This is a genomic window from Pedobacter yulinensis, assembly GCF_003029735.1.
Classification (GTDB): Bacteria; Bacteroidota; Bacteroidia; order Sphingobacteriales; family Sphingobacteriaceae; genus Pedobacter; species Pedobacter yulinensis.
In genome coordinates this window covers 971,112-1,028,782 of the sequence record NZ_KZ686268.1, presented here as the reverse complement: position 1 = coordinate 1,028,782, position 57,671 = coordinate 971,112, and the positions used below count along the sequence as shown (strand labels likewise).

49 protein-coding genes (2 of these 49 cut by a window edge) are annotated in these 57,671 nt (G+C 49.4%); 28 read left to right on the top strand and 21 right to left on the bottom strand.

Annotation, left to right across the window (positions count from 1 at the left end):
* The 3 genes from C7T94_RS04560 to C7T94_RS04550 form a co-directional block, all read right to left on the bottom strand.
* Positions 1-1,105, bottom strand: partial view of a TonB-dependent receptor gene (locus C7T94_RS04560; protein ID WP_107214015.1) — the 5' portion only. Its footprint begins 1,211 nt before the window's first position; only the first 1,105 of its 2,316 coding nucleotides appear in the window; the start codon lies at positions 1,103-1,105; its stop codon lies off the left edge, out of view.
* A 143-nt stretch (positions 1,106-1,248) separates the two neighbouring features.
* Positions 1,249-1,572 (bottom strand): hypothetical protein, encoded by a 324-nt coding sequence (locus C7T94_RS04555; RefSeq protein ID WP_162618543.1) that lies wholly within the window; start codon positions 1,570-1,572, stop codon positions 1,249-1,251.
* A 67-nt stretch (positions 1,573-1,639) separates the two neighbouring features.
* Entirely contained in the window at positions 1,640-2,656 is a 1,017-nt protein-coding gene (locus C7T94_RS04550; protein WP_107214012.1) for a Gfo/Idh/MocA family oxidoreductase, read from the bottom strand.
* 94 nt (positions 2,657-2,750) lie between these two features.
* Here C7T94_RS04550 and C7T94_RS04545 point away from each other — a divergent pair, with 94 nt between their 5' ends.
* Positions 2,751-3,116, top strand: coding sequence for a hypothetical protein (locus C7T94_RS04545; RefSeq protein ID WP_107214010.1), 366 nt, complete (start codon positions 2,751-2,753; stop codon positions 3,114-3,116).
* A gap of 84 nt (positions 3,117-3,200) precedes the next feature.
* On the opposite strand, the gene C7T94_RS04540 is transcribed toward C7T94_RS04545, so the two are convergent.
* From C7T94_RS04540 to C7T94_RS04520, 5 genes are all read right to left on the bottom strand, one after another.
* Positions 3,201-3,878: a YiaD family glycine zipper/OmpA-like lipoprotein gene (locus tag C7T94_RS04540; protein WP_107214008.1), complete on the bottom strand. Its 678-nt coding sequence runs from the start codon at positions 3,876-3,878 to the stop codon at positions 3,201-3,203.
* Between the two features lie 166 nt (positions 3,879-4,044).
* Positions 4,045-4,740, bottom strand: coding sequence for an ABC transporter ATP-binding protein (locus C7T94_RS04535; RefSeq protein ID WP_107214006.1), 696 nt, complete (start codon positions 4,738-4,740; stop codon positions 4,045-4,047).
* 2 nt (positions 4,741-4,742) lie between these two features.
* Positions 4,743-6,215 carry a DUF5687 family protein gene (locus C7T94_RS04530; protein ID WP_107214004.1) on the bottom strand — a complete coding sequence of 491 codons (1,473 nt, stop codon included), beginning with the start codon at positions 6,213-6,215 and terminating at the stop codon, positions 4,743-4,745.
* 6 nt (positions 6,216-6,221) lie between these two features.
* On the bottom strand, positions 6,222-7,505 hold the full coding sequence (locus C7T94_RS04525) for a replication-associated recombination protein A (RefSeq protein ID WP_107214002.1): 1,284 nt from the start codon (positions 7,503-7,505) through the stop codon (positions 6,222-6,224).
* A 65-nt stretch (positions 7,506-7,570) separates the two neighbouring features.
* Positions 7,571-8,707 (bottom strand): PQQ-dependent sugar dehydrogenase, encoded by a 1,137-nt coding sequence (locus C7T94_RS04520; protein WP_107214000.1) that lies wholly within the window; start codon positions 8,705-8,707, stop codon positions 7,571-7,573.
* A gap of 83 nt (positions 8,708-8,790) precedes the next feature.
* On the opposite strand from C7T94_RS04520, the gene C7T94_RS04515 reads away from it, so the two are divergent.
* The 3 genes from C7T94_RS04515 (at position 8,791) to C7T94_RS04505 (ending at position 10,814) form a co-directional block, all read left to right on the top strand.
* Entirely contained in the window at positions 8,791-9,384 is a 594-nt protein-coding gene (locus tag C7T94_RS04515; protein ID WP_107213998.1) for a TlpA family protein disulfide reductase, read from the top strand.
* A 168-nt stretch (positions 9,385-9,552) separates the two neighbouring features.
* Positions 9,553-10,611, top strand: coding sequence for a nucleoid-associated protein (locus C7T94_RS04510; RefSeq protein WP_107213996.1), 1,059 nt, complete (start codon positions 9,553-9,555; stop codon positions 10,609-10,611).
* Positions 10,611-10,814, top strand: coding sequence for a hypothetical protein (locus C7T94_RS04505; protein ID WP_107213994.1), 204 nt, complete (start codon positions 10,611-10,613; stop codon positions 10,812-10,814). The genes C7T94_RS04510 and C7T94_RS04505 overlap by 1 nt, the downstream gene beginning before the upstream one ends.
* On the opposite strand, the gene C7T94_RS04500 is transcribed toward C7T94_RS04505, so the two are convergent.
* Positions 10,811-12,886 carry a tetratricopeptide repeat-containing sensor histidine kinase gene (locus C7T94_RS04500; protein WP_162618542.1) on the bottom strand — a complete coding sequence of 692 codons (2,076 nt, stop codon included), beginning with the start codon at positions 12,884-12,886 and terminating at the stop codon, positions 10,811-10,813. The two genes, C7T94_RS04505 and C7T94_RS04500, sit on opposite strands and share 4 nt — an antisense overlap.
* Positions 12,887-12,995: 109 nt before the next feature.
* Here C7T94_RS04500 and C7T94_RS04495 point away from each other — a divergent pair, with 109 nt between their 5' ends.
* On the top strand, positions 12,996-15,281 hold the full coding sequence (locus C7T94_RS04495; protein ID WP_107213989.1) for a helix-turn-helix domain-containing protein: 2,286 nt from the start codon (positions 12,996-12,998) through the stop codon (positions 15,279-15,281).
* On the opposite strand, the gene C7T94_RS04490 is transcribed toward C7T94_RS04495, so the two are convergent.
* The 3 genes from C7T94_RS04490 to C7T94_RS04480 all read right to left on the bottom strand — a co-directional run bounded on the left by C7T94_RS04490 (position 15,232) and on the right by C7T94_RS04480 (position 18,051).
* Positions 15,232-15,867: a hypothetical protein gene (locus C7T94_RS04490; RefSeq protein WP_107213987.1), complete on the bottom strand. Its 636-nt coding sequence runs from the start codon at positions 15,865-15,867 to the stop codon at positions 15,232-15,234. The two genes, C7T94_RS04495 and C7T94_RS04490, sit on opposite strands and share 50 nt — an antisense overlap.
* Positions 15,868-15,982: 115 nt before the next feature.
* Entirely contained in the window at positions 15,983-17,518 is a 1,536-nt protein-coding gene (gene amaB / locus C7T94_RS04485; protein WP_107213985.1) for an L-piperidine-6-carboxylate dehydrogenase, read from the bottom strand.
* Positions 17,519-17,577: 59 nt separating this feature from the next.
* Complete coding sequence (locus tag C7T94_RS04480; protein ID WP_107213983.1) at positions 17,578-18,051, bottom strand: nuclear transport factor 2 family protein; 474 nt, start codon at positions 18,049-18,051, stop codon at positions 17,578-17,580.
* Positions 18,052-18,325: 274 nt separating this feature from the next.
* Here C7T94_RS04480 and C7T94_RS04475 point away from each other — a divergent pair, with 274 nt between their 5' ends.
* From C7T94_RS04475 to C7T94_RS04445, 7 genes are all read left to right on the top strand, one after another.
* Positions 18,326-19,729 carry a tetratricopeptide repeat protein gene (locus tag C7T94_RS04475; protein ID WP_107213981.1) on the top strand — a complete coding sequence of 468 codons (1,404 nt, stop codon included), beginning with the start codon at positions 18,326-18,328 and terminating at the stop codon, positions 19,727-19,729.
* A gap of 76 nt (positions 19,730-19,805) precedes the next feature.
* Positions 19,806-20,570, top strand: coding sequence for a phosphosulfolactate synthase (locus C7T94_RS04470; RefSeq protein WP_107213980.1), 765 nt, complete (start codon positions 19,806-19,808; stop codon positions 20,568-20,570).
* A gap of 10 nt (positions 20,571-20,580) precedes the next feature.
* Positions 20,581-21,333: a shikimate dehydrogenase family protein gene (locus C7T94_RS04465; protein ID WP_107213978.1), complete on the top strand. Its 753-nt coding sequence runs from the start codon at positions 20,581-20,583 to the stop codon at positions 21,331-21,333.
* Position 21,334: 1 nt separating this feature from the next.
* Positions 21,335-21,874 (top strand): hypothetical protein, encoded by a 540-nt coding sequence (locus C7T94_RS04460; protein WP_107213976.1) that lies wholly within the window; start codon positions 21,335-21,337, stop codon positions 21,872-21,874.
* 2 nt (positions 21,875-21,876) lie between these two features.
* Positions 21,877-22,533, top strand: coding sequence for an MBL fold metallo-hydrolase (locus tag C7T94_RS04455; RefSeq protein ID WP_107213974.1), 657 nt, complete (start codon positions 21,877-21,879; stop codon positions 22,531-22,533).
* 39 nt (positions 22,534-22,572) lie between these two features.
* Positions 22,573-23,805 carry an FtsX-like permease family protein gene (locus C7T94_RS04450; protein WP_107213972.1) on the top strand — a complete coding sequence of 411 codons (1,233 nt, stop codon included), beginning with the start codon at positions 22,573-22,575 and terminating at the stop codon, positions 23,803-23,805.
* A gap of 11 nt (positions 23,806-23,816) precedes the next feature.
* The gene (locus C7T94_RS04445) at positions 23,817-24,197 is read left to right on the top strand and encodes a hypothetical protein (RefSeq protein WP_107213970.1); all 381 of its coding nucleotides are present in this window, start codon (positions 23,817-23,819) and stop codon (positions 24,195-24,197) included.
* Here the strand turns inward: C7T94_RS04445 and C7T94_RS04440 are convergent, their stop codons facing one another.
* Both C7T94_RS04440 and mqnB read right to left on the bottom strand, forming a co-directional pair.
* The gene (locus C7T94_RS04440) at positions 24,198-25,046 is read right to left on the bottom strand and encodes a menaquinone biosynthesis family protein (protein WP_107213968.1); all 849 of its coding nucleotides are present in this window, start codon (positions 25,044-25,046) and stop codon (positions 24,198-24,200) included.
* Positions 25,047-25,105: 59 nt separating this feature from the next.
* The gene (gene mqnB, locus C7T94_RS04435) at positions 25,106-25,804 is read right to left on the bottom strand and encodes a futalosine hydrolase (RefSeq protein ID WP_239494924.1); all 699 of its coding nucleotides are present in this window, start codon (positions 25,802-25,804) and stop codon (positions 25,106-25,108) included.
* 62 nt (positions 25,805-25,866) lie between these two features.
* Here mqnB and C7T94_RS04430 point away from each other — a divergent pair, with 62 nt between their 5' ends.
* From C7T94_RS04430 to C7T94_RS04415, 4 genes are all read left to right on the top strand, one after another.
* On the top strand, positions 25,867-26,277 hold the full coding sequence (locus tag C7T94_RS04430) for a 6-pyruvoyl trahydropterin synthase family protein (RefSeq protein WP_107214673.1): 411 nt from the start codon (positions 25,867-25,869) through the stop codon (positions 26,275-26,277).
* 6 nt (positions 26,278-26,283) lie between these two features.
* Positions 26,284-26,922, top strand: coding sequence for a GTP cyclohydrolase I FolE (gene folE, locus C7T94_RS04425; protein WP_107213966.1), 639 nt, complete (start codon positions 26,284-26,286; stop codon positions 26,920-26,922).
* A gap of 18 nt (positions 26,923-26,940) precedes the next feature.
* Complete coding sequence (gene fabD, locus C7T94_RS04420) at positions 26,941-27,822, top strand: ACP S-malonyltransferase (protein ID WP_107213963.1); 882 nt, start codon at positions 26,941-26,943, stop codon at positions 27,820-27,822.
* A gap of 89 nt (positions 27,823-27,911) precedes the next feature.
* On the top strand, positions 27,912-31,646 hold the full coding sequence (locus tag C7T94_RS04415) for a sensor histidine kinase (RefSeq protein ID WP_107213962.1): 3,735 nt from the start codon (positions 27,912-27,914) through the stop codon (positions 31,644-31,646).
* A gap of 6 nt (positions 31,647-31,652) precedes the next feature.
* Here the strand turns inward: C7T94_RS04415 and C7T94_RS04410 are convergent, their stop codons facing one another.
* Positions 31,653-32,507: a coiled-coil domain-containing protein gene (locus tag C7T94_RS04410; protein ID WP_162618541.1), complete on the bottom strand. Its 855-nt coding sequence runs from the start codon at positions 32,505-32,507 to the stop codon at positions 31,653-31,655.
* 249 nt (positions 32,508-32,756) lie between these two features.
* Here C7T94_RS04410 and C7T94_RS04405 point away from each other — a divergent pair, with 249 nt between their 5' ends.
* Entirely contained in the window at positions 32,757-34,307 is a 1,551-nt protein-coding gene (locus tag C7T94_RS04405) for a glycoside hydrolase family 10-like protein (RefSeq protein WP_107213958.1), read from the top strand.
* Here the strand turns inward: C7T94_RS04405 and C7T94_RS04400 are convergent, their stop codons facing one another.
* Together C7T94_RS04400 and nagB are read right to left on the bottom strand one after the other, a co-directional pair.
* Entirely contained in the window at positions 34,308-35,447 is a 1,140-nt protein-coding gene (locus tag C7T94_RS04400; protein WP_107213956.1) for an acyltransferase family protein, read from the bottom strand.
* 88 nt (positions 35,448-35,535) lie between these two features.
* On the bottom strand, positions 35,536-37,461 hold the full coding sequence (gene nagB, locus C7T94_RS04395; RefSeq protein ID WP_107213954.1) for a glucosamine-6-phosphate deaminase: 1,926 nt from the start codon (positions 37,459-37,461) through the stop codon (positions 35,536-35,538).
* 102 nt (positions 37,462-37,563) lie between these two features.
* Here nagB and C7T94_RS04390 point away from each other — a divergent pair, with 102 nt between their 5' ends.
* The gene (locus C7T94_RS04390) at positions 37,564-38,754 is read left to right on the top strand and encodes an anhydro-N-acetylmuramic acid kinase (protein ID WP_107213952.1); all 1,191 of its coding nucleotides are present in this window, start codon (positions 37,564-37,566) and stop codon (positions 38,752-38,754) included.
* Between the two features lie 2 nt (positions 38,755-38,756).
* Here C7T94_RS04390 and C7T94_RS04385 read toward each other — a convergent pair whose 3' ends face one another.
* On the bottom strand, positions 38,757-39,503 hold the full coding sequence (locus C7T94_RS04385; protein WP_107214672.1) for a DeoR/GlpR family DNA-binding transcription regulator: 747 nt from the start codon (positions 39,501-39,503) through the stop codon (positions 38,757-38,759).
* 221 nt (positions 39,504-39,724) lie between these two features.
* Here C7T94_RS04385 and C7T94_RS04380 point away from each other — a divergent pair, with 221 nt between their 5' ends.
* The 8 genes from C7T94_RS04380 (at position 39,725) to C7T94_RS04345 (ending at position 52,009) form a co-directional block, all read left to right on the top strand.
* Positions 39,725-42,823: a SusC/RagA family TonB-linked outer membrane protein gene (locus tag C7T94_RS04380; protein WP_107213950.1), complete on the top strand. Its 3,099-nt coding sequence runs from the start codon at positions 39,725-39,727 to the stop codon at positions 42,821-42,823.
* Between the two features lie 14 nt (positions 42,824-42,837).
* Positions 42,838-44,478, top strand: a complete 1,641-nt coding sequence (locus tag C7T94_RS04375; RefSeq protein ID WP_107213948.1) for a SusD/RagB family nutrient-binding outer membrane lipoprotein — start codon at positions 42,838-42,840, stop codon at positions 44,476-44,478.
* 8 nt (positions 44,479-44,486) lie between these two features.
* Positions 44,487-45,278, top strand: coding sequence for a DUF4397 domain-containing protein (locus C7T94_RS04370; protein ID WP_107213946.1), 792 nt, complete (start codon positions 44,487-44,489; stop codon positions 45,276-45,278).
* A 127-nt stretch (positions 45,279-45,405) separates the two neighbouring features.
* Positions 45,406-45,765 carry a hypothetical protein gene (locus tag C7T94_RS04365; RefSeq protein WP_107213944.1) on the top strand — a complete coding sequence of 120 codons (360 nt, stop codon included), beginning with the start codon at positions 45,406-45,408 and terminating at the stop codon, positions 45,763-45,765.
* Positions 45,766-45,957: 192 nt separating this feature from the next.
* Positions 45,958-46,320 carry a hypothetical protein gene (locus tag C7T94_RS04360; RefSeq protein ID WP_107213942.1) on the top strand — a complete coding sequence of 121 codons (363 nt, stop codon included), beginning with the start codon at positions 45,958-45,960 and terminating at the stop codon, positions 46,318-46,320.
* A 296-nt stretch (positions 46,321-46,616) separates the two neighbouring features.
* Positions 46,617-49,874 (top strand): SusC/RagA family TonB-linked outer membrane protein, encoded by a 3,258-nt coding sequence (locus tag C7T94_RS04355; protein WP_107214671.1) that lies wholly within the window; start codon positions 46,617-46,619, stop codon positions 49,872-49,874.
* An 11-nt stretch (positions 49,875-49,885) separates the two neighbouring features.
* Positions 49,886-51,586, top strand: a complete 1,701-nt coding sequence (locus C7T94_RS04350) for a RagB/SusD family nutrient uptake outer membrane protein (protein ID WP_107213940.1) — start codon at positions 49,886-49,888, stop codon at positions 51,584-51,586.
* 66 nt (positions 51,587-51,652) lie between these two features.
* Positions 51,653-52,009, top strand: coding sequence for a hypothetical protein (locus C7T94_RS04345; RefSeq protein WP_107213938.1), 357 nt, complete (start codon positions 51,653-51,655; stop codon positions 52,007-52,009).
* A 70-nt stretch (positions 52,010-52,079) separates the two neighbouring features.
* On the opposite strand, the gene C7T94_RS04340 is transcribed toward C7T94_RS04345, so the two are convergent.
* Positions 52,080-52,676, bottom strand: coding sequence for a porin family protein (locus C7T94_RS04340; protein WP_107214670.1), 597 nt, complete (start codon positions 52,674-52,676; stop codon positions 52,080-52,082).
* 457 nt (positions 52,677-53,133) lie between these two features.
* Here C7T94_RS04340 and C7T94_RS04330 point away from each other — a divergent pair, with 457 nt between their 5' ends.
* Both C7T94_RS04330 and C7T94_RS04325 read left to right on the top strand, forming a co-directional pair.
* Positions 53,134-54,429, top strand: a complete 1,296-nt coding sequence (locus tag C7T94_RS04330; protein ID WP_107213935.1) for a DUF3472 domain-containing protein — start codon at positions 53,134-53,136, stop codon at positions 54,427-54,429.
* A gap of 68 nt (positions 54,430-54,497) precedes the next feature.
* Complete coding sequence (locus C7T94_RS04325) at positions 54,498-55,439, top strand: NADP-dependent oxidoreductase (RefSeq protein WP_107213933.1); 942 nt, start codon at positions 54,498-54,500, stop codon at positions 55,437-55,439.
* 29 nt (positions 55,440-55,468) lie between these two features.
* Here the strand turns inward: C7T94_RS04325 and C7T94_RS04320 are convergent, their stop codons facing one another.
* Positions 55,469-57,136 carry a DUF4091 domain-containing protein gene (locus C7T94_RS04320; protein ID WP_204353204.1) on the bottom strand — a complete coding sequence of 556 codons (1,668 nt, stop codon included), beginning with the start codon at positions 57,134-57,136 and terminating at the stop codon, positions 55,469-55,471.
* A gap of 76 nt (positions 57,137-57,212) precedes the next feature.
* Positions 57,213-57,671 carry the 3' portion of a DMT family transporter gene (locus C7T94_RS04315; protein WP_107213931.1) on the bottom strand. The gene runs 423 nt beyond the window's last position, so the window shows 459 of its 882 coding nt (coding positions 424-882); the start codon falls outside the window, past its right edge; it ends in the stop codon at positions 57,213-57,215.

The window sequence follows — 57,671 nt, the reverse complement described above, 5'->3', positions numbered from 1 at the left end:
TCCAGACCGCTCTGTAATGGTTGATGTTTTGATTGGGCAAACCCAGCCGCCGTACCCGGCTTGCCTCTTTGTCCAGTAATTCGCCCTCTTCATTTCTAAATCGGCCGTCATCGTCAGGGCCCTCTTCAACCAGGCCTACGTTGGTATTGAACCAGGACAGGTTGAGGTGCGAGTATCCCCAGTTCCGGTTCAGCCCCAGCATGGCGCTGCCGTTCGTCTCATCGAAACCCGAGTTGGGTACCACTGCCGCCTTGTAACCGTAACTATAGGCATTTTTGTATGACAAGCGACCCCTGTAAACAAACCCTTGATCATTTCCCTGCATCATTAGCGAGGAAGCGGTAAGCCCATTGTTGGTGCTGTATGTTGTGATAAATTCACCGTTTACGGTGCCTTCAGCGGGAGCATAGTCGTCAAGAATGTTGATCACCCCACCAAGTGCGTCAGAACCGTAAAGAAGGCTTGCCGGCCCTTTCAGGATCTCAATGCGCGCCGCCGCAAATTGGTCTGCCTGGGCTCCATGCTCATCGCCCCACTGCTGGGCCTCTTCCCGTGCCCCGTCTATCATGGTAAGAACGCGGTTGTAACCAAGACCGCGAATAACCGGCTTAGATATGGCGCCGCCTGTGGTAACCTGGGCAACGCCCGGAATCTTGGCCAGGGCATCGATGATGTTCGTACCTGCGGTTTGCCGCAGCTGGTCTTTGCTTACACCCACGACAGAAAGGCTATTGGTACGGTTGTTCGAACTGAAGGGTGAGCCGGTTATCACGACCTCTGCCGCTTCGATGGCCGATGGTTCCAGCGCAATGTCAGCGCTGAGACCTTTTGCCACATCGACAAACTGGCTACGGGTCTTATAGCCGACGTAGCGCACCTCGACCAGGAAACGGCCCTTTGCCGGGACATTTGGCAATACAAAAAACCCGCGGGCATCTGTTGTAGTCACCGCTCTCAGGTCGGCGATATACACGCTCGCCCCGGGTAAAGGAGATCCGCTAGCTGCGTCGACCACCTTGCCTTTAAGCTCAGCAACGGCTGCGGCCCGGGCCGGCGAAAAAAATAAGACAAACAGGGAGAAGAGTAGAAATGATAGTTTTTTCATAACTGGAGCATCAACCGGTCCGGGAAACCGGCCGGCCGTAAATATTTAAATGCAGACCTGTTTTGTGCAGGCAGCGTACAAGATCAAACGAGTAAAAAATAGAGGCTCATGGCCTGAGACCATACCTGGCAGTTGATGCTGCCTCAGGAGCGGCAGGGCGGCCCCCGCAAACAGGTGGCCTTGATTCTGGTATACCGTTCTCGGCTTAGCGGCGGCTCGGTGTAATCAAATTTTATGACAGAAATGATCCAGTCTGAAGGCCGGCTCAGGGTAAAATTTTTTTCGAAGTGTACATGGCACAGCACGCAGTTGTCTGCCTGCAGTTCTACGTGTGCTTTATGACGGCAGTTTTTCTCAGCAGAGCTGATTTCGGCATGCCGGTGGGTCAGGCTCCAGGGAAAGACCAATACAGAGAATACCGCCAGCAGGCAGGTGGCAGCAATACGCGTAATATGTTTTCTCTGCATGTTCAAGCCGTCAAAATTAGTTATTTTGCCTGTCATTCAAAAGCAACAATGCAGCACCGGCTACAGCCTACTCTGCTTCGAGAATTTCCAGTTGCAGCAAAATTTCCTCTTCAGAAACAGGATAAGTGGTGCCCTGTGTTATTGCGCTATAAACCGAATCGAAGAGTCTAAGGTAGTTTCCTGACTGAGGCTTAATCGTTTCCACCTGTCTTTCGCCGTCTTCAGCGATGCAGACAAGCAGCCCGTCCTGTCCCGAGCCTTCAATTCCATACCCAGGATCAGTCGGCTTAACATGTTTGAGCAGCTGTGTTTCCTGAACATCTGTACGGTTTTTAATAAAACTGCCTTTGGTGCCATGCAAGACGAAACCGGCTTGCGGTTCGGCTACCAGCAAACTGGCGGTCAGGAATACACAGAGGTTATCAGGATACCGCAATTGAATGTGGAAGTAGTCGTCTACCTGTGTGCCCGGGCGGTTGCCTGACAGGATCTTTGTGTAAGATTCAGGTGTTCCAAACAGGCTAATGGCCTGATCCAGCAGGTGCGGACCAAGGTCGTACTGCAGGCCGCTTGCCTCATAAGGTTGCTCTTTAAAAATTTTCGGGCCAATTGCCGCGCGGTAGCGGTCAAACCGGAAATGTGCCTCAATGGGCTGTCCAATCCTGTTCTCGTCAAGCACCTGTTTAATGGCCAGGAAATCGCTATCGCAGCGCCGGTTCTGGTATACGAATATCTTACGGTCCTGCTTCCTGGCCAGTTCAAAAAGTTCACTGGCCTGGGCGGCGGTAGCGGCAAAAGGCTTCTCGGCGAGCACATGTTTGCCGGCCAGCAGGGCCATACGGGTATGTTCGTAGTGCAGATAGTTGGGGGTATTTACGACGACCAGCTCAATGAGCGGATCGGCGATGAGTTCTTCCACAGCGTTATAGCTGATAATACCATCGTAGTCGGCGGCTGCCTGCTTCTGGTTTCGCTCTACAACCGCCCTGAATTCAAACCCCTCGTGTGCGGCTACAAAAGGTGCGTGAAAGACTTTGCCAGACATGCCATAGGCCAGTATACCTGTTGAAATACGTTTGCTCATACGCAAAGCTATTAAATTGAAGCTTGCCGGCTCAATAAATTGTCAGAAAAACATGCCGCGGCTGTTGCCGGGTTGTAATTCTTATCTTTGCAGCATGAAGCCATCAGAAATCAACAACAAGTGGAAGTTGCTACAGCAAAAGCTTGCCGAATCATTTGACTCAGATCTTCCCGACATGAAAGTGATGCTTTTTCTGATCGGCATACAGGAGTTAGGAAAGGGGCCAAAAAAATACAGCAAACGTCAGAAAGAAGAGCTGATGCACATTGCCACCTGCCGCCTGCTCAGCGAAATGGGCTTCTATGAGCTTGAAGGGCTTGACCAGGATGGCTGGCCACACTGGAAACTTGTGAAACCACTGCCTCCCTACACGATGCTGGAACAGGAAATGCTGCTAAAATCACTAGCCGTCACTTATTTCTCAGATATTTACCCCGAGCTCTCGGCCGTTCAGGATTGATCAAACAAAAACCGCTCAGCTTTTGGCCGAGCGGTTTCTTTTCATAGGTATATGTTGATCTTCTGTACAGAAGGTTGTTGCAGATTATCCCTGGCTTTTCGCTTCCTGTTTCAGCTGGTCGTTCGCAATAATGACAACCTCTACACGGCGGTTTTGTGCCCGTCCGTTCTCACTTGAGTTGTCTGCAATTGGCTCCGTTTTTCCTTTACCAATGGTTTGTAGTCTTGATGAAGGCACACCTTGAGAAACTGCATATGATTTAACAGCTGCGGCACGTCTCTCAGAAAGGCTCTGGTTATAAGAAGCAGAACCGATGCTGTCTGTATGGCCGATGATGCGAATATCAGTTCCCGGATATTTGTTCAGCGATGAAGCCAGGCTCTGGATGTTTGTTTTTGCGTTGTCTTTGAGGGTCGATTTATCGAAGTCAAAGAGGATACCGCTGTCGAATTTAACGATGATGCCTTCGCCTTCGCGAATAACCTCAGCGTTAGGTATGGCGTTTTGGATCTCAGCTGCCTGCCTGTCCATTCTTCTTCCGATGAATGCCCCGGCTGTGCCGCCTACTGCGCCACCGATAATGGCACCAACAGCTGTGTTACCTGCTTTCTTACCAATGATTGCACCAAGTGTTCCGCCTACGGCAGCGCCGATGCCTGCACCTTTCTGGGTTTTGGTAAGACTATCGCAGCTCTGGAAAGCCATGGCGCCGACTGCCAATCCGATACTGAGCGTTGCGATTTTTATTTTTGAGGTATTCATAACTGAGTATTTTAGTTTAACAACTGCACCTTTTCAAACTCAATGCCAAAAAAGGCTCCTGGGCGCAAAAAAAACTGAAAGGCCCCTCAAACCGGCATATAAAACAAAAGCAGGGAAAGCTCCCTGCCTGTAAATAAATGCTGTTTGATTTTTGGTACACCCTAATCTAGCCGGAAAAATAATTTTCGAGTTCGGCGAGTGTGTTCTCATCGGTCTGAATGTCCTTAATGACCTGCCCTTTTTCAACCAGAATGATCCGGTTACAGATATCTGTAACATGGTTCAGGTCGTGGCTGGATATAAATGTGGTCATGTTGCGGGTGCGGCTCAATTCCCTCAACAGGTTTTTGAGTCTGATCTGGGTGGTTGGGTCCAGGTTGGCAAAGGGTTCATCGAGCACCAGAATTTCCGGCTTTTGCATCAGGGCAGCCGCAATACCTACTTTGTTCTGGTTGCCCTTGGAAAAATCGCGGATATACTTGCCGCGGTTCAGGATTTCGCCATTGAAAAATTCGTCATACTGCCGCAGGTAATCAGCTACATGCGCAACTGAAAGCCCATGCAAACTGCCAATGAAGGTAAAGTACTCTTCAGGTGTCAGGTAATCGATCAGGAAACCCTCGTCCAGATAAGATGCCGTATAATTTTTCCAGTCTGAGCTTTGCGACACATCTTCTCCCTTAGAGCGAACCACTCCAGAGGTAGGGCGGATCAGGTCGAGTAGCATGCGGAAGAAAGTAGTTTTGCCCGCGCCATTGTTGCCTACCAGTCCGACGGTTTCGCCGGCACGGATTTCCAGGCCTGGAATATCGACAACCGTGCGGTTGCCATAGATTTTTTTGAGGTCTTTAATTTCGATCATGGTTATTCTCTAAAGCCTTCGGCTATTTTGTAACGTTGTTTTTCAAATTTTTTAGTCAGGAAGTTGATCCAGAACGGGCGCATTAACAAAGTGATGAGCCCGAACGCGGCAAGGGCAAGTAAACCGATGTAGGGTTTACCGGCAATGCCAAAAGGCATGTAAATGGCCAGAGGCAACAGCAGGAACGGCAAGCCGAGTATCCATTGCGTGGCGCCAACGCCCTGCCAGTTGAAACTTGCACCTTTTGTCAGATCGAGGCGTTTGTAGTTTAGATTGGCAAAATACAGTACGATAAACACGCCGAAGCCTACATTGTAAAGATAGGCTGCAAGATGGAGGAGCAGGAGTTTCCAGCTGAGAAAGCCGTAAAAGCTGGACAGCAGGGTGACCAGCGTGGAGGCAATGGTGAACAGCAAAAATTTAGCTTTAATGAAATTCCTGAAATCGATCTTATTGGCAAGCAGGCCATCAAAATGAGCACTTTGCCAGGCGTACATAAACTGTCCGTAGGTAATGATCGATATCCCCGTCATAAATACCGCAGCAAACAGCATCATGCCAAACGAATCGTTAGCCAGGTGCTCCTTTTTGTAAAAGAGAAAGCCGTAAAACAGGAAAAGTACGCCCATAGTCAGCGAATTTTTTGAGCGTTTGTGGCGCAAAATGAGTTTGAGCTCGAGCGCAGCCAGCTCGCCTACCCTGCCAAATCGGTTTAAGAAGGCGTAATCTGTACTTGCTTTTTTCTCTTCTTTGGCGCCCAGCTCTTCTGCGTAAAGGTTCGACATCAGGTAGCGGGAGTTGATCAGGAAAATGATCACGGCCATTACCGGAAAAACGAGGGCCAGAAGCGGCTGCTTGATAACCGGCATGAAAATCCTGCTGGACAGGTCGAGTATTGAAATAATCTTCAGGTATTCCAGCAGCCCGAAGACGGCCAGCAACACAACCACGCCAATGGCAATAAATGCGTTACCGATAGATTTGCGTTTTATATACAGCACCAGGTAATTGTTAAAAAGGCTCAGGGAAATGACCGCAGCGAACATCATGACGCCGGCTGCTGTACCGTGCGTCTGGCTGATGCGGTACAATGTAAACGGCGCAAAAAGCAGGAACGGATACAGGTTAAAGGGGGAAAACAGCGCGCGGATATTCAGAAAATTTACGATCTGCTGTTTCCTGATGTTAAGATGAAGATAAGGCACCACACTGAGGGTTGGCAGGTCCTGCAATTGCAGCCGCGCAGCAAAATCGAGCACAAAACTGTACAAAAGCAAGCCGGTAAAAACGATAAAGATATCCTGGCCTGGAAAAAATTTCGCAATAAATTCAGGCATCCACAGGCCTACGGCGACCGCAAGCAGCATGAAATACAGCATGAAAAAACCAAGTACGACCTGGGCGGCGATGCTTCCACCGCGGTTTCGCGAGCGCCAGAAGCTTTTCCATTGATGCGTTAAAAAAGTAGTCAGCATGTTCTATTAATAATTGTATTTGTCTTTCCAGTTCTGCCTGAGTTTTTCCCGCATTTTTTCTTCGGCAGGATTTTTTCCGGGCTCGTAGAGCGTAGTTCCGCTGAGCTGGTCGGGAAAATATTCCTGTGCAGAAAAATTGCCCTCATAACTGTGGGCGTATTGATAATCTTTGCCGTAGCCTATATTTTTCATCAACTTGGTGGGTGCATTCCGGATGTGAAGGGGCACCGGCAAATCGCCTGTTTGTTTGACCAGCTGCTGCGCCCGGTTAATGGCTTCGTAAGCGGCGTTGCTTTTCGCCGACGACGCCAGGTATGTCACGGTTTGAGAAAGAATGATCCGCGCTTCGGGATATCCGATCACATTTACGGCCTGAAAACAATTGTTGGCCAGCAACAGGGCATTTGGATTGGCATTGCCGATATCTTCCGAAGCCAGGATAAGTAGCCGGCGCGCAATAAACGAAGGGTCTTCTCCCCCTTCAATCATCCGTGCCAGCCAGTAAACTGCAGCATTTGGATCACTCCCGCGAATGGACTTGATAAAAGCCGATATAATATCGTAGTGCTGCTCGCCCGCCTTGTCGTACAGCGCCATGTTTTGCTGTGCGTGCTGAAGAACATTCTCATTGGTCAACACGATCTTATCGCCACCGATACCGTTAATGGCAATTTCAAATACGTTAAGCAACTTCCGGCCGTCACCGCCCGATAACCTGATCAGCGCCTCATGTTCCCTGATTTTAATTTTTTTGGTTTTAAGAAGGCTATCTTTCGTCAGTGCGGCCTGCAGCATACCAAGTAACTCCGCTTCGGTAAGCGGCTGCAGAATGTAGACCTGGCAACGCGACAAAAGGGCCGAAATTACTTCGAACGAAGGGTTCTCGGTCGTTGCACCGATCAGCGTAACCAGTCCGCGCTCTACTGCACCCAGCAGGCTGTCTTGTTGGGATTTGCTGAAACGATGAATCTCATCAATAAAAAGTATGGGAAGACCGAGCAGGCTGTCTTTGAGCTGTGCGGCTTTTTCGATGACCTCGCGGATGTCTTTCACACCCGAATTGATGGCGCTCAGGTTGAAGAACGGTCTGTCGAGGGTCTGTGAAATGATGAAGGCCAGCGTTGTTTTGCCAACGCCGGGTGGCCCCCAGAAAATCATGGAAGGCAGCTGCCCGCTTTCAATGGCTTTACGGAGCACGGCACCCTCGCCCACCAGGTGTTTCTGGCCAACATATTCATCTAAGTTATGCGGCCGCATGCGTTCTGCTAAGGGTGCCAGGTTCTGCTGCATCAGCGTAAAGATATCAAAATTGAGCGGCTTGGCGGTAAAAAACCTGAAATGGAGGCGATGTGCAGCTATTCTGCCTGGCCATTATAAGTGATCCGGTAAACCAGGTTGGCAAAATCGTCTGAAACGAGCAGTGATCCGTCTTTAAGCTGCAACACATCGACCGGGCGGCCCCAGGCTTTGCCGTTCTTTAGCCAGCCGCTGGCAAAGGTGGCGTATTCAGCAAGTTTGTTGCCATTCAGTTTGACAAGCGAAAGCTGGTAACCGATAGGCTTCGACCGGTTCCAGGATCCATGTTCCGCCAGAATAATTTGATTTTTGTAAGCCTCAGGGAACATGGATCCTGTATAAAATTTCATACCCAACGCGGCGCCATGGGGATGCAGGTTGGCGACGGGAGGTATGTAGTCTGATGCGTTCTTTCCTTTCGCAAAGTCCGGATCGGGAATCGTACCCTGGTGAAAGTACGGGTATCCAAAATGCATACCCGGCGCGGGCGCCCGGTTCAGCTCGTCGGCGGGCTGGTCATCGCCCATCATGTCACGCCCGTTCTCTGTAAACCAGAGCTCTTTTGTCTGCGGATGCCAATCAAAACCCACCGAATTTCTGACGCCGTCTGCAAATACCTCGAAATTGCTGCCGTCTGCATTGACCCTGCTAATCGAGGCAAATCGCGCATCCTTTTCGGCGTCATTACAAATATTGCAGGGTGCCCCGATGGGGATGTAAAGTTTATCGTCCGGTCCGAAAGCGATGTATTTCCATCCGTGATGACTTTTATCGGGAAGTTTGGTAAAGAATGGAACGGGCGCCGGCGGATTCTCCAGCTTGTCCTCTATATTATCCAGTTTCCAAATCTGGCTGATGCCCGCAATGTAAAGGGTACCCTTCCTGAACGCCACGCCATTCGGGGTGTCCAGGTTGTCTGCGACCGTGTAAACTTTTTCGGCAACACCGTCAACATCGGCATCGACCAGGGCGTAGACCTTTTTGCCATCGCGGTTACCTACAAAAACGGTCCCCTTATCGCCAAGGGCCATGGAACGCGCATTATCTACTTTTGCATAAACGGCTATCTCAAAGCCTGCAGGCAGTTTGATCGATGACAGCAGTGGATTTTTTTCCTTTTTCATCGGACGGTTGCAAGTGACCGCCATCAGGGGGATGGCAAGGATGAGACAACAGGTCAGGTAGTGCTTTTTCATGTGAACCGGATTTTGACGGTAGTATAACAAATGGCCCTGCACTAAGTTTGCCTGCAGTTTGGCAAGTTGCGTACCTTGCACAGATGAGCCGACTTCATCTGAATCGTAAACTTACCGGAAGAATTTTAAACTTGCTCGTTCTGGCCCTGCTGACGGCTGTACTCTTTATGCCGGGTGTGCGCCCTGTTTTGATGCGAGGGCTGATGCAGTTGGGCTTATTTCGACCCAACACGCGCGAACAGCCTGCTGCGGTGGCCGGCCTGGACGCGGTTCGTTTCCGCGGAAGCGGCGGGCAGGCGATTGATCTTACCGCCCTGCGGGGCAAAGTGGTTTTTATTAATTTTTGGGCATCCTGGTGCCCACCCTGCATTGCCGAAATGCCTGCTCTGGAAGCATTGTACCATCAATTCAAAAATGACGAACGGTTCGTATTCCTGTTTGTCGATGCAGATGGCAATCTTGAAGCTGCCCGCAAATTCCTGGACGAAAGACAGTGGAAAATACCGGCTTATATCGCGGCCTCGGCCGTTCCAGACGAACTGCTAAACGGTACGTTGCCCACGACCGTGATATTTGACAAGCGGGGCAGGCGGGTTTTCAGGCATGAAGGCCTGGCCGATTACAGCAGCAGGCGTTTCAAAGATTACCTGAGCGATCTGGCAAACCGCTCTGATTAAGCGCAGTCGCAGCGGTTTCGACAAGACAAGGTTCGAGTCCTGCAAAGTTGGTAACTTTTGTAAAGTTACCAACTTTAAGTTAAAAAAAATAATCTGATAGAACATATTTTCGCTCAAGGCTTCGCTTCCGCCACCGCCGATTGACAGATTGTTTTTTACCTTTGCCGCATGGTTACCTCTTTCGAAGCTGCGCTCGCAAAGCTCTCTATACACCGCACCGGCAACAGGATGCTGGAAGAATATTATGCACTCTCAGACGAGCCCCTGCAGCTTCATGATGAAACGCTGTCTGCATTGCTGATGCAGTACTTCCTAAAACCCTTCGAAAAACTGAACGAAGTATACCATTTCCAGCATTCAAGCGGAAACCTTGAATTGAATGAGGTTTTTCATTTTGCAGCAGCCATTTTTGATCAGCCCGATAGGTTTCACGAAAATTCGCAGCAGTTGGCAAAGTACCTCTACGATGTAGCCAATCATCCAAAGATCAAATCCGGCGAACTATACGTTGCCTATTTTACTCAGGTCCAGATTGAAGGCGAACGGGCTGATGCGCTGGGAATCTTTAAATCAGAAAATAAAGACACCTATCTTAAGGTCTTTCCGAAAGACAGCGGGTTTGCACTGGCCTACGAACAGGATGGCATTAACATCAACAAACTTGACAAGGGCTGCCTGATTGTAAACCTGGTCAGGGAGGATGGCTTTAAGGTACTCGTGGTAGACCAGACCAACCGCCAGACCGACGCCGCAGTGTATTGGAAAGATGAATTTCTGAAGTTAAAGATCAGGAATGACAGCTATAATCAAACGCAACAGGTGCTAGGCGTATACAAAAATTTTGTAACCGAAGAGCTGGACAAGAGCTTTGAAATTTCGAAGGCAGACAAGATCGACCTCCTGAACCGGTCTATGAAGTATTTCAAAGACAAGGAAAGTTTTGATATGGAAGAATTCGGGAACGAGGTTATCGGCAATGACGAGGGCATCGCTTCGTTTATGAGTTATGCCAAAAACTTCGAAGAAGAATTTGAAAGTCCCATTCCCAGCAGTTTTGAAATTTCTGAGGCTGCAGTTAAAAAACAGTCGCGGGTATACAAAAGCGTTCTCAAACTGGACAAAAACTTCCATATTTATATTCATGGCAACAAGGACCTGATTGAGAAAGGTTTTGACGATGTCAAGCACATGAACTATTATAAGGTATATTTCAAGGAAGAGATTTAATGGCAAAACAAACGTCAAGTAAAGAACATGTAGAAGCGGTAGCGCAAACCATCATGAGTGGTTTCATACCCAAAGATCCTGAAGCAACTTCGTTCAGTTTTCACTTTACCTTGCCGCCTGATTCGCATTATCAGGCCTCGTACCTGCTGAATGAGAAACGGGAATGGCAATTGAGTTCGGTCGTGCCGGTAGAGCGGGATTAACCGCTGGCAAGTTCGAGCCGCACAGCATCTGGGACAAGTATTTCTGCCTCGTTTTGAAGAAAATGAATAAAAAACGTGGTACCCTTATTTACTTCACTTTCAACAGTAATTCGAAAGCCGATGCTGTCGGCAAAATCCTTACAAAGCAACATGCCGAGTCCCGTGCCTTTTTCCTGATCGGTACCCACGGTACTGTATCGTTTGTCTGAAAACAGACTGGCAATCGCCTCTGCATTCATCCCCATGCCATTATCCCTGATCGCCAAGACAGGCCCGGTCTTACGCTGCTTCCAAAAAACCTCGATGTGCCCGCCGCGGTGTGTAAACTTGATGGCGTTTGAAATGATGTTGCGAACGATAAAGTTGAGTTTTTCTCGGTCAGTATAGGCGGCAGCCCTTGGCGGCACCGCATTGGTCAGCGTAATTTCTTTGGTAAGGGCCCGCTTGGCGGAAAGCAAAAAGTTCTCGCGCACAAGGCTTTTCAATAAAACCTGCTCCCGGCGGGCAGATGTTCCATCCATTTGTGTGCCGGCCCAGATCAGCAGGCTGTTCAGCATTTTCTGGGTAATATCGATGTCGTCAGACAGCACGCCGATGAAATGTTCCATTTCTTCACGATCAAGCTGCCCGCCTTTGATCAGCCCGAGAACTGAATCCAGCGAAGCCAATGGCGACCGCAGATCATGCGAGATGACAGAAAACACCTTGTTCCTGATCATGTTCGCCGTTACAAGCGCTTCGTTTTTTATCCCCAGTTCGACTGCCTGCTGTTCAATCTGCCGCTTCTGCGCACTGATCTCTTCATTTTTAAGCTCGATCACGCGATTTTGCTCCCGTAATTTCCTGTTTGCTGAGACCACGCGGTGCCGGCTCCAAAAGGCGAGAGCTGAAAGCAGGGCCAGCACAATGATACCTACCAATGCCTGCAGCTGTACCTCGTTTTTTCTCAGGATGGTTGCCAGCCTGCTGTTGCTTTCCTGTTCAAGGTGCTTGGTCAAACTGTCTTTTTGTGCGGTCTGATATTTTATAGCCAGCTCTTCACGTACTTTCTGCCTTGAGGCTGCAAAAAGCAGGCTATCGCGGCTTTTGTCTTGAATCAGCAGGTCGTATGCCTTCTTGTAGTTCTTTAATGCAGAATTAACCCGCTGGAGCGTTTCTGACGCGTTAGATATGAGAAAATCGGATTTCGTTGCTTTAGCGATCGAATAAGCGCTGTCGGCATAACGTATGGCCTGTTCACTGTCATTCTGAATCCTGTAAATGTCTGCAATCTGGCAGAGTGCGGCGACTTCTCCCTCTTTATTCCCAAAACTCTTGTTTATGGCAAGAGATTCCTGAAAGGCAGCCAGCGCCTGCCTGTAGTTTTTCTTCTCAGCCCATATCGCGCCAAGCATGGTCAGACAATTTGCCTGGCCCTTGCGGTCGTTCAGTTCCTGCTTTGTTTTCCTTGCTGCCTGTATATAGCGTGTAGCCTGCAGGTAATCCTCAGGACGCTTGTGGGTAAGCCATTGATCCTTATAATAACTTCCGAGATTGTTGTAAAGAAGTGCCAATCCGGGCTTACTGTGTTTTTTAACAGCATACCTCAATGCCCGTTTGTAAAAGCCAACCGCTTCTTCGGTGTTTGTTAAGCGGTAATTGACATTCCCAAGGTTAATGAGCGATTCCATCATCCCGATCGTATCGCGAAGCCGTTCACGTATGCCGAGGGCACGGTAGTGGCTTTTGAGCGACTCTTCAAATCTGGACTGGATAAGCTGGCATACGCCGATGAGATTAACCGCTTTTGCCTCGCCCTTGTCGAAATTCAGTTCCTGTGCAAGAACAAGCGCCTTTCCGGCATAGTCTAAAGCCTTTTCTGTGTCAGAGCTGTAATACGTTCGCCCAAGGTTAAAATACAACCAGACCTTTGCCGTGTCGGGTTTTGCCTTAGACAGCGTATCCAACAGGCTATCTGCAGCAGCCTGCTGCGCAGCAGCAGCGAAAGACCCCAGCAGAAAAAATAAAACCAGAGGTATCTGAAAAAATGGGCGTCGCGTTAATTTAAGCATGGCACGTTGAGCGTAGCTCAAATATCGGTAATATCTTTGTCTGGTCAAAATGAAACTGTAAGCAGCAGAATCATGAGATAATTTCATATCATGAAAATTATTTATATTTTAGATTAACAACATGTAGCAAATGCCAGAGATCCAGTCCACAGCAAATGACAAACAAGCCCTGGCTGAACAGTTTGTGAACTATACCTCCAGACACGTTTTTTTAACGGGTAAGGCCGGTACAGGAAAAACTACGCTTCTACGCCGGCTCATGGATAAGACCTTTAAAAAAGCGCTTATTGTTGCACCGACAGGCATAGCTGCCATTAATGCGGAAGGCGTTACCATTCATTCACAGTTTCAGTTGCCTTTCGGCGCATTTCTTCCTGAGCAGGCACAGCAGGAGCTGGCCGGAATGACGGGTTTCAACTTCAATACCCCAAGAACTTTGGCCAGGCACTTGAATATGCCGGCCCGCAAACGCAAAGTCATCCAGGAACTGGAACTGCTCATCATTGACGAGGTAAGCATGCTCCGCGCTGACATGCTCGATGCGATCGACTTTGTACTGCGTTACATTCGCCGGAGCCAGTTGCCGTTTGGCGGCATACAGTTGCTGTTTATCGGCGATCTGAGCCAGCTCCCGCCGGTTGTCAGGCCGGCCGAATGGCAGGTCTTGCAAAGGTATTACCAAAGCTTTTTTTTCTTCGACGCCCTGGCTTTGAGGCAAACGGATTTGATTTGCATTGAGCTGGATAAAATTTACAGGCAGGACGACCGGGTGTTTATCGATTTGTTGAACAACCTGCGCAACAACCAGGTTACAGTGGCTGACCGCGCCCTGCTTGAAAAATACTACAAACCAGGTTTCGAACCGGTGGATGGCGACGGCTATATTACCCTGACAACGCATAACGCGGCCGCTACAGAATTGAATGTCCGTAAACTGCGGGCACTGCAGGGCGAGACTTTTTTATATAAAGCTGAGATTGAGCGTGAATTTCCCGAAACTGCCTACCCCGCCGAGGTCATGCTGGAATTGAAAACGGGTGCCCAGATTATGTTCATAAAAAACGATCCCTCGCCTGAAAAGCGGTTTTTTAACGGTAAGCTTGCCTATATCACCAAGCTGGATGTGGACGGCATCGAAGTCAGTCTGGAAGGCAGTGGCGACGTTTTTTTGCTGGAGAAGTATACCTGGAAAAACCAGCGGTACACGGTCCACACAACCAGCAACGAGATTACCGAAGAGGTGATTGGAACATTTACGCAGTATCCGGTCCGGTTGGCCTGGGCAATCACGGTTCACAAAAGCCAGGGTCTGACCTTCGAGAAGGCTGTACTTGATATCGGAAATGCTTTTGCGCCGGGTCAGATCTATGTTGCACTGTCCAGGCTGCGGTCTCTCGACGGCCTGGTTCTTACCTCCATGTTAGGGAGGCAGGGCATTGATCAGGACAAGAGCGTGTCTCTTTTTCATCGCAGACACGCTGAAGCTGGTGATCCCGCGGGCCGGATGGACCAGGACCGGCTAAATTTTCTCAAAGACTACCTGCTTCGGGCATTCGATCTGAGCATGATGGTGTACGTATGGAAAACACATGCCGCTTCATACGATGCAGATGAGCAACGCTCCACCAAACAGCGTTTCAGGGAATGGGCATTCGACATCTACAAAGAGACGGAAACACTTAAGGGTCCGGCAGATAAGTTCATGTGGCAGTTACAGGGCTTGTTCCAACAGGTTGCCGCGAATGGATTGTCTGCCGTACTAACGAGGGCTGAATCTGCCTCCGCTTATTTTTTACCCAGGTTGCAGGCCCTCTCAGAACAAGTTCTTGAACACCTGGAAAAATTGAAAGGAGAGACCAAGGTTAAAACCTACCTTGGCGAGTTACTTGATGCTGAACTTTCCATTTATGAATCGGGGCGCAAAATGGAAAAGGCTGTTCTGCTTCTCAAAGCCGCTATCGCCGGATCAAATATTACAAAAGCCGAACTGGTTTCGACCAAAGCGGAGGTACTGCGGGAAGAACAAATGAAAAAAGCCCTCCATATGGCAGACAGGGAAACATTACGGGCGGGAGACCTGCGCAAAGCGAAAAAACAAAAGGCTCCTCGCATCGATACGTACGAGGCCAGCTTTACATTGTTCAAAGCCGGCAAAAGTCTGGAAGAGATTGCGGCCGAGCGTAAACTTGCCCTGACAACCGTTGAGGGCCATTTATGCAGGTATGTAAGTCTGGGCGAAATTGAAGCAACGGCGCTCGTGGCGCAATCTGAACTAACGGCGATACATAAAGCCATCTCTGGCCTGCAGACGAAAAAACTCTCTGAAATAAGGGAACACGTGGGCGAACAATTCTCTTACTTTGCGATCAAAGTGGCGATTGCTTGCCTTGAAGCCAATCCAGCCGCGTTGGACTAAGAAAATTTAAAGTTTGCAGCTGCTGGTTATGGAATTGAAAGAAAGCCTCGCGCGATCCGAAACATGCGATGATCTCCCGCCGGCGTTTCGGACCTTTTTGTTCAACGAACCCGCGGTATGAGCTCCACTTCCATTTTTTGAAATCATCCACCATCGCATGTTTTTGCGCGTTGCTGTGTATGTAAAAAACCAGCCAGGTCATATAAACATCTGATGTAATGTGTGCCCGCTTAAAAGGCTGCTGAAACAGGGATCCGATGCGGTTTTCCTGTCTGTTGAAAGCCATTGCATACGACTGGAAAAAACGTTGAAGATGTTGCGTAACGATCAGGTGAACATCGGCTTCGCCTGATCTGAGTTTCGGCGGGAACTGAGTCCTTATTTTAACCAGCAGGTGAAAGTGATTGGTCAGCAGACAATAGGCATGTATCTCCAGAACCGGTGACAGGTACTTTTGCATACGACTGAGAAAAAACCGGAAATTTTCGTCGCGTTTAAAGAGCGGTTTCCGATCAATAGCCCGGTTGTAGATGTGGTAAAAACCTCCGGGTTCAAACCGCGTGTGGTAATGGGTTTTCTTTGCCATTACCGAAAATAATAATTTTCTGGTTAAAAATTTAACTTAAAGTTGGTAACTTTACAAAAGTTACCAACTTTGCAGGACTCGAACTCTGTCCGGCGACGTACAAATCCGTTTACGCCTAAACGTTAAACCGGATTCCCTGCGCCAGCGGCAGGGTTGTCGAATAATTGATGGTATTGGTTTGCCGGCGCATATAAGCCTTCCAGGCGTCTGAACCGCTTTCCCGTCCGCCGCCGGTATCTTTCTCGCCGCCGAAGGCCCCGCCAATTTCTGCCCCTGAAGTTCCGATATTGACGTTGGCGATGCCGCAGTCTGAGCCAGAGGCAGACAGGAACAACTCGGCCTCTCGCAAATTTTGGGTCATAATCGCTGACGACAGGCCCTGCGGCACATCGTTCTGCAGCTGAATCGCTTCCTCCAGGGTGCGGTATTTGATCAAATACAAAATTGGCGCGAAGGTTTCGTGCTGCACGATCTCGAATCCATTCTCAACTTCGGCTATACAAGGCTGTACATAACAGCCCGATGCAAAATCAGCGCCCTGTAAAACACCGCCCACGACCACAAAACGCCCGCCCTGCTCTTTACAAGCCTCAATGGCCGCCTCATAGGCTGAAACCGCAGCCCGGTCAATCAGCGGGCCGACGTGGTTTTGTTCATCAAGCGGATCCCCTATGCGAAGCTGCCCGTAGGCCTGAACCAGCCGGTCACGAAACTGCCCATAAACAGATTCATGTACAATCAGCCTCCTGGTGCTGGTACACCGTTGCCCTGCCGTACCAACAGCACCAAATACAGCACCAATTACAGCCATATCAAGATCTGCATGCTGCGACACAATGATCGCATTGTTGCCACCGAGTTCAAGCAAAACTTTGCCCAGCCGGCCACCCACGGCTTGGGCAACGGCTTTGCCCATACCCGTAGATCCGGTGGCCGACACCAGGGCAACGCGACGGTCGCCGCTTAACCAGGTACCCGCTTCGCGTCCGCCTATAAGCAGGCAGGACATACCTTCGGGGGCACCATTCTGTGCAAGCACCCCTGCCAGAATGGTTTGACAGGCAATGGCCGTAAGCGGCGTTTTTTCTGAAGGTTTCCAAACGCAAACATTTCCGCAAACGAGCGCAAGAGCCGCGTTCCAACTCCAGACCGCTACCGGGAAATTAAAAGCCGAAATGATTCCGACCACGCCCAAAGGATGCCATTGTTCGTACATTCTGTGTTGTGGCCGCTCACTGTGCATGGTTAGTCCGTATAATTGGCGGGAAAGCCCGACGGCAAAATCACAAATGTCAATCATCTCCTGAACCTCTCCCAGTCCTTCCTGCAGGCTTTTGCCCATTTCGTAAGAGACCAGCGTGCCCAGTGAGGTTTTCTTCTCGCGCAATGCATCGCCCAGTTGCCTGACTATCTCGCCACGCTTGGGCGCGGGTACAGTGCGCCAGTGTTCAAAGGCCGACTGCGCAGTTTCAACCAGGGCGTCATACGCATCGCGGGGCGCCAGGCCTGTTGCAGCGATCAGCTGCCCGTCTACAGGCGAAAAACTTTCCAGCTCATTTCCCGGCCGGCCGGCGGTTGCGCCGGTACTCCAGCCTGTATTATGTTCAGCAATGCCGAGTTCTTCTAAAATTTTGCGGATGCTTTCTTTCATGGTGAATTCCTGTTTTTACAAAGCTATAAGAAAATCGTAGCCGCAGAAGCAGCCTGCTGTTATGGTTGCGGTTTACAAGGCTCTTTGCGCCGGGTATCAATCAGGTGAACAATCTTCCAGCCGCCTTCTTTTTTTACCAGCTGGAAGGAGTTTACGCCGCAATGGCTGAAAATTCCGCTGTTAAAAAATTGATAATCTGTCCAGACACTGGCCAACGGCCCATCTATGTGCACATGCGTAAAAACGATCCGCTCCTCAAACCGTCCTTTTTTTCCGCGCGCCACAAAACTGAGAAAACTGTTTAACTGATCTGTCTGCACCATATTATTTCCGGATCCTGTCTTGATGGTTTGCAGTACCACCCCGCGATCAAAAGCGCCGGCTGCTAAAGCACTATCCGCTTGCAGCATACCCTGAAACAGCTGATTAATTGCAGACTTAACGGCTTTTTCCTCCCCACCGGGAGCGGTATTTTGGGCCAGGGCCCGGCTGCCGACAACCAGCAGCAGCAACACAAACAAGTTTCTTTTCATATCTCTTAATTGGCGATCCTGTCGCCATTTTACATGTAAATTACGCAAAAGCAGGATTATTAGCGCTATATTTGAATGTTACAGAAAGAGGCGACCCGAAAAGACATTTGCATTTTCCATCTTATCCACAACAAGCATTCTGTTTATTATCAGCAATTTATTCATATTCGTGTTTGTATGTTGAAAAATACCGGCACCGTTTATGATATGGATATCTGTGTGATGCTGTACTTTTAGTTCAAACAAGGGAAGGTTCTTTTAAATTCAAGCTATTATGGAAGAAGAATTCAATTTCGGGTACAATGATGATCCGCAGCGTTCTGTAGAACGCTATGAAGAGATGCTGCGAAATGAAGACCAGTATTTTTTCGACACGCATGCTTTCGAGAACATTATAGATTACTACGTAGAAAAGAATGACCCTGTCAAGGCCCTGCAAGTAACAGAATTTGCCATCAGCCAACATCCATATGCCTCCATATTCCTGATCAAACAGGCACAAATGTTCCTGGTTACCAACCAGATCAACCTGGCCTTCAAAGCCCTCGACAAGGCAGAAATGCTTGAACCTTCAGAGGCAGATATTTATGTGCTCAGGGGAAACATTTACCATGGCCTTGAACGGTACCCTGAAGCCCTTGAAAACTTCGAGCGTTCACTCACTCTTGCAGAAAATACAGACGAGATTTACCTCCAGATGGCTTACGTGTATCAAAACATGCAGGACTATGAAAATGCCATTCGTTACATCAAACTCAGCCTGGAACAGAATATGGAAAACCAGGACGGCCTTTATGAGCTGGCCTTTTGTTACGATGTTCTGGATAAACAAGAGGAAAGCATTAAATTTTACCAGCAATACATCGACTCAGACCCCTATTCGCACGCAGCCTGGTATAACCTTGGTAATTCTTACCACAAGCTGAATTTGTTTGAAAAGGCCATCGATGCATATGACTATGCCATCCTGATCAAAGAGAACTTTGCGTCAGCACACTATAATAAGGCTAATTCCCTGGTGCAACTGGATAAGTTTGCAGAAGCCATAGAGATTTATAAACATACCTTCGAGTATGAAAAACCAAATGCCGACACGTATTGCGCAATCGGCGAATGTTATGAAAAACTCGAACAGATGGATGAGGCGCGGGCTTATTACAAAAAGTCTGTAAAAATGGATCCCAAACTTGCCGACAGCTGGTTTGGTATCGGCGTAACGCTGAATTTTGAAGAGCGCTATTTCGAATCCCTGCACTTTTACAAAAAGGCGATTGACCTGGACGGAGAAAATGCCGATTTCTGGTTCGCAGTGGCCGATGCGCATTACAAACTGGGTCAGATCGAACAGTCGCTTGAAGCTTATGCGAAAGTGACGGAGTATAACCCGCTCGATATTGAAGCCTGGCTCGACTATTCTACCGTTCTTTATGAACAGGGCAAACTGCTGGAAGCATCTGAAACCATTGCTGAAGCCATTAAAAACAACCCTGATTCTGCAGAATTGTATTACCGCATGGTGGCTTACCTGTTTGCCATGGGACACTACAACGATGCCATGGGATATCTGGAAACTGCGCTGCGCACAGACCCTGAAAAACACCATGTTCTGTTTGAATATTTACCTCAGCTTCAGGACAATAGTTCGGTAATTGACACCATTAACCGGTACCTGCGTTGAGAAAGGAACGAACCGGTGTTCTGTCTAAAAAATTTGACATGGATATCCCGGATTTTTTTTCAATTTTGCAGCAATTATGAATTACCCCCTTATTAATGTGCCCGAGCGAACAGTGAAACCCCGACATAAGGGGATCACAATGGTGATGGACAAGGGCCTTAGCACAAGGCAAGCCGAAGATTTCCTGGAAGTGTCAGGTGTACATACCGATATCGTAAAACTGGGTTGGGCCACATCGTTTGTTACCCCCAATCTCCAGGCTAAACTGGACATCTATAAAAACGCCGGCATTCCGGTATATTTCGGGGGTACCTTATTTGAGGCCTTCGTTATTCGCAACCAATTCGACGAGTACCGCCGTATTCTTGACAAATACAATATGGAGTTCGCCGAAGTTTCTGACGGCTCGATCACCATTTCACACGAGGAGAAATGTGAGTACATCCGCAAGCTTTCAGGGCAGGTAACCGTTATTTCTGAAGTCGGCTCAAAAGATGCAACAAAAATATTTGCGCCTTATAAATGGATCAACCTGATGCGTGCCGAGATCGAGGCAGGCAGCTGGAAGGTCATTGCAGAAGCGCGTGAAGGAGGAAATGTGGGTATTTACAGGGATTCAGGCGAAGTGCGCGAGGGCCTTGTAGACGAGATCCTCACCCAGATTCCGGAGGAAACCATTATCTGGGAAGCTCCGCAGAAAGTGCAGCAGGTCTGGTTCATTAAACTCATCGGCACCAATGTCAACCTTGGCAATATAGCCCCTGCTGAAGTTATCCCACTTGAAACCATCCGGCTCGGACTGCGCGGCGATACCTTTGACCATTTCCTGAACCAGAAATAGCATCAGCGCTATGAAAATATATGGCCTGATCGGTTTTCCGCTTTCACATTCGTTTTCAAAACGTTATTTCAGTGATAAGTTTGAGACCGAACGCATTCACAACTGCCGGTATGAGCTTTTCCCGATTGAACATATCGACGAAATGCCGCAGCTGCTTGCCGCCCAGCCCGACCTTGCAGGGTTAAACGTAACCATTCCGCACAAAGTAAGTGTGTTCCGGTTCCTGAATCGCATTGACGAAGCCGCGCGTACCATTGGTGCTGTGAATTGCATTGCCATTGACCGCAGCAGCGGGCACCCGGAACTGAGCGGCTACAATACAGATGCATTTGGCTTTGAACAATCGCTCGTGCCACTGCTCAAACCACATCACCAAAACGCGCTTATTTTTGGCAACGGCGGTGCCGCAAAAGCCGTGAAATTTGTCCTGGGAAAATTAGGCATCAGGTATCGTTCTGTGGTGCGGCAGCCCGCAGCTGGCTGCCTGACCTATTCAGAACTTGATGCCGGCCTGCTCGCCACGCATCCTTTGCTGATCAATACCACGCCCCTTGGCATGTCGCCGCAAACACATACCGCTCCAGACATCCCTTACCACGCACTGACGCCCGACCATCTGGCTTACGACCTCGTATACAATCCGGAAGAAACCTTATTTTTATCTCATGCAGCAAAACAAGGAAGTGCAGTTAAAAATGGCCTGGACATGTTATACCTGCAGGCAGAAGAGGCCTGGCGCGTCTGGAATCAGCATTCGCACTAGCTTGCTTTTTCCCCTCCTCGTTATCCTTTTTTCCTGTAAGAATACTACCAAACCTGAACCCATTTATCTACCGGTCAGTACCGCCAGGTACAATTTTGTCATACCGGCCGGCAGCACGCTGAAACCCAGCCGCGCCGACAATACGTTGAGCGAGTGGCATGTACTGCAATTTGACAGCTTGAACGCCGAACTGTACCTGACCTACACGCAACTTGGCAAGGAACGGAAACTTGATAAACTCGTAGACGATGCTGCTTCCATGGCAGTTAAACATGCCAGGTTTGCAACTGCTCTTGACCGCCAGTCTTTCTCAGATGCCGGCCGTGCGGTATGGGGGAATTATTTCCGTATATCTGGCCAGACCGCGTCGCCCATTCAGTTTTTTGCAACAGACAGCAGCCGCAACTGGCTTCGCGGCGCCCTTTACCTGACCCGCCCTGACAGCTCAGGCACACGCATCCACTTACTCGAAGCCGACATCAAAAAAATGCTGGGCAGCCTGCGCTGGAAAAAAACGACCACGCAAATCAATACACAATAACCATGATGAAACTGAAGTCATTTACATTTAACGCATATTCCGAAAATACCTATGTGCTGTATGATGAAACCGGTTCGTGCGCCATCATCGACCCGGGAATGTATACGGGAAGCGAACAGAACACACTGACCGCTTTTATCCGCGACAACAACCTAACGCCCGAATTACTGCTCAATACGCATTGTCACCTCGATCATATTTTCGGCAACAAATTCGTTTTTGACCAGTGGGGCCTGAAACCGCGTTTCCACGCCGGCGAACTGCCGGTACTGCAGGCAGCGCCCGCCTACGCTCCGCAAATGGGCTTTAACAGTTACGAACTTTCTCCCCTTCCCGAAGCTTTCCTTCCAGAATCAGGAACCGTTTCTTTTGGACAAAGCAGCCTCGAACTGATCTTTATACCAGGACATTCGCCGGCACACCTTTGCTTTTATAGCCCTGAAGCCGGTCTGCTTATTGCCGGCGATACCCTCTTTTTTGGCAGCATCGGGCGCACCGACCTGCCCGGCGCCACCGGCCAGGAAGCCTTGGTAAATAACATAACCCGCAAACTTTTTGTGCTTCCTGACAGTTGTACAGTCTATCCCGGTCACGGGCCGGCAACGAGTATCGGCCTGGAAAAACGGCAAAATCCATATCTGGCCGGCTGGGACCGCTAAAAGCGCCGCCGTTCCAATCGCCACCATAAAGATCTACGCATGAACACGCCCTTTTATATTGCGAAACGGTATTTATTCACTAAGAAATCGACCAACGCGATCAACATCATTTCCGGCATTTCAATGGCGGGTGTATTGGTTGGCAGTGCAGCACTGATCATTATTTTATCGGTTTTTAACGGCTTTGAAGATCTTGTGATTAAGATGTTCAATACCTTTACCCCTGAGGTCGTCGTTCAGCCTGCCAGGGGGAAAACCTTTGATCCGCGGTCATCGGTCTTTAAAGACCTGCGCGAGCGGCAAGAGGTTTTTTCTTACACCGAAACTCTGCAGGAAAACGCCTTACTCAGGTATGGAGACAAACAGTCTGTCGGATTGGTAAAAGGTGTCAGTTTTGATTACATGAAAAACAAGGATTTGGACAGCGCCATTGTTGACGGGAGTTTTGTACTGAATAACCGCGCGGGCTACAACGCCGTGATCGGCTCGGCACTGCAAGCCTACCTCGGTGTAAACACAGCTGATCCTTTTACAAGGCTCCAGATCTTTTCACCAAAAAAATCAAGCAGCCTGAACGCCCTCAACCCCGCAGACGATTTCACCATCGAGACCATTGCCGTGAGCGGCGTTTTCGAAGTGCAGGAAGAATTTGACAACGGGATCATCGTTCCCCTGGCTTTTGCCCGGAAATTGCTTGACGAACCGGCCGAGGTATCGGCTATAGAGATCAACCTGCAGCCGGGCGAGAACGTGGATCGGTTCATCCGGTCGGTGTCTGCGAAGCTGGGTGGAAATTTTCTAGTAAAAAATCGCGCACAACAGAACGAAACGCTCTACCACATGTTAAACACAGAAAAAAGCGCAGTTTATATCATACTGACCTTTATTCTCATTATTGCCATTTTCAACATCATCGGTTCGCTGACCATGCTGGTGATCGACAAGGTTAAAGACATCGCTGTGCTGAGGAGCCTCGGCGCAGGCAAAGGCCTGATCAGGCGAATTTTCCTCTTTGAGGGACTGATGATTACCATGATCGGCTGCCTTGCAGGCTTGCTGATCGGGTTTATTTTTTGTATTATGCAGCAGAAATACGGGCTGGTAGAAATGGGCAACAGCAAAGCTGCAATAATCAGCGCTTATCCCGTTCACATGCAGTGGAAAGATTTTATTCTGGTATTTGTTACCGTCGGAACTATTTCCTTTGTCGCCTCGGCGCTCTCAGCAAATCTGAGTGTCAGAAAAACGGGGCAGCTAACTGCAGACCTGTAGAAGAAAAGAATATGAAAATCTATAAGAACGCCGGTTGGTTGGTTTTTGCGGGAATGCTCATGTTTACGGCCTGTAACGGCATAAACAACACTGAAGATAAGGAGAAAACGATCCAGATCAAGGGGCTGTACAGTTTCGGCCCGGAGATCAAGTCGTTCACCAACTGCGAAGAAGGAACAGAATACTGGGTTGCAGACAGTGCCAAAAAACTGGAACTTGCCTATACCCAGTTCAACTTTGAAAAACCATACGAACCGGTGTACATCGAGGCCGAGGGTTACCGCATCAAGTCAGACACCACAGCCATCAGTGCCGACTTCGACTCGACCCTGGTCATTACAAAACTGATCAAGATCTCTAAAGAAATACCTGAAGGACCCTGTACGCATTAATTAAACATACAGGTACCCAGGCTGCGCCGGAATCAGGCCCCGTTTCTCTGCCATTGAAAAAAGCGTATCTATTGCCTGACGCCCTTCCTGCCCCAAATTAACCGAATACTTATTTACATACAGGTCAATGTGCTTGTACATAACTGCTTCGTCCATTTCCTGGGCATGCTGGCGTATAAAGTCAAGGGATGATTTAGGATGTGCGAACGCATACTCTACCGACTGCCGCAGCAACCGGTTCACCTGCAGCTGCAGTCCATGGCCAAGGCGGCGGTTTACAACGATACCTCCCAGCGGAATGGCGCATCCGGTAAGCTTTTCCCAATGATCCCCCAGGTCGATCACCTTGTGCAATCCCTTGTCCTGGTACGTAAAACGATTTTCATGAATAATCAGGCCCAAATCGATGCGCCCCTCAATCAGCGCTGCTTCAATGTCTGAAAATACGAGCTCCTGTTTGTCTTTCAATTCAGGAAAGGCCACACCCAGCAGAAAATTTGCTGTAGTCAGTTTTCCCGGGATCCCAACGCGCAGCCGGTTATCGGGCTGGCCAAGCAGCTGCATGCGGGCCTCATCGAAAGGCTCGCGGCTGATCAGCATGGGCCCTACACCGAAACCCAGTGCGCTGCCGGCTTCCAGCAGGGCATACTGATCTGCCACATGTGCAAAGGCATGAAAACTCAACTTGGTGATGTCGAGCTCTCCCTGAACCGCCTTCCGGTTTAACGTTTCGACGTCGTCAAAAGAAACATCGAAGGTTAAACCTTCGGTGTCGATCTTGTTGTGAATAAGCGCGTCAAAAATGAAGGTATCGTTAGGACAGGGCGAAAATCCAAGGCTAAGTCTCATGTTCAAAAATAAAAAGGATGTGCGACTGTTTGGTTAAGAAAAGGTCATTTTGCCGCCGCTTACCGGGGCTGTAAAAGGAAACTGATCGCCCAGTCGTTCAGCTCACCGATGGCCCGCCCGATCTGCCAGGCGTTCCTGTTTCTCCTTTCTACCCGGTTCGAAATGGCCCTGACCTGCAGACAGTCGATGTCCAGCTGCAGGGCCGCATGAAAACAGGCCGCTCCTTCCATCGACTCGACCAGCCGCAGGCCGCTGCCGTAGCGCGAAAGCAAAGTCTCGATACTTTTTTCGTTGCCGTGAACGGTATTCACCGTAATCCCCGCGGCCGCAGGCAAAGCCTCTGCCAACGGATATTGTCTTCGGTTCTCAGGCTGCAGCGAAGCGCTGCCAAAGCCGAGCTCATCGAGCGGCAGGAACTTTTCTCCATCTTCGGCGCCCAGTTCAGAGAAGGTATCAGTGCACACCCTAACCAGCGTACCGGGCGGGAAATCCGGATCGAAAGAGCCGGCAATACCAAGGTTGAGCAGCAGCGTATGTTCGGGCAGGACAAAACGGCCCAGGGCAAAGGCAGTAGCCGTCATACCAACACCGGTTACCAGCAAATCAAAATGTTCGTGTCGCTGAAAAGGCTGGTCATGGCCGAGCGAAAAACGATCAATCAGCGGACCAAGTTCTGCAGATGTTGCGGCTGCCACCAGGATCTTCATGGTATAAAGGTAGACATATGACCTGAGAAAGCCATTCCATCTGAGCGTCATGGTTTCCATTTTTAAACCATCATGTCAGTTATTGCGTATATTTGCCAGACATTTCCAACCAGATGATATACATTACCAGAAAAGCTTCGTTTAACGCTGCCCACAAACTGGCGCGACCCGACTGGGACGATGAGACAAACGAGTCGGTCTATGGCAAATGCGCCAATAAGAACTGGCATGGACACAATTACGAGCTGTTCGTAACCGTAAAAGGCGAGTTGAATCCTGAGACCGGTTTCCTGATCGATCTGAAACTGCTTAAAGACATTATGAATGTTTACGTTGTCGATAAAATCGATCATAAAAACCTCAATATGGACGTAGACTTCATGCAGGGCAAGCTGACATCTACAGAGAACCTGGCTATGGCGGTTTGGAATGAGCTGCTGGCGCCGATTGCTGCACAAGGCGCCACACTGCACTGCGTAAAGATCTACGAGACTGATAACAACTTTGTTGAATACTTTGGTTAACCATTCATGGCAAACGAAAAACACTACCTGCCCGAAGAATCAATAGACGGCTACGTAAAAATAGACCGTTATAACGACGACAAGATCAGGGCTTTATCTTCCCATTACAAAGACATATTGGCCAACCTGGGCGAAAACCCCGAGCGGGAAGGCCTGATCAAGACGCCCGAACGCGTGGCCAAGGCGCTGCAGTACCTGACCCATGGTTACGACCTGAAGCCCGATGAGATCCTCCGTTCGGCCATGTTCCAGGAAGATTACAGCCAGATGGTTGTTGTCAAAGATGTTGAGGTATTCTCGATGTGTGAGCACCACATGCTGCCTTTTTTTGGTAAAGCGCATATTGCCTATATACCAAATGGCCATATTGTAGGGCTGAGCAAAATTCCACGGGTTGTGGATGCATTTGCCAGGCGTCTGCAGGTACAGGAACGGCTTACCAATGAGATCCGCGATTGTATCCAGAAAACATTGAACCCAACCGGGGTGGCCGTAGTCATCGAATGCAAACACCTGTGCATGTCTATGCGCGGGGTACAGAAACAAAACTCGGTAACCACCACCTCTGCCTTTACGGGCGAATTTATAAACAACGATAAAACACGGGCTGAATTTCTGCGGCTCATTACCGCCAGCCTGGATTAACCTGCCAAAACATACGACATGAAAGCATATTTATTCCCGGGACAGGGCGCACAATTTACAGGCATGGGCAAGGAGCTGTATGCCAATGATACGGCCAGGGAGCTGTTTGAGAAAGCCAACGAGGTTATCGGCTTCCGCATCAGCGACATTATGTTTAACGGGACCGAAGAAGAACTTAAACAGACGAAAGTTACCCAACCAGCTATATTTCTGCACTCCGTGATCCTGGCTAAAGTGCTGGGTGAGCGTTTCACTCCAGATATGGTTGCAGGACACTCGCTTGGCGAATTTTCTGCGCTTGTTGCCGCTCAGGCTATTACCTTTGAGGACGGGCTTAAACTCGTTATTTCACGTGCCAATGCGATGCAGAAAGCCTGCGAGTCGCAGCCATCTACCATGGCCGCTATTCTCGGGCTGGATGACCTGACCGTTGAAAGGATCTGCACCGAAATAGAAGAGGTCGTCGTACCTGCAAACTATAATTGCCCCGGACAGCTTGTTATTTCTGGAAGTATTGAAGGCATTGACAAAGCTTGCGCCGCCCTTACAGAGGCGGGTGCAAAGCGCGCTTTGAAACTCAACGTTGGCGGTGCTTTTCATTCGCCGCTCATGGAGCCTGCACGGGTAGAACTTCAGGAGGCCATCGAGAATACCACCATCATGCCACCCATCTGCCCGATTTTCCAGAACATCGACGCCGGCGCCTACACAGATCCGCTGATCATCAAACAAAACCTGATTCTGCAGCTCACCGGTGCTGTACGCTGGACACAGACGGTACAAAATATGCTTGCCGCAGGCGCAACCGAGTTTATTGAGGTTGGTCCAGGCAATGTTTTACAGGGCCTGGTAAAAAAAGTCAACCGCGAAGCGATTACGTCGGCTGCAAAAGCTGAGTAATTTTCCCGCATAACAAACAATTAACCCATTGCCGGACTTATCAGTACCGGCAATGGGTTTTTGTGAATATTTAATATCTTTAAATAGGGATGAAATTAAGTACCGGCTTCAAAATTAGGATCTTGCTGCTCATTGTCGGTATTTGCTGTGTTGTTACAGCCATCTCTTTTAAGCGCACCGTGACCAGCGCCGACCTGCTTGAACATGAAGCGCAGGAACTCCAGGAAAACCTGTATGCCAAGGAACGTGTTGTAGATGCTTTTCTTTCTGACCAGCGCCAGCTTGAAAAAGCCAAACAGTTTCACCTGAACCCTGTCTACGCCCGCGCTTTCATCAATACTTACAGGAAGACGAACCTGAATCTTTTTGTTTACGAAAATAACCGCTTAAAGTTCTGGAGCACCTTCAAGGTAATCCTCCCAAAAGACATCTCTGCCATCCGCGAAGGAAGCTCATTTCTGAGTTTCAACGGGAAGTATGAGGTCGTTAAAAAAACCTCCGGCGATTTCACCTTTCTTTTCCTGATCGGTATTCAGAACCAGTATCCGCGGAAAAACCAGTACCTGATCGATGAGATCCCGAAAGATCTTTCACCATCCGGGAGCCTTACCCTGGCCTCTATTGCAGACAAGGAAGTCCAGAACATCTATAACATCGACAACAATTACCTGTTCCAGGTAAAGTTGGTCCCGAACTACTCCCGGAATTTCTATACCGATGTTGAACTTTGGTTCTGGATAGCTGGTTCGCTGCTGATCTGTATTTTCGTTAACTTCATTTGCTCCAGGCTCGCCAGAAATGGCTATCCGCTTCTGGCTACCCTGCTGATCGGGCTATTCTTCCTGGTGGCCCGCATCACCGACTTACAATACGGCTGGCTGGACCTGCAGTTTACCATGGGCCTGTTTGACCCGCGCATTTACGCCGAGAGCTTTTTCATGCCCTCGCTCGGCGACTTCCTGCTGAATACTTTTGCGCTGACCTGGGTGGTGATCTTTATTTACCGGCAGAAAAATTTGTACAGTGTGCCGGCTTCACTGCAAAAAAGCAAAACCGCAGCAGTGCTGCTGCACATGCTTGCCCTGTTCGTACTGGGCGTGATCGCCATGCTGCTTGACGAAGTTTTCTTCGGGCTGATCTACAATTCAAAGATCAATTTTGATATTACGATCATCATCAACCTGGGCTGGCTGAGCTGGATCAGTATTTTCATTCTGTGCCTGGCCTGGTTAAATATCTACCTCCTCACCGTTGTTTTCATGGTGTATACCAGGAAACTGAATTTCAGCAACCGGGAACGTTTTTTCGTGTTTATCGGCATGCTGCTCGCTTTTGCCATCTTTAAATTACTAACCGAATTTACGGCCTTCTTTCTTGTTTACGCCCTGTTTATCTTCATTGTCGGTTACAACACGTACGTTCAGCAGCGTAAATTCTCGATCGGCCTTTTTGCTGCCATGTTCTTCTGCCTGGCTTTCAATACCTCGATCAAATACATCAAGTTTAACGACATCAAAGAACGCTCGCGCCGCGAAACACTTGCTGAAAAGCTGCAGAATAATGACGAGCCGAGCACCAACTACTCGCTCGAGGCCCTGGAAACCTCTATTCAGAACGACGGATTTATTCTGCAGAACTTTTTACAGCCCGCTTTGTATAAACAGGGCATTCTTCAGAATTACATCAACAAAATGTACCTGGACGGTTACCTGTCCAAGTATGAATACCACATATACCAGTACAGCGCAGACAATGCATCGTTTAAAAACGACGAACCTGTAGCGCTTTCCAGGTTTCAGCGCCTGGTTCAATCGGGGTCGGTAAAGATTGCAGATGCCCATTACTTCTACAAGATCAATGATACATTCGGCTACCAGCATTATTTCGGTATTATCCCGGTTATGCACCGGAATGAGATCATCGGCAAACTGGTTATCGAACTGAGGTCCAAAAACCTGCATAAAGACCACCAGTTTCCCGAGCTGCTGATTGACGGGAAGATCAGTATCGACAACGAATACAAAAATTATTCGCTTGCCTTTTACAGCAATGGCAAGCTGCTGAACCAGTCGGGTCAGTACACCTATCCACTGATCAATACCGTTTTTCACGGCGAAAAAAACAAGCTCGTGTTCATGAACGATCCGAACCCTGACCTTGATTTTAACCACCTGATCTTCCAGCCCTCGGGCAGCAGGCTTATCATCATGAGTAAGGAGCGGGTCCCCTACATCAGCAGGCTCGCGGCACTTTCTTTCTTCTTCCTGGTATTCATAGTCTTTTCTACGCTGCTTTACATCTTTATCTGGCTTATCAAAAACCTGGAAGACGAGCGCATTGGCTGGTTCACCATTAACCGGACACTGATGATCAATGCCAACAAGATCCTTTATAAAACCCGGATCCAGGCTTCGATCATCATCTCGGTTGTTATCACCCTGGTCATCGTTGGCTGGATCACCTTTTATTATATTCGTGATGAATACCGGCAGCAGCAGAAAGAACTGATCCGGGAAAAGATCGGCAAGGTAAAGCAGGGATATGAAAGACAGCTTGCCAAAACTGGTAAAGTGGAAACCGATGAGCAGGCCAAAGCTGAATTCAATGATTTCGCCGATTTCAACAATACCTACCTCAACCTGTTCAGCATTGATGGCGACTTGCTGCTGACCACCCTGCCCTCACTTTATGAATATGGCATTATCAGTAAAAAAATGGGGCCTACAGCATTTATATCGCTCAGTAAAGAACAACGTTCAGAGTATGTAAATCCTGAAGAAAAGATCGGTTACTTTACTTATGCCGCGGCTTATGTACCCATCGTGAATGAAGAGAATGTGACCGTCGCCTATATCGGGCTGCCCTACTATTCGAACGAGGCCGACTATAACGATAAGATCAGCATCTTTATAACCACACTTATTAATATCTATGCGCTGGTTTTTGTGCTGATCGGTGTGCTTGCCGTATTCCTGGCCAACCAGATCACCGGGCCGCTGACCTTTATCCAGGAGAACATCAGCCGCACCAAGATCGGCCAGCGCAATGAACCGATTGTCTGGCGCCGCCATGACGAAATCGGTTCCCTGATCCGCGAATACAACAACATGATTGCTGCGCTGGAGGAAAGCGCCAAAAAACTCGCTAAATCTGAGCGTGAAAGCGCCTGGCGTGAAATGGCCAAACAGGTGGCTCACGAGATTAAAAATCCGCTCACGCCCCTTAAACTGGGTGTGCAACTGCTCGAAAAGTCGTGGCGGGAGCATGACCCTAATTTTGCACAGAAATTTGAACGCTTCAGCAAATCGTTCATCGAGCAGATCGAAAGCCTTTCACGTATCGCTTCAGAGTTCTCAAATTTTGCCAAGATGCCTGACACCAAACTGGAGAAAATTGCCCTGCTGCCGGTAGTGAGTTATGCAAAAGATGTTTTTACGAACAGCGAAAACGTCGACATTTCGATTGCCAACCACATGGACCGCAACGTCATGATCTTTGGTGACAAGGACCAGCTGCAGCGGGTATTTAACAACCTGCTCAAAAATGCCATTGAAGCAGTTGACGGCGACCACCGGGGCATGATCAGGATCAATTTGAAAAACGACGAGACAAGCGTCTTCATAGAAGTTACAGATAACGGAAGCGGAATCCCCGAAGAAGCACATGACCAGATCTTCGTTCCCAACTTTACCACAAAGTCTTCAGGAACAGGACTCGGGCTGGCTTTTGTAAAACAAGCTGTAGAGAACGCAGGCGGGGCAGTGGGCTTTAAGTCGATAGCCGGCGAGGGCACGACTTTCTATCTGCGCTTTCCACTGTCTTAGGTACGCTTAACGAAGGGTAATCTGCGTTTTACCCATAGACGCGTTGCCGGAATAAAGAATGAGGGTATATGTGCCCTTTACAAAGTTACCTGGATTTTTCCAGTCAATAACATGGGCGCCGCCGTCGTTCTGATAATCAATCAGCTCAGCCAGGCTGTATTGCATTTGCTGTCCGTTTGCTTCGAACATGTTGTTATCGTCGGCAATGAGGTTGCCGGCCGGGTCAAAAACACGCAGATAAACGCGGTGTTTACGCCCTTCAGCAAAGGGGTTCGGTATAACTGTAAATTCTATTCTGAAGATATTGGCTGTCGATGCCCGGGTAACTTCGCTTTTGCGCCCGTTATCTCGCTGGCGGAATGCCACCGCCCGGACTTCTGAAGCCTTAAGAGCGGCACTCGTCCTGATGCGGCTGTTGAGTTCCCTGTTGCGGTTTTCAAGCTCGGCTGCGCGTTTTTTTGCTTCGGCGGCACTGGCCTGCAGGCTGTCCATTTCCTCGCGCAGATATTCGATTTCGCGCTGTCGCTTTTCGACCCGTTTGTTGTATTCTTTAACAAAGGTGCGCAGACCAGATATCTGGCTTTTTGCTGCAGCAAGCTGCTTTTCGTTCAGCCTGGCCTTTTGCAGTTCAAGCTTCAGTTCTGCGATTTTCACCCGGGCTTTTTGTTGTTCGCTGATCAGCTGCTCAGAAAGTTTAACGTTCAATACGGTAACCTTGTCCAGCTCAATTTCAATTTTGGCAAGCTCAAGCCTGAGTTTTTCCTTTTCGTTGATGATGGTAAGGTGTGAGGACCGGCGATTGTCGTTCCGTAAAAAGAGGAAAATGTTGGTGCCGACCAGCGCAACGATAATGAGAATCAAAAAGTATATCTTATTTTTGTCCCTTTTATTTATATCGTGCTTTTCAGGCTGCATCTAAACCCCAACTGTCTGTTTGAACATCTATTTTTTTGATCGCGAACATACTAAAAACAGCCTGAATTGTAAAATATTGAAAGGGAACGTATCAGTTCCGATAAAAAATCGTTTAATTACGAATATCCCCGGTACAAGCTGTCTTAAATATACGCCAGCCAGACATCGGGCATCAAAACAACACACAGGAAAAAAATGCATATAAACAAATTCTACGCACTTTTTGTTTTACTGTTATCCGCGCTTGGTCTTTACGGACAGGAGATAACAAAAACTGCTCCAAAAAGAGAGTTCAGAGGGATCTGGGTAGCAACGGTAGCAAACATAGACTGGCCTTCTCGGCCGGGACTTAGCATTGACCAGCAAAAGCAGGAACTGATCGGTATCCTGGAGCGCCACCAGCGCGATGGCATGAACGCCATCATGCTGCAGGTCAGGCCTGCCGCCGATGCTTTTTACGCCAAGTCTAGGGAGCCCTGGAGCCAGTGGCTCATGGGCAGGCAGGGCCTGGCACCGGCCGCTGGTTATGATCCGCTCGAGTTTGCCATTCGCGAGGCCCACAGCCGCGGCATGGAATTGCATGCCTGGTTTAATCCTTACCGTGCCAGCACTTCGGCAACGGCCAGGCTCAGCGAAAACCACGCGTTCAGAAAACACCCCGACTGGTTCTTCACCTATGCAGGTAAAAAACAGTTTGATCCCGGCATTCCTGACGTGAGAGAATACATTGTACAGGTCATTCTTGACGTGGTCAAAGGATACGACATTGACGGCGTCCATTTTGACGACTACTTCTACCCCTATCCTGTTGCCGGACAAACCCTCAACGACGCAGCTACTTTCCAGAAATATCCAAACAATTTTGAAAACATCAATGACTGGCGCCGCAACAATGTGGACCTGCTCATTAAACAATTGAACGACAGTGTTCACCACTACAAGAAACACGTTAAGTTCGGGATCAGCCCCTTTGGCATCTGGAAGAACTATAGCCAGGATACCCTGGGCTCCCGATCCAGCGGGCTCTCCAACTACTCCGCCCTGTTTGCCGACTCGCGCAAATGGGTTAAAGAAGGCTGGGTAGATTACATCAATCCGCAGATTTATTTCAGTTTCACCAAACGCGCAGCCCCCTTCGCTACATTGGTAGACTGGTGGAGCAACAACAGTTTCGGACGCCACCTGTACATCGGGCAGGCCGCCTACCTCGTTAACCAGCGTATGGAAGCTGCATGGCGAGAACCGGCCCAGATTCCGAACCAGATCCGCACCATCAGGGGCAACAACCGGGTTCAGGGCAGCGTGTTCTTCAGTTCAAAGTCTTTCACTACCGTTGCCCGGGCCGTTAGCGATTCCTTGCGCAATAATCTGTACCGCTACCCCGCACTGCCACCGCAAATGCCCTGGTTAGATGACGTACCGCCGCACCATCCTGCAGAACTGAAAGCCGAGGCAAGAACGGAAGGAGTGCATCTTTCCTGGAATAAGCCGGCAAAGGCGGCCGATGGGGAGACCGCTTCGGGCTACGTAATTTACCGCTTCAGCGAAGGTGAGAAAATCGACATCCTTTCGTCCAGGAATATCCTGAAGATCAGTTTTGATACCTATACCCAGTTCCTGGATACGGGCATTGAGAAAGGAAAACGTTACAGTTACCTGGTTACCGCGCTTGACCGCCTTAAAAACGAAAGCGAACCCACCGGCCCGGTGGGTATCGAAGTTCCGGGCGTGAGCCAATCAGACTGATCAGACCTTAATGAATATCTTTTTGTTGTACATGATCCAGAGTATCACCATCCAGGTCAGTACGAGCACCACTGCACTGGCGAGCGATGCGTTGACCGGCGAAAAATAAGGCACAAAAAACGTCTGGTATTTCCATGTGGCCAAACCGACTTCTTCTCCGTCTGCGCCGGTAACCTTAATCATATTTAAGATGCGTGGCATCAGGCCGGACAGGAAAAACACGGTAATTGCGTTGACGCCGTAGACCACGAAGGGTTTGGTAAACCGGGTATACTGCTGCACGTCGATGATCCAGTAACACAAGGCCAGGCCCATGGTGCCAAGGCCACCGGTGTACAGTACAAATGAGCTGGTCCATAGCGACTTGTTTATGGGGAATTGCAGGTCCCAAAGCAGCCCGAGCAGAACTGCTGCCAGGCCGGTGCAAAACAGCCAGCTCACTTTTACAGCCTCAGACAGGTCTTTCCTTTTCAGGTACAAACCCACAAGAACACCGAAAAGACCTGAAGCAATAGCAGGAATGGTGCTCAGCACACCTTCCGGATCCCAGGTCCGCGCAGCTTTCCAAAGATGTGCTTCAGTAAGCAGTGTTCGGTCTGTCCAGGCCGCCAGGCTGGTTTCCTTTTCCAGGTTGGCATACCCGACACCCGGAACAGGAACAAAGGTCATCAATGCCCAATACACGAACAACAAAATGATCATGGTGCGGAATATCCCTTTGTCAGAACTTTTAATGAAGATCAGGCTTGAAAAGAAAAACACAATGGCAATGCGCTGCAGAACACCAGGAATGCGCACATGCGCCAGCGCATTGACCGGATCGGTAAATATCTTGGGGAAAAGGGATAAAAATAAACCCAGGCCAAACAGGATCAATGCTCTTTTAAACGCTTTAAGCAGCGTTCTACCGTGCGTTTCAGGCTGCAGACGCTTTCCACTCATTGAAAACGCAATGGAAACACCTACAATGAACAGGAAAAACGGAAAGATCAGATCGGTCGGTGTGCAGCCGTTCCAGGATGCATGCTCCAGCGGCGCGTAGATATGCCCCCAGCTGCCCGGGTTGTTGACAAGGATCATGGCTGCGACAGTCAGACCCCGGAAAAAATCGAGAGACAGCAGGCGTTTGTTATCTTGCATGGCAGTTTATTTAGGCCACCGAATATACGGCAAAAAAAGATCCGTCCAACAGCAGCCAGACGGATCTTCAACGTAAAAAGTAGAAATATTAGTTTTCGAACTTCCAGCGAACAAAGGCCTCCATGGCCTCGTATTCAGCAAGACCGAGTTTATTATAGGCGCGTGCCGTTTCCCTGTTGCGGTCTTCTGCGCGCTGCCAGAACTCGCGCGAATCATCGCCGGGGAAAACCGGGCGGTCTTTTTGCGACTGGTGCTTGAAAATGGCGAAACGTTTGCGTTCCAGCTCATTCGGACTGATCGGAACAGCCATTTCAATCTCATGGGTTTCAAACTCATGCCATGCACCGCGGTACATCCACAACCAGCAATCTTTTGCCCAATCTTCTGTTTTGCGAAGGGTTTCCAGTGCCGCCAGGATGATGTTAAAACACACGATGTGGGTACCGTGCGGATCTTCGAAATCGCCGGCAGCAAATACCTGGTGTGGTCTTACTTTTTGCAGCAGCTCGATTGTCAGATCGATATCGCGCTGTGTAACCGGGTTTTTCTGGCTTTTTCCGCTTTCGTAAAATGGCAATGCCATGAAATGAATGTGGTCATCAGGGAGTCCGCAGAAACGGGCGCCTGCAATTGCTTCTCCTTTGCGGATCAGCCCTTTCACAGATTGAATCTCGGGGGTATCCACCTGGTTTGGCTCTTTGGTGGCAATGAACTTGCGCATGTTTTCGTACATCTCGCGCATTTTGCTCTGGTCAAGGCCCATTTTCTCAGAGAAATCGATATTAAACTCGACAAACCGAAGCACATCATCGTCCCATACAGCGGTATTGCCAGAAGTCTGGTACGCTACATGTACATCATGTTTCTGGTCGACCAGGCGGATAAAGGTGCCACCCATTGAAATAACATCGTCATCAGGATGTGGAGAGAAAATGATCGAGCGTTTAACCGCCGGTTCAGCACGCTCAGGACGCTGGGAATCGTCAGCGTTGGGTTTTCCGCCCGGCCAGCCTGTAATGGTGTGCTGAAGTTTATTGAATATGTGAATGTTGATGTTGTACACAGGGCCCATTTCTGTAGCCAGCTGTGCCATGCCATTGTTGTTGTAATCGTCTTCGGTCAGCTTCAGGATCGGCTTCTCCAATGTATTGGCCAGCCAGATGACGGCTTTGCGGATCATTTGTTCGGTCCAGACGCAATCTTTAACCAGCCACGGCGTATCAAAACGGGTAAGCTGTGAGGCAGCGTCCTGGTCCAGTATGAACTCGACATTGTCAGACAACTGCAGGTAAGTAGCCGGAACATCGCTGGATATTTCACCCTCTACGGCTTTTTTGATAATGGAAGCTTTCTTTTTATTCCAGGCCATCAGGATAATCTCCCGGGCTTTGAAAATGGTGCCGATACCCATGGTAATGGCTTTGGTTGGCACAAACGCTTTACCACCGAAATCGCGCGCAGCATCCCTGCGGGTCAGGTCATCAAGTGTAACCAGGCGTGTACCGGAATTGGGTGCCGAACCCGGCTCATTGAAGCCGATGTGGCCTGTACGGCCGATGCCCAGGATCTGGATGTCCAGACCGCCCAGTTCGCCGATCTTGCGTTCGTACGCCAGGCAGAATTCAGGAATGGCTTCGAGTGAGAGCGTGCCATCTGGAATGTGCACATTGTTCCTGTCAATGTCGATGTGGTTGAACAGGTTTTCGTTCATAAAAGTCACATAACTTTGTGCAGCGTTGGGCTGCATCGGATAGTATTCATCCAGGTTAAATGTGACTACGTCTTTGAAGCTGAGCCCCTCTTCACGGTGCATGCGCACCAGTTCAGCGTACACCTTGACCGGTGTAGCCCCGGTTGCGAGGCCGAGGACTGCCTGTTCGTTGGTTTCCTGCTTTTTCCTGATTAGTGCGGCGATGCGCTGAGCAACGTTCAGGGAAGCAGACTGGGGGTCGCTGAATACCGTGACCGGTAATTTTTCGAACCGTGTCTCCTCCAGTAAATTTAATCTTGCCATTTGGTTTTTAGCTTTTTAGTAAGTACGGAGCGGTAAATATAGGCACTTGTGGTATTACTTTAGCAAAGGATACCTACTTTTAGTGAAAGATTGGCAGGAAAAATGAATAAAAATTGGAAGCAAACGTTTGATATTGCAGAAAAACCGCAAAGAAAAATTTTAGGGCTGATGTCAGGCACATCGCTCGACGGACTGGACATCGCGCTTTGCGTGCTCGAAGGCAGCGGACGGAAAACACGTGCCCGGGTTTCGCATTTCAAAACAGTTCCCTATACCGCAGAATGGCGAGCCGCGGTCAAAGCCATTTTCTCAAAACGCGACGCCGACCTCCAGCAGGTCTGCCTGCTGAATGAACAGACCGGGATACTTCATGCAGAAATGATCCTGTCTGCACTGAAAGAATGGGGCCTGCAGCCTGAAGATGTAGACCTGATTGCCAGTCACGGACAGACGATTTTTCATGCACCCCGGTCGCTTCATGGTATGCCGGCCTACCCGAACGCCACCCTGCAGATCGGCGACGGTGACCACATTGCCATGCGAACCGGCATCATTACACTCTCCGATTTTAGACAGAAACACCTTGCAGCCGGCGGCGAGGGCGCACCCCTTGCGGTATACGGCGATTACCTGGTCTTTTCTAAAGCCGGTGAAAACCGGATCATGTTAAATATAGGCGGCATCGCCAACTTTACTTTTTTACCGGCCGATGAGGAGGCAAGCAGGGTTTTTTCGACTGATGTTGGTCCCGGAAATACGCTGATGGACCAGTACATGCAGCAGCAGTTTGGCCGCCACTATGATGAGGACGGGAAGGTGGCCGGGAAAGGCATGGCGAATGAACAATTGCTCGCTGCATTGCTCGATCATTCCTTTTTCGGGGCAGGTCTGCCCAAAACAACCGGGCCCGAGCTTTTCAACCTGGCCTACCTGGAAGCCGCACAGCTCAAAACCGGCACAACAGGCCTTAGCCCCGAAGATGTCATGGCCACACTGAGCCATTTTTCTGCACGCAGTATTGCCGACGCCATCAAGGCAACGGGAGAAAACGAACTGAAAATCTTCATGAGCGGTGGCGGTATGCACAACAATGTGCTGACTTCGCGGCTACAGGCGGAACTGCCGGGGGCATCATTTTTTACGACTGCAGACCTGGGAATAGATCCGGATGCAAAAGAAGCCTTGTTGTTTGCTATCCTCGCAAATGAAACGATGGCGGGCGAACCGCAGCCCTTTTCGGCAGGCTCGGGCATTCCGCCGGTATGCATGGGTAAGGTCTCTTTTCCGTTCTGACCCTAGAGGATCTGCAAGTCGCCGATGCGGAAGGGGTCAAGCTCAGGAACGTCGCTGTCGAGCTCGGTGATCATGTAACTCAGGTTGTCTAGCGATGCGACTTTCAACTTCAGGGAGGTATTCAGTTTTTCAGAAATGCAAAGCACGGCTGTTCGCTTTGAGGCGGTAAGCATGGCCTTTTTGAGTTGGTTGATCTCCCAGTCTGTATCGGTAAGGCCCTTTTCAGGATCGATGGCACTGGTTCCAAGCAGGCAAAGGTCTGCATTGATCTCGGCAAGTTGGGCAATAACATGGCCGCCGTAAGCAACCTGCGAATTTTTCGAATAAAGGCCACCGATGAGTACCACCTCGATGTTTGTGTACTTGGCCAGCTCAATGGCAACCATGGGGCTGATGGTAAAAAATGTGGCGTGCAGGTTATCGGGAAGCAGTTTTGCGAGTTCGATAATGGAGGTACCGCCGCCGGTCAGCACCATCATACCGTCTTTGATCAGGGATATGGCTTTGCGCGCAATCACGATTTTCGCATCACGGGCATAGACCTCGCTGTCATCGAACCCTGACTGGTAGGAACGGGAAAGTGCACCACCATGAACCTTATAAAGGCGGTTTTCATCAGACAGTTCCTGCAGATCGCGGCGAATGGTGTCTTCGGATACCGACAGCAGTTGAACGAGATCTGAGGTAAGCACGCGGTTATGCAGATTGATCTGCCGCATGATATAATCGTGTCTTTCCTTCTTAAGCATAGTTTTTTCGAAAATAAACAAAAAATTGATTTTCCAAATTACATTGCGGCTTTCTGCGTGTTTATTTTGGATTTTTTTTGAACAGCGCAAAAAAATGCAGAAATTTATATGCTTTATCTTGTTTTTTTTCAGATATTTAGCAGAACAAACTATAGATGCGTGTTAATGCGTGTTTAACCAAACAAAACCAACTTATTTAATTATTTTAAAACCAAGCTTTCATGAAAAGAAAATTACTCCAAATTTTAATGGGGTTGCTTTTCTGCTATGCCGGTGCATTCGCCCAGCGAATATCGGTTAGCGGAAGGGTTACATCTGCGACTGACAAGGATCCCATGCCGGGGGTATCGGTACGGGTAAAGGGAACGCAAAACGTGACACAAACCAATGCTGAGGGCAGATACAGCATCTTCGCAGTGAGGGGCGATGTGCTGGTATTCAGTTTTGTTGGCACTGTGCAGCAGGAGCGCACGGTCTCAGGGACAACGCTCGATGTACAACTGGCCAACGACGCGACCTCGTTGCAGGACATCACGATTACAACGGCTTACAACGTCGAGCGTGACAAAAAATCGATTGGTTACGCAACCACGACCGTTAAAGGCGATGAGGTCACGCAAACTGGACGGGAAAATTTTGTTAACGGCCTGGCCGGACGCGTACCGGGGCTCGCTATCAATCCTACAAACGGCGATCCGGGGGCCTCTTCCCAAATCGTGCTTCGTGGTATTGTGTCAATCAGTGGTGACAACCAACCACTGATGGTTCTTGACGGTGTACCGATCGACAACTCGGTCGTTAACCAGATCAACACGACTTTAAATGGCAATAACCGAGGCCAGGATTACAGTAATCGGGCATCGGACATTAACCCTGCAGATATTGAGACCTATACCATTTTGAAGGGGCCGGAAGCCACAGCACTTTATGGTAACCTGGGTGCAAACGGTGCAATCATTATCACAACCAAAAAAGGAAAGGCGGGAAAAGCGAGTGTATCTTACAATGGATCGCTGCGTATCGAAACTGTAAACAATGCTCCGGAAATACAGCAAGTGTATAGCCAGGGAGCATCTAACGGGGTCTACGACGGAAATTCCAGCTTGTTTTTTGGGCCACGTTATCCTGAAGGCCAGGAAATTTACGACAACATCGGAAACTTCTTTAAGACCGGTACTGCCCAGAAAAACAGCCTCGTCGTTGAAGGAGGCAAAGAGGGGATGACGTATCGCTGGTCTACTGAATATGTAAACAACAAAGGAACGGTACCGAATACGCAATACGAACGTTTCGTAACATCGCTTACCGGTTCAACCGCTTTATCAAAAGCCATCACCATCACTACCCGGTTAAGTTACACCAATGCATACAACAGGAAGGCAAACAAGGGGCTTAACGGCTACCTGATGGGCTTGTTGGCTTTCCCATCAAGATATGACGTTCGGAACTGGATCGATCCGCTTGGCAATCGCGTTCTTACGACAGGTTCAATCTTTACCGAAAATGACAATCCGTTATGGGACGTGAACAAAAACCTTGGACAAGACAAAACAAACACCATCTATGGAAATGCGAACATTACGATCAAACCAACAAAATGGCTAAATATCCAGGGTATTTTCGGCACAGATATCTCCAATACCGATGGTCTTCTTGCTTATCATGCCCAGTCCTATTCAGGATCAGGCAATGCAACTTCACCCAGAGGTGGCGTGATCAATACGTATAACCAGCTAATCAAAAATTACAATGGTACGCTGAACGTAAGCGCAAGACACAAGTATGGAAAGTTCAACAATACCTATATCATTGGCGCCAACATCCAGGATTACACGTCAACGATTAATTCGGCAAGGGGTCAAAACATGTTCGATCCTGATTTTTATAGCATCAACAACACCGCTCCAACTTCACAATCGGCTAAGTTGGCGATCTTCAGGCGCCGGAACGCCGGTGTTTTTGCCCAGGCGATTCTCGGCTATGAGCAACTTGTATATCTGACATTGTCGGGCCGTGTGGATGCAGCTTCACGTTTGCTTCCAAACAATCCTTATTTTGCTTACCCATCTGCAAGTCTTGCCTTTAACTTCAGCGAGCTGGAGGCTGTCAAAAAGCTGGAATGGCTGAGCAGCGCGAAACTTAGAAGTTCAGCAGGCATCACTGGTAAAGAACCCGGAAAATATTATGCCCTCGCTACCAGGTTGATCACAAGTAACTCAACCGGTGGTGGGTTTACCTACGACCCGACTGTTGGTGGTAATCCAAAACTTGTTCCTGAGAAAACATACGACTTCGAGGTCGGAACAGAGCTGAGCTTCCTAAAAAGCCGGATTGGTATTGACTTCACTTATTATCAGCGTCAAAGCCGTGGCCAGATCGTTAGCCCCCGGGTAAGCTATGGCACAGGAACGATTATCAAAATCCTTAACGGCGGCGATGTGCAAAACAAGGGCTTGGAGATCCAGCTTACAGGTGCACCAATCCGGAACAAAAACCTGAGTTGGGACATGACGTTTAACTTCACACGAAACAAGGGAGTCGTGAACGGAATTTCAGACGATCTTCCGGAGTTCTATGAGTCTGATACATGGCTGGTAAACGGTGCACGGTCCTCGTCGCTGCCAGGCAGAAGTACACTGGCCTTAGCGGGACGGGTTAATATGAAAAATAAGGATGGGGAGCTTCTCATCAATCCAAACACCGGCTTGCCTGTGCTGAAAAGCTCATCTGAATTTGAATATTTAGGAGACAGAGCACCTCAGTTCACTCTGGGGTATCTCAACACCATTCGCCATAAAAATCTGAGTCTGTCTTTTCTGCTAGACTTCAGGGTTGGCGGGGACGTATACAACCAAACCGAGTACGAGCTTTACCGCAGGGGCCTGAGTATCAAAACACTTGACCGTGAGCAACCGCGTATACTGAATGGCGTACTCCAGGATGGGCTGGAAAACACGGACAACCCGACCAGGAATAACATCATGATCACGCCTTACCGGTACTCCACTTATTATACCAGCACCACAGGTGGTATCGCACCTGAACAATTTTTTGAGCGGGATATTTACACAATTCGGTTAAGAGACATCACGCTGAACTACGATTTCAGTCCTTCTTTTATCAGCAAGACCGGTTTCATCTCTAGTTTAGGTCTTTATGCTACTTTGACAGACGTATTCCTGATCACCAATTATACAGGTATGGATCCGGACACGAATGGCAATAACCCGAGTACGCCTGGTCCGGGAAGTTTCGGTATCGATTATGGCAGCATGGGACGCCCATTGGGTGTTAACCTCGGCTTAAGAATCAAACTCTAACAAACGAACAAGTAATGAAATCACTACGAATAATATATGTCTTTCTCCTGTTGATCGCCGCCAGCGCCTGCAAAAAGGCACTTGACGTCAATACAGATCCGGCATCGCCGCAAAAGACCAAGCCAGAATACCTGCTGGCACCGATGATTGCCCAAATGGCGATCAACCCTGCATTTGATTATCGCGATGCACAGTTTAATCTGACTCAGAATATGGGCGCACAAACAGAGAACAATGCTTTCGAGCGTCATGGTTTTTCAGCCAGCGACACCGGCGGCGCACTTTGGCGCATGGTTTACATCAGTTTCGGCCTGAACCTGGAAGAGATGATTACCAATGGCGAGGCAGCAGGCGCAAATACCCTTGTAGGCATCGGCTTGGCTATGAAGGCATGGGGTTATCAATTGCTTACCGACTCTCATGGCCCGGTTATCCTGGACGAAGCCTTCAAGGACCAGTTGAAATTTGCATATCAGGATCAGCCAGAAGTTTATGCTAAAGTGCGGCTATGGTGCCAGCAAGCGCTTGTTGCACTGAATAAGCCGGATGTTGGTGACTACTCAAACTTCCTGAGAAATGCCGATCAGCTGTTTGGCGGCGATAAAGCAAAATGGCGTAAATTCATTTACGCGGTTTTGGCCACCCAATACAGTCACCTGACGTCCAAGAATGATTTCAAGACGCGTTATGCAGATAGCGTAGTGAAATACGTGGATCTTTCATTTGCTGCTGCGTCGGAAGATCCGACCATCGGGTTTGCGGGCAACTTCCCTTATTCTAGTACAACTGCTCCCGGAGATGCGAATCCTTTATCTGTATTTGCCGGTATTTTTGGCGCAGCCGGATCTGGCCGTATTGGTCAGCCCATCGTTAATTACCTTTGCGGCGGCGTCAGGGGAACTCCAACTGTCGATCCTAAATCTTCTACAGACCCCAGGCTGACAAGAATGATCAATCCAATGGTCACTACATCGACTGCAACGAACGGTGTATACCGAGGCGTGGTGGCTACACGAGGAGATCTTCCTACAACCAAAACAATTCCGCACGTCTTTGGCATTGCCACCGCTACGGCGCAGGCATTGTTTCCCGGCAAGTATCTGTTCGGGCAAGGTGCGGCAGCAAATGATAAACCGCGATTTCCTTTATTCTCTTATTCGCAGCTGCAGTTCGCCAAGTCTGAGGCGCTGTTTCTGAAGGGTGACAAAGCCGGTGCACTGACATCGTACACCAATGGTATCAGAGGTCATATGGACTTTGTAAATTTGTATGGCCGCAATGGCCTGGTTCAGGCACCTGCAATAACACCTGCAGAAATTACAGCCTATATGGCTTCGAACGAGGTTGTCAAGACAGCCGGAGATCTGACCCTTGCCGACATTATGGGTCAAAAATACATTGCTCAGTGGGGATGGGCTGGTCAGGAGCAATGGTGTGACCTTCGGAAACATCATTATAGTCCGGACGTTTTCAGGCAGTTCAAGCAGCTAGAATCTTCAGAATTTTTCCCGTCGACTCCTGGAAAGTACGCCTATAGAATCCGGCCCCGCTACAACTCCGAGTACATTTTTAATATTGCCGAAATACGCAAGTGGGGCGCAGACAAAAATGAATATACAACCCTTGAAACCTGGTTCAGTTTACCCGATCAATAAGTCATAACATGAAGATTTTTTCAAAAATATATTTAATCCCTGTCTTGGCTATGGCCATTATTGCAGGATGCAAGAAGGAAGAGGGCAACATATTTTCTGACTACGAATTGGTAGATCAGTCATCTATGGCCTTTATTAAGGTAAACTATAACGTTGCTTTCCGTAATAATCCAGCTGCACAACTCAAAATCAACGGCGTGCGCGTCAGTGGAGCAAACCTACAAACCCGTTATCCATTTCCGGGCGGCGGCTTTAATACCTTGGGTGGTTCAACCGGCGATTACCTGCCGGTCATGCCGGGAGCTACGCAGGTGTCGCTTTCAATTCCAAAAAGAGGAACCTCAATAGATTCGGTAAATATCTACCAGACAACTGTCTCCGCTGTGGCCGGTAAATATTATTCGCTGCACGTAGCAGATACGCTCAATACCAAAAGTCTGCTCGTAGAAGAGGATTACAGTCTGCCCGATACAGCATCTATGCGTTATCGCTTTGTTAACCTGATGGCAAACGTGCCGGCTGTCGATCTTTACAATGGGACAGTAAAAGTGGCTTCGGCTATACCGTTTATGGGCATCAGTGAGAAGTTTACGCTGAAATTTAACACTGCTACGCCAATTTCATGGTCCGTTCGCGTTGCCGGAGCACTTCCTACCTCAACTGCATTGGCAACTTACAGCAATGTTAATACAGCATTGAACCAGCGTGTTTACACCATTTTTGCCACCGGTTACAATGGTGTTGGCACTGCATCTACCGAACCAAGACGGCCCTTCGTTGCCCTCTATTATGTCAAATAATAATAATTGATCTTCCTTTCTTAGCCTGGCAGTTTTGCCAGGCTTTTTTTTTGCAAAAAGAAGTATAACCCTTTGTTATATAACGCATTATTGGTTAACTTACTATACAATTAATCAATCGATCCTTATGAACCGCAAATCTTTTTTGTGCGCAACAGCGCTCTGTGAATGTCTGCCCTATCTCCGTGTCGGCGAGGTCAACGCCGCGCCGGCTGTTCCATATCTCCAGGCTCCGGCAAATATTGTGACCGCCCCTGAATATGAACTGCAATACGACTCGTTTGTTTATGGTGCTCTTCAGTTCCGCATCAAGCGTACTTTCGACGATGGGCCGCAGCGGCTTTTGTTAGCCATCCGGTTTGAGGGGTCGTATCAAACTTTTTATGAAGAGGTTGATATTCGGGAAACCGACATGATCGTCACGTTCAATGAATATTCAGGGCCTGGTTTTGCCGATGTTTGGATTGAATCCATTACGCCCATCTAGCGGCACGGCTTGTAAGCCCTTTGCGAAAATCTCTTCCCTTTTGGTCGCGATCAACCGCAAATGAGTCTCTTAATTTATGGCCATAAACGACGCTGATCATTTCACTAGCACGAATAATCGATTTCAGTCCCATAAGAGTAATCAATTCTGTTTCAATAAATAACCGTTTTTAATCACCTAAACCCTAATCCTATGCGTTTCAAAACTTTTATTACGACCGCAGCCTTTGCTGGGATGCTGCTTATCGGAGCCACACAATCTGCCACCGCAGGCGTTGTGCCTCTCAAACCGATTTCTAGCCATGCCGGAAGATTCTCAGAGCCGAGTTACAACCTGGCATACGACTCGTTCGTACTGGGTGCCCTACCCATCTGGGTAACGCGTGATTATGATGATGGCCCAAAACGGCTCACGATCAGCATCCGGTTTGAAGGATCTTCCTATACCAGCTATGAATACATCGATATTTATGGTACAGAAGCACAAGCAACCTTCAATCAATATGCAGGGCCTGGGTTCGTAGAAGTGAACATCGTCGAAATTAATCCCATCTGATAGCGGCGCCAGGCCGACTAACCAACAGCAAGGAGCCTCCGGCTCCTTTTTTTATGCGCCTCCGGGCCGTCTGTCGGGCGGCTTCTAATCACGCTTTAATAATTAGCGACTATAATGTTACAATCTTACAATGCGGTTTTCTGCAGCCTTATGCGTGTTTATATGTTTAAAATTGATTATGATGCAAGGAATGTTCGAAAACATCAGGATATTTACTTTTAAACCCGACAACTTGCGTGTACCTGCATGTTTCGGTTAACAAGACAAAAATTATAACAACAATTATCAAGAGGTTTATGAAAAAAAAACTACTGCTTTTTTTTCTGGTCTTTGTTGGTTTGCTGGCTGAAACATATGCACAGCAAATCAACATTACGGGAAAAATCACGTCGGCCGACGACGGTCAGCCTATCCCTGGCGTGTCGGTTTTGGTCAAAGGAACACAAACAGCCACGCAGTCTGACAGCGAAGGAAATTATTCAATTCGTGCAAACAGCGGCAGCACACTCGTTTTCTCTTATATCGGATCGGTTACCCAGGAGAAACTGGTTGGTTCGACAGCTGTGATTAATGTTAAAATGGGTTCAGATTCGAAGGGCCTGGACGAAATTGTCGTGGTCGGCTATGGTTCTCAGAAAAGAGCGAACATTACTGGCGCGGTGACAACTGTAGACACGAAAGTACTGCAGGCACGTCCCATTACCGATGTTTCCCGTGGTCTTCAGGGTGTTGTTCCGGGATTGACCATCACAACAGCGAGCGGCGACCTCGGTCGTGACCCGGCCATCAGGCTACGCGGCTTGCGTGGGTCTTTAAATGGCGGCGGGGCTCAACCCCTTATCCTCCTGGACAACGTGGAAATCCAAAGCCTGCAATTGCTTAACCCAGATGACATTGAAAGTATCTCGGTATTGAAAGATGCGGCATCGACATCCATTTACGGAACCAGGGCCGCATGGGGTGTTGTTTTGATCACCTCCAAGTCGGGTAAAAAAAATGCACCCAGCAAGATAAACTACACAAACAATTTATCTTGGTCTACCCCGACTACGCTGCAGAAAATTGCAGGTACGGTTGAGGGTGCCGAGTTCGCGCTTGCAGCACTTCAACGCACAAATCCAAACACGGTACAACCCGGTATCGTCGGTATGTACATTGACCAATTGGCGATTCAGAAGATGAGAGATTGGCGCGCACAATATGGCGGACAAGAGCTCGATGACGAAATGGTAATGGGCCGGGATTTCGAGATCAGGGATGGCAAACTGTTCTTCTACCGGCCCTGGGATCCTGCAGAAAGATACATGAGAAAATGGAGTCCGCAGCAAAACCACAACCTCAGCATTGCAGGTGGCAGCGAAAAGACCTCATACAATGTTGGACTGGGATATCTCAACCAAGAAGGTGTGTTGAAGGTAAACCCGGATCAGTTTGACCGGTATAATATTTCGGCCAGCATCAACTCATCGGTAAACAAATGGATCGATGTTCGGGCTAGGATGTTTTATACCAATACGCTGAAAACAGACCCCTTTGGTTTCAGTAGCGCAACCTATGGCCCATATTACTACCTCTATCGCTGGCCGGCATTTTATCCTTATGGCACCTATCAGGGCGAACCCTTCAGAAGCGCTGTAACAGAAACTGAACAGGCGAACATGAACCGTACAAAAACCGGGCTGTCAAGGATCACGGCAGGAGCCACCTTCAAGCCGCTCAAAGACCTGACGGTTGATGTGGACTATACCTATTCTGCAACAAACGAACGCTACAATACAACTGGTGGTGGTACCCGCGGCTGGGACTTCTGGGCGGGATGGCCAGCTGCCGTTTCGCAGAATTACCAACCGGTTTCTTATGATTATACGCTGGTGAGTTCAGACCAAACCGAAGTGAACACTGGTAAGGCCTTTGCAACCTATAACAAAAGCTTTAGCGATCATAACTTTAAGTTCATTCTGGGCGGTGATATCGAGTATTTTCAGAATGGCTACCACAGTTCGCGTAGAAATGGCTTGCTTGATCCGTCGATCGGTTCCATAGCCGGCGCCATCGGCGACCAGTTCGTTACCGGTCGTGACTCGCACTGGGCTACTATGGGCGGCTTTAGCAGGATTAACTATAATTACAAAAACAAATACCTCTTGGAACTAAATGGCCGTTATGACGGATCCTCCAGGTTCCCAAGAAATGAGCTTTGGGGCTTCTTCCCTTCAGCCTCGGCGGGATGGATCGTAACTGAAGAATCCTTTATGAAACCCCTTGCCAAGACGGTGTCATTCCTCAAACTACGGGGATCATACGGCTCTGTGGGCAACCAGGACATAGGAACAACTACAGCCTCATTTTATCCCTTCCTTCCTATCATGAGTCCTTCATCATCGGGCTGGTGGATTGGGAGCACCAACCAGGCCACGATCGGAACGCCGATTGCAATCTCAAGGTCACTTACCTGGGAAACCGTGTCAACATTTGACGTTGGCCTCGACGCCCGGTTCTTCAATAACGCATTGGGTCTAACCTTCGATTGGTACTCCCGGAAGACGACAGATATGCTCACTGCCGGCGTTACCTTGCCCTCGACATTTGGCGCGGGCTCACCACGACGCAATTATGGCGAAATGGAAACCCGGGGATTTGAGCTCAGCGTTGATTACAACCATTCTTTCGATAACGGATTCAAACTGAACCTGATGGCTACGTTGTCGGACTTCCAGGACCGTATTACCAAATTTGCGAACACTACCGCGATTGTGACTGGAAATTATGAAGGCAAGAACCTTGGCGAAATCTGGGGCTTTGAAACCGACCGTTTCTTTAATGAGGGCGATTTTTCCGGACGTGATGCCAACAACAGGTGGGTATTAAAACCCGGTGTCCCTTCACAGTCAAGGTATGAAGCCGGCTACTTCTTTTACGGCCCGGGCGACGTTAAGTATAAAGACTTGAACGGGGATGGAAAGATTGACAACGGTGCAAATACTGTCGACGATCATGGTGACCTTAAAGTGATCGGGAACTCGACACCCCGTTACCAGTATGGCTTCAGAGTGGGCGCAAATTGGAAAGGCTTCGATCTGGACGCGTTCTTCCAAGGTGTAGGCAAACGGGACTTCTGGGCTTCGGGCCCTATCTTTGTACCAGGATGGAACCCTGCAGAGGCATCTTTCGAACATCAAATGGACTACTGGACCCCGAGCAATCCCGATGCCTTTTATCCTCGGCCCGCGCAAGCCAACACACCTGCTGAGGCTGGCCCAACGAACAACTCGAAGAACTTCCTGGTTCAATCTAAATATCTGCTCAACATGGCTTATCTGAGAGCAAAAAACATTACACTCGGATACACCATTCCAACTCGGATATCCAGCAAGATCAAAATCGACAGAATCCGTCTTTACCTGAGCGGTGAAAACCTGTTTACCTTTTCAGACGTCGGTATTCCAATCGATCCAGAGATTGATTATACTGCGGAACAGTCAGATCAGGCTTCATTCGGGCGGGTCTATCCTTACCGCCGGACAATGTCTTTTGGTCTCCAATTAACTTTATAATGTAGGCAATCATGAGAAAAATATATTTATTTCCAATCCTAATTCTTCTCCTCACAGCAAATGGCTGTAAGAAAGATTTTCTGGTAAGAGATCCGCTGGACCTCTTTACCGACGATACGTACTGGCGGACCGAAAAGCAAGTGAGCACATTTGCCTGGGGTTTCTACACGACCTACTTCACAGGATATGGTTCCGGCTTTACTTTTGGCAAATACTTTTCGGGAGAAACACTGAACGATGATCTGACACCCTCTACACCCACGGCGTTCACCAGAACCGTTCCTGCGACCGGCGGAGGTTGGGATTTTGGCATGGTGCGCAAAGCAAACATCTTTATTTCGAGGGTAGCCGCTTCCCCACTGGATCCCGAAATAAGGAACAATTGGACGGGCGTTGGCCGGTTCTTCCGCGCGCTTGAATACCATGAACTGGTTAAAAACTTTGGCGATGTTCCATGGTATGACCAACCCCTGGAGGAAACTTCTCCCGAACTTTACAAGCCCCGCGATCCGATGGTGCTTGTGTTAGACAATATGCTCGCTGATTTCCGTTTCGCAGCGACCAATGTGCGCGCTGTTGACAATGGAACCGGCCCCAAGGGTCAGATCGTGAACCGTGACGTCGTGCTTGCCTTCATGTCGCGCGTGTTTCTGTATCACGGAACACTCTTGAAATATAGCAATGCAAATGCGGCAAAGGCTACTGAATACCTGGAGGCGGCAAAGTGGGCTGCGAACGAGGTTATGACGAAAGGTGGTTATACGCTCGCACCGCGCTACCGTTCAGTTTTTAATTCACTCGATTTAAAGGGAAATCCTGAAGTCTTGTTATACAGGCAATACGGAACCGCACAGAGCACACACTCGCTTGTTAGTTATGTGAACCGTGAACCACAAACCGGCGCATCCAAAAACGCGATTGACAGCTACCTGTGTTCGGACGGACTGCCCGTTGGCGTTTCGCCACTTTATCAGGGAGACAAGACCATTACCAGCGTAATGACCAATCGCGACCCGCGCATTAAGGAAACGTTTGTACAGCAACTTCGCGTGCCGGGATACGCCACGAACTTCTCCAATTCAGGGTATGCCACCATCAAATACCTGCTTGATGACCCGGCTTTACTTGGAACTGCCGAAGCGCTGTCCAGCACAAACACCACCGATGCTCCCATCATCCGATATGGAGAAGTATTGGTCAACTATGCAGAGGCCTGCGCCGAACTTGGTACGCTTACACAGGCAGACCTTGACAAGTCGATCAATGTGCTGCGTGCGCGTCCAGGTATTACCATGCCGAAATTGCAAGTGGTTGGCAACTCCCCTGCGGTTAATGGGGTGGTTTATGACGATCCTTCCAGAGATCCGTCTGTGCCCTCGCTGATCTGGGAGATCCGCCGCGAGCGCCGAATTGAGCTCATGCTGGAAGGTTTCCGCAATGACGATCTCAAAAGGTGGCGGAAGTACGCATATCTTGATACCCGAAATAACCTGACGATTAACCGGGGCGCTTATCTGAAACTCGCGGAATACCCCAAAGCTACAGTAGTTATAGATGGAACGACTGAAGGCTATATTATTCCCTCACCAAAACCCGAAACACAACGCGCGTTTGACAACGAGCGTGTCTATTTCCGGCCGTTGCCGTTAGACCAAATCAAACTTTATAAAGACCAGGGCGTAGACCTAAGACAAAACCCAGGTTGGCAATAAATGTAAATCGCCAGAGCCGGCACGCGAGGTGCTGGCTCTTTTTTATTAATCTCTAATCCCATTGTTATGAAAAAAATGCTTTTATTCATCCTGCTGTCTGTTTCCAGCCTCGCCGGCTTTGCACAAAAGTCAGCTCAAGTAACCGGTGTGCCCGGAAGCACCTGGTACGGACGGTTTACCTGCGATGTGGAAGGGCAAACCACCGAATGCACCATCCAGATTACGCAGATCGACACCGACTGGCCTGCCTGCACCATTGACCAGGTAAATGCCAGCGGATTAAATGTGCAGTCGTTCACTGGTTATGCCAGCATCTATTTCAACCCCATCGCCATGGCCGCTAACCAGCTTGTTGTTTATTACTACAAAGACGGACAGCTGCGGTCATTTACCTATTCGGGCGAAATCTACCACGACTATTAAAAAATCCGCAGCACTAAAAAGGGCAGTACACCGCGGTGTACTGCCCTTTTTATTTTCTCGCTAACGTTGATTAAAACAACTTCCAGCCAAGGCTCAACTGCCATACATTCGGGCGCTGTTTGTAACGATCACTGTTGCTGATGTTACTCAAGCCTGCCTCATAACGAAGATCGACAGCCAGGTTGCCCACATCGACGCCGGCGCCGAACTGCGCTGCAAATGCGTTGTTCTTATAATTTCTGAAATCGGTTGCCTGGTCATATGCAGAAGAGAACGTTGCATTCTCATCCAGAACGAACGATACCACAGGGCCGGCCATAAACCGGAGATTCAATTTGTCTACACCGACCCGCGTACCCAGCAGTACCGGGATGTCGAGGGTCGTAAAGCGAACTTTGCCTTCTGCTTCAACTTCGGTTCCATTGTTGTTCGTAAAACTAACAAAGCGGTTACCCTTACTGCCAAAATACGCTTCAGGTTGTACGTAAAATCCGCTTCCTATGCGGGCCCAGGCACCCAGCTGGTAGCCAAGGCGGTTTTCCTTGCTGGCAAAATCAGTGTTCAGGCTGGCCAGGTTTACACCGGCTTTCAGCCCCAGGTTGAACTGGGCGTGCAGCGATCCGAAGCTCAGGACCAATGCCGCAATCATTAAAATGCTCTTTTTCATGGTTTTCATTTTGAGTTTTTTGAGAACGCAAATTTAACACAAAAAGTGTTCCGCGAACCTGAAGGCCTGCCGCCGGGTGATGTTCGCACATGGCATGGACTTGAGCAGACGGCACCAACCAAAGAAGGCGCATAAAAAAGGCTGCGCAAACGTTTGATCTGCAGCGCCGCACGCTCAGTTAAACGATCTGTTATCCGGCTTTCATTAATCCGGTTGTCTCCTCTCCCCGCCCCCGAAAGACAGACCTGCAATTGATCTTCAGTTCTACGTAGGGAAACACGTTTCGGGCGGTCCAGGCTCATCCGGTTATGCCAGCTGCCGAGCTTTTTGCTCGGGGCCGGCGCCAAAAAACCTGTTATGACCACGCTCATCACCTTTTGAAACAAACGTTTGTGCGGGCTCAATTTTCCTGCGACCGGTTCGGTTTTTTATACTTGCTTTACCTAAATCCAAATAAATGAAACATTTAGTCTTTTCCCTGCTTGTTTGCTGCAGCGTGCTCAGGGTATCTGCGCAAACGGCACACCCTCAAACGGCCCTGCTTCCGCTAGGCGGCAATGGCTGGGTAGACAAAGGCGCGGCGGCGCGCATCGGCAACAAGGGGCTTACATCCTGGTCTGACAAAAACGATGTGGTCAGGATTTGGTTTCGCACTGAAAGCGGTGGTGACCTTGACCTGGCGCTTAAACTACGTGTGCCTGAAGGCCAGAGCCGCATCAGCCTGACCGTTGCCGGAAAAACGCTGACAAAAAACATTGCAAATAAGGAATTCCAGACCGTAAGTCTTGGTAAGGTGAGGCTTAAGGGCCCCGGGTATGTAAAAGCCGAAATACGGGGCATATCTAAATCGGGTGGTGTCTTTGCTGAGGTCAGCGACCTTGAACTGAGCGGGGAGGCAATTGGAAAAGGCCTGACCTACGTAAAAAACAATGAAGGCAATTATTTTTACTGGGGGCACCGCGGTCCGTCGGTACACCTGCAATATGTGATTCCGGAAGCAGCTGCAGACCAGGTTGAGTGGTTCTACAGCGAGATCAACGTTCCGCAGGGTGAAGATAAACAGGGCACCTACTACATGGCCAACGGTTTCAGCGGTGGTTACTTTGGCATGCAGGTTAACTCGCCTACCGAGCGGCGCGTGCTGTTCTCCATCTGGAGCCCCTTTCAGACAGATGATCCGAAATCCATACCTGACAGCATGAAGATCCACATGTTGAAAAAAGGCAGCACCACACGCACGGGTGAATTCGGAAATGAGGGCAGCGGCGGCCAGAGTTACATGCGTTATGCCTGGGAAGCCGGTAAAACTTACGCCTTCCTGGTGCGCGCGCAGGCCGATCAGCAACATCGCACCACGACGTTTACAGCCTATTTTAAGGACCTGCAAAAGGGAGACTGGCAACTGGTTGCCAGTTTTAAAAGGCCCAAATCGGGTGGCTACCTGAAGGGGCTTTATTCCTTCCTGGAAAATTTTGACCCTGCCACCGGCGAACAGCACCGCAAGGGAAACTACGGCAACCAGTGGGCGGTCGATACCAAAGGTAACTGGTATGAAGTAACAAAGGCGAGGTTTACAGCAGATGCGACAGCAAACATGAACTACCGGAAAGACTACGGGGGCGGCACAAGCGATCAAGTGTTCTTTCTTCGGAACTGCGGGTTCTTCAGTGACTTTACGCCTGTAAAAACTCTTTTGGAACGCAAGTCGACCGGCAAATCACATCCGGCGATCGATTTCAGCAAACTGCCCTGATGAAGAAATGACAGCCGCCTGAATGTACGGGATGTCTTTATCGCCTATTTTTATCAAAAAAAAATAGCATGAAAGCAATCATCCTGACCACCGCCGGCGGCCCCGAAAACTTCCTCCTCGCTGAGCTTCCCAAGCCGGTTCCCGGCCCGGGCGAGGTGCTGATCCGCATTGCGGCCATTAGCATCAACCCCATCGACTGGAAAACCAGGAGCGGCAAGGGCGCATGGCCCCTGGTCGCCCAAATACAACCGCTCGTTCTGGGCTGGGATGTTTCGGGCGTCATCGAATCGGTCGGCCCAGACGCGGGCCATTTCCTGCCTGGAGATTCCGTATTTGGTATGGTTAATTATCCCGGCAGCGGAGGCTGTTATGCAGGCTATGTAACCGCACCTGCCAGCCAGCTTGCAAAAAAGCCTGAGCACATTAGTCATGGGCAGGCTGCTGCGACCACCCTGGCTGCACTTACCGCCTGGGACGCACTCTTTACACACGGGCACCTTGCCAGCGGGCAAAAAGTATTGATCCATGCTGCAGCAGGCGGCGTGGGCCATTTTGCTGTACAACTGGCCAAAAATGCGGGTGCTCATGTGGCCGGTACCGCCTCTGCCGAAAAAGCAGACTTCCTGCGCGGGCTCGGCATTGATGAACATGTTGATTACAAAAACGAAGACTTCTCAACCCGGGTACAGGACGTTGACCTCGTGGTCGATACCATTGGTGGCGATACGTTTGACCGCTCGCTGAAAACCTTAAAGCCCGGCGGGCTGATCGTCACCCTGCCAAGTGGCTATGTAGACGACCCGGCAGGGAAAGCTGCAGCAGGAGGCAGGCGCGGGATCCATGTGAAGGTAAGCGCTTCCGCCACGAACATGCAGCACCTGGCGGCACTCCTGGAGAATGGCAAACTTATTCCGCATATTGACAGGGAGTTTAGTTTAGAGCAAATGGCCGATGCCCACCGCGAACTGCAGAAAGGAAGAACGACCGGTAAGATCATTCTTTACCCCTGAGCGGCGGGCCGGTACATCCCCCGAATGACTCAGCGATTCAGAAGTTCCCGGCCCTTTTCGAGCTGTTTGGTCGCAGTTTCACGAGCCAGATTGGCAATTTCCAGGCTTTTCAGCAGTGCCTCCAGTTCTCTGAGTTTTGCCGTTTCACCTTTTTTCTTCCAGTCGCCTCGAAGCTGTCTGATCTTTTCGAAGTCCTGTACGCCTTCGATTAATTTTTCAAACCGAATGGAGGTTTGCGCATCAGGATACACCTGGTATGTGTCGCCGGCTGGCCAGGAAGTGAACCGGCTGTCTTCAAACGGCCGGGCCGGCCAGCTGTTGTAGGCCCACCGCAGGTAGCCGTCAAAGTCTTTGGCAGCTGTGTACCAGCCAATCCACACATGTTCATCAGGACCCGAAAAGGTGAAGCCGTTCGGGTAAGGTTCCGTGCAGCAGGTGTACCAGGTACTGATCATGCCTTGTTTACGTCTGGCTGCCAGCACCTCGGGTTCAAACTGGAACTTGGATGCAATACAATAATCATAAAGAGCGGCCTGGATCTCGGGATGGTAATCGCCGGCCATGGTCAGTTTCCAGGCCGGATCTACAGACTTGACCAACTTAATCACTTCCTGCATGGCTTTCATAGGGCGCTCATCCATGGATATTGCCGTCTTTTCAAACCAGCCTTTTTGACGCAGGTGCCGGCCAAAGTCTTTCAGCATACGCGCCCAGAACTCATTGTAGGCTGCAGAGCCCGGGCTGGCCTTCAACGTATCCTTCCGCCCTGTGGTTTCGTCCTGATAGGTGAATGCCAGCTTCCAGGGGATCATTGTGTAGCAGCTGATCTGTTTATTGATCCCGCAATCCATGACGAACTGCACATATTGATCGAACAGTGTATAATCATACGACCAGTTGCCGTCTTTCTTTTTGGTCCAGGTTATCAGACTGGGAAAATCATCATAGGTCTGGTGGTTCCAGGGCTCATCGATCATGCTTACGGTAACCCTTTTCTGCCCGGCACGGGCCAGCATGGTGTAATAAGGTTTCATGGCGGCGAAGTGTTCGGCACTCCAGGCTTTCAGACCCTGAACCCGAGCAATGGCCACCGGATGCTGCCAGAGATCAAGATCGAAACTGTATGCTGCCGGATCAGGCAGGCGCCTGTCGATGACGGTAATTTTGACCGGAAGGGTGTAGGCCTTGCCGGCATGTACCGTCACCTGTCCCTGGTAGTCGCCTGCTTCGGCTGTCGCCGGAACATCTGCAGTAAGCCAGACGGCCTGCAGGTTGTTGGCTGGTATGTTCTTCGTTTTGGCATTGCTGATGCGGTCTGCCACTTGCGATGAGTCAAAGTCTTTGGTTTTCCGATGTCCGCAGCCTGGCCCGAATTCGTCCGTCCACACCAATTCAACAAACCGTGCATCAAGCTGCGAACCTGCAATGGTGCCACCACCGGCCTTCTTCAGACCGGAGAACGTAACACGCACGTTTTTCAGATCTGACTTACTGCGAACAAGCAGCTGGGTGTGAATGCGTTCTGCTTTCCATGCTCTGGCCTGCCATGTTTTTGACATGTCCGGGCTTGCCTGATCGGGGGCATAACGTACAGAAGAGGAACCGAAGCCCAGTTCGGGATCACTTTGAAAAGCAGAAGCGGGGATATTCAGGGCGGCTGATATAACAAGCAGCACAAGCATCAGGTAAGTTTTCATTTGGTTGTTTTTTCCAAAATAACCTTTTTGCGGTCTGCTGCCAAAACAGCCTTTACGCAAACGCTTGCGTGCGTGGCTAACGGCTTTGCTGCCTGGAAACGAAGAGTCCGCCCAGCACCAGTGCAATACCTGCAATGGTAAAGCGGCTCACCGGCTCGCCGACCAGCAAAGCTGCAATTACAAATCCAAACAGCGGGCACAAAAACAGCCACAAACCTGCCTTGACGGTATCCCTGCTCGTTAACCACAGCCAAAGCTGAACGGCCCCGATAGACACCGGAACAGCCAGCCAGGAAACTGCCAGCCAAAAGGTATGGGTATACTGGTTGCCCGCGGGTTCATAAAAAAAGATCAGGAAAGGCAGGAGCACCAACCCGCCTATCAGGGTCTGCCAGCCATTGATCGTCAGCAGATGGAGGCCATCCCATTTTTTCGCAGAGAAATAAATGGCGGCAAGCGAATAAGAAAACATGCTGGCAAGCAGCACGATCAGGCCTTTGCCGGTTACCTCAGCCTTTCCGAGCAGCGGCCAGGC

Coding starts and splice junctions, on each gene's coding strand:
- C7T94_RS04430 (WP_107214673.1), top strand. CDS start 25,867: ATGATATACATTACCAGAAAAGCTTCGTTTAACGCTGCCCACAAACTG.
- C7T94_RS04520 (WP_107214000.1), bottom strand. CDS start 8,707: ATGAAAAAGCACTACCTGACCTGTTGTCTCATCCTTGCCATCCCCCTG.
- C7T94_RS04525 (WP_107214002.1), bottom strand. CDS start 7,505: ATGCAGCAGAACCTGGCACCCTTAGCAGAACGCATGCGGCCGCATAAC.
- C7T94_RS04515 (WP_107213998.1), top strand. CDS start 8,791: ATGAGCCGACTTCATCTGAATCGTAAACTTACCGGAAGAATTTTAAAC.
- C7T94_RS04440 (WP_107213968.1), bottom strand. CDS start 25,046: ATGAGACTTAGCCTTGGATTTTCGCCCTGTCCTAACGATACCTTCATT.
- C7T94_RS04325 (WP_107213933.1), top strand. CDS start 54,498: ATGAAAGCAATCATCCTGACCACCGCCGGCGGCCCCGAAAACTTCCTC.
- C7T94_RS04470 (WP_107213980.1), top strand. CDS start 19,806: ATGAATTACCCCCTTATTAATGTGCCCGAGCGAACAGTGAAACCCCGA.
- C7T94_RS04535 (WP_107214006.1), bottom strand. CDS start 4,740: ATGATCGAAATTAAAGACCTCAAAAAAATCTATGGCAACCGCACGGTT.
- C7T94_RS04480 (WP_107213983.1), bottom strand. CDS start 18,051: ATGAAAAGAAACTTGTTTGTGTTGCTGCTGCTGGTTGTCGGCAGCCGG.
- mqnB (WP_239494924.1), bottom strand. CDS start 25,804: ATGACGCTCAGATGGAATGGCTTTCTCAGGTCATATGTCTACCTTTAT.
- C7T94_RS04405 (WP_107213958.1), top strand. CDS start 32,757: ATGCATATAAACAAATTCTACGCACTTTTTGTTTTACTGTTATCCGCG.
- C7T94_RS04385 (WP_107214672.1), bottom strand. CDS start 39,503: ATGCTTAAGAAGGAAAGACACGATTATATCATGCGGCAGATCAATCTG.
- amaB (WP_107213985.1), bottom strand. CDS start 17,518: ATGAAAGAAAGCATCCGCAAAATTTTAGAAGAACTCGGCATTGCTGAA.
- C7T94_RS04495 (WP_107213989.1), top strand. CDS start 12,996: ATGCCAGAGATCCAGTCCACAGCAAATGACAAACAAGCCCTGGCTGAA.
- C7T94_RS04550 (WP_107214012.1), bottom strand. CDS start 2,656: ATGAGCAAACGTATTTCAACAGGTATACTGGCCTATGGCATGTCTGGC.
- C7T94_RS04355 (WP_107214671.1), top strand. CDS start 46,617: ATGAAAAAAAAACTACTGCTTTTTTTTCTGGTCTTTGTTGGTTTGCTG.
- C7T94_RS04450 (WP_107213972.1), top strand. CDS start 22,573: ATGAACACGCCCTTTTATATTGCGAAACGGTATTTATTCACTAAGAAA.
- C7T94_RS04350 (WP_107213940.1), top strand. CDS start 49,886: ATGAGAAAAATATATTTATTTCCAATCCTAATTCTTCTCCTCACAGCA.
- C7T94_RS04415 (WP_107213962.1), top strand. CDS start 27,912: ATGAAATTAAGTACCGGCTTCAAAATTAGGATCTTGCTGCTCATTGTC.
- C7T94_RS04555 (WP_162618543.1), bottom strand. CDS start 1,572: ATGCAGAGAAAACATATTACGCGTATTGCTGCCACCTGCCTGCTGGCG.
- C7T94_RS04510 (WP_107213996.1), top strand. CDS start 9,553: ATGGTTACCTCTTTCGAAGCTGCGCTCGCAAAGCTCTCTATACACCGC.
- C7T94_RS04360 (WP_107213942.1), top strand. CDS start 45,958: ATGCGTTTCAAAACTTTTATTACGACCGCAGCCTTTGCTGGGATGCTG.
- C7T94_RS04365 (WP_107213944.1), top strand. CDS start 45,406: ATGAACCGCAAATCTTTTTTGTGCGCAACAGCGCTCTGTGAATGTCTG.
- C7T94_RS04475 (WP_107213981.1), top strand. CDS start 18,326: ATGGAAGAAGAATTCAATTTCGGGTACAATGATGATCCGCAGCGTTCT.
- C7T94_RS04445 (WP_107213970.1), top strand. CDS start 23,817: ATGAAAATCTATAAGAACGCCGGTTGGTTGGTTTTTGCGGGAATGCTC.
- C7T94_RS04545 (WP_107214010.1), top strand. CDS start 2,751: ATGAAGCCATCAGAAATCAACAACAAGTGGAAGTTGCTACAGCAAAAG.
- C7T94_RS04390 (WP_107213952.1), top strand. CDS start 37,564: ATGAATAAAAATTGGAAGCAAACGTTTGATATTGCAGAAAAACCGCAA.
- folE (WP_107213966.1), top strand. CDS start 26,284: ATGGCAAACGAAAAACACTACCTGCCCGAAGAATCAATAGACGGCTAC.
- C7T94_RS04530 (WP_107214004.1), bottom strand. CDS start 6,215: ATGCTGACTACTTTTTTAACGCATCAATGGAAAAGCTTCTGGCGCTCG.
- C7T94_RS04330 (WP_107213935.1), top strand. CDS start 53,134: ATGAAACATTTAGTCTTTTCCCTGCTTGTTTGCTGCAGCGTGCTCAGG.
- C7T94_RS04380 (WP_107213950.1), top strand. CDS start 39,725: ATGAAAAGAAAATTACTCCAAATTTTAATGGGGTTGCTTTTCTGCTAT.
- C7T94_RS04320 (WP_204353204.1), bottom strand. CDS start 57,136: ATGAAAACTTACCTGATGCTTGTGCTGCTTGTTATATCAGCCGCCCTG.
- C7T94_RS04505 (WP_107213994.1), top strand. CDS start 10,611: ATGGCAAAACAAACGTCAAGTAAAGAACATGTAGAAGCGGTAGCGCAA.
- C7T94_RS04455 (WP_107213974.1), top strand. CDS start 21,877: ATGATGAAACTGAAGTCATTTACATTTAACGCATATTCCGAAAATACC.
- C7T94_RS04400 (WP_107213956.1), bottom strand. CDS start 35,447: ATGCAAGATAACAAACGCCTGCTGTCTCTCGATTTTTTCCGGGGTCTG.
- C7T94_RS04465 (WP_107213978.1), top strand. CDS start 20,581: ATGAAAATATATGGCCTGATCGGTTTTCCGCTTTCACATTCGTTTTCA.
- C7T94_RS04345 (WP_107213938.1), top strand. CDS start 51,653: ATGAAAAAAATGCTTTTATTCATCCTGCTGTCTGTTTCCAGCCTCGCC.
- C7T94_RS04540 (WP_107214008.1), bottom strand. CDS start 3,878: ATGAATACCTCAAAAATAAAAATCGCAACGCTCAGTATCGGATTGGCA.
- C7T94_RS04340 (WP_107214670.1), bottom strand. CDS start 52,676: ATGAAAAAGAGCATTTTAATGATTGCGGCATTGGTCCTGAGCTTCGGA.
- C7T94_RS04375 (WP_107213948.1), top strand. CDS start 42,838: ATGAAATCACTACGAATAATATATGTCTTTCTCCTGTTGATCGCCGCC.
- C7T94_RS04490 (WP_107213987.1), bottom strand. CDS start 15,867: ATGGCAAAGAAAACCCATTACCACACGCGGTTTGAACCCGGAGGTTTT.
- C7T94_RS04370 (WP_107213946.1), top strand. CDS start 44,487: ATGAAGATTTTTTCAAAAATATATTTAATCCCTGTCTTGGCTATGGCC.
- nagB (WP_107213954.1), bottom strand. CDS start 37,461: ATGGCAAGATTAAATTTACTGGAGGAGACACGGTTCGAAAAATTACCG.
- fabD (WP_107213963.1), top strand. CDS start 26,941: ATGAAAGCATATTTATTCCCGGGACAGGGCGCACAATTTACAGGCATG.